Here is a 52,103-nt window from a genome sequence, read left to right as displayed (position 1 = left end):
GGCGGGCCGGGCTGCGCGCCCGGCGGGGGGCGCGCGCCCCCCCCCCGGCCCCGGTGGACGGGGGGGGCGCCCCCGCCCGGGGGGCGCCCGCCCCTCAAGTCATCGGCGGCACGGTTCAGTTGGGGGCACTGCCGGGCGGCCTCGCCGGGGTGTTCAGTTGTGGCCGAAGCGGCGCTGGTGCTTGCGCGCGACGTCCGCCGGGGTGCCCGGGGCCTGCGAGTGCGAGATCGCGTCGAGGGTCGCCTTCTCGGACTGCTGCTGGCCGCGCTCGGCCTCGCTCGTCTTGGGCTGCTTCCGGTCCTTCTTGTTCTTGGCCATGATCGTGCCTCCTGAGGGGGATCTTTGGATCGGCCGGAATCAGCCTTACATGCCGGGCACATCACTGCATTTCGGGCAATTACCCTGGGTGATAACGCCAGTTACCCGCCGTGTGGACGGCCGGGGCCGAATCCGCCACGCCGAAGATCGAGTTCGTGCAGTTAACCCCCGTTCGGTCGGGCAGACTCGAAGGAAGCCGAAGAGCACTCGTGCCACGGGCCGAGCCGGGGGGCGACCGGGCTTCAGCACCTCAGGGAAGAGGGTGGAACGTGGACCGCTGCGTCGTCCTGGTGGACGCCGGGTATCTGCTCGGTGCCGCCGCGAGCCTGCTCGCCGGAGAACCCGCCCGTTCCCGGATCACCGTCGACCACGCCGCCCTCATCCAAGGGCTGCGCCAGCGCGCCGAGGCCGACACCGAACGACCGCTGCTGCGCATCTACTGGTTCGACGGCGCCCCCGACCGCGTCCCGCAGCCCGAGCACCGCCGGCTGCGGGTGATGCCCCGGGTCACCGTCCGGCTGGGCGCCCTGACCCGCAGCGACGGGCGCTGGGCGCAGAAGGGCGTGGACGCCGCCATGCACGCCGAGCTGACCGAACTCGCCCGTAACCGCGCCTGCTCCGACATCGTGCTGGTCACCGGCGACGGCGATCTGCTGCCCGGCCTGATGTCCGCCAAGGAACACGGCGTCGCCGTCCACCTCTGGGCCGTCCAGGCCGCCGACGGCGACTACAACCAGTCCGAGGACCTGGTCGCCGAGGCCGACGAGCGGCGGGTGCTGGACCGGACCTGGATCACCCGCGCGGTCCGCGCCAAGGAACTGGGCGGCCCCTGCGCCCCGCCGCCGGCCCCCCGCCCCGAGATCGCCGCGATCCTCTCCGCCCCGCTCCCGGAGACCGCGGTCGCCGCCGCGGCCGCCGCGGCCGGCGCGGACCCCGACGGGCGCACCGGCACCAACGGCACCGCCCGCCCCGCCCCCACCGTCGACCGCGGCGAACCGTCCGGCGAGACCGGCTCCGGCGGCTCCCGCGGCGTCCCCACCCCCAAGGACCTCGCCGGCCTCGGCCGCCCGCCCGCCGCGCAGAGCTCCACGCCCAACGGCAGCCAGCCCGCCGCCACCCTCCGCTGGTCCTCCGACAAGGGGTGGATCGAGCGCGGCGGCCCGCTCGGCGAGCCCGCCGAGACCGCCTCGCTGCCCACCCTCGCCCAGCTCACCAGCGCCGAACAGCGCTGGGCCGACCGCGAGGAGGACATCACGGCGGTCAGCGGCGACCCGTTCGAGGTCGGCCAGGTCTTCGCCCGCCGCTGGACCGAGCGGCTCTCCGACTCCACCCACCTCCAGCAGATCTCGACGGAGTACCCCCGCATCCCGCACCGCATCGACGGGGAACTGCTCCGCTACGCCGCCCGCTTCGGCCTGCTCGCCCATAAGGACGACCAGATCGACGAGCACGACCGGTACGCCATCCGGGCCGGCTTCTGGCGCGAGGTCGACCTCCGCACCGCCGCCGAACACACCCCGTCGGCCGACTGACCGCCGGGGAGGGAGCTGTGCGCCGGCTGTACGCGCCGGGCCCTGCGGAGCCCCCCGGGCCGGCGGCCGCCCGGGGCCGCGTACCCTCGTAGCTCGTGAAGACGGGCGCAAAACAGGTGGAGCGCGGCGCGCCGGTGTGCGTGGTGCAGGACCTGGTCAAGACCTATCCCGCGCTGCGCGGGCGGCGCGGGACGGACCGGGCGCCGGCGGTACGCGCCAGCGACGGCATCAGCCTCGACGTCCGGCGCGGCGAGATCTTCGGGCTGCTCGGCCCGAACGGTGCCGGCAAGTCCACCCTGGTCCGCCAGCTGACCGGACTGCTGCGGCCGGACTCCGGCCGCATCGTCGTCCTCGGCCACGACCTGGTGCGGCACCCCGAGCGGGCCGCCCGGCTGCTGGGCTACCTGGGCCAGGAGTCGACCGCGCTGGACGAGCTGACCGTCTCCCTCGCCGTGGAGACCACCGGCCGGCTGCGCGGCCTGGACACCCGCACCGCCCGCGCCGAACGCGACGCCGTCCTCGACGAGCTGGGCCTGGGCCCGATCGCCGGCCGGGCGCTGAAGAAGCTCTCCGGCGGCCAGCGTCGACTGGCCTGCTTCGCCACCGTGCTGATCGGCGAGCGCCCGCTGCTGGTGCTGGACGAGCCGACCACCGGCATGGACCCGGTGGCCCGGCGCGCCGTCTGGGCCGCGGTGGACCGCCGCCGCGCCGAGCGGGGCGCCACCGTCGTCCTGGTCACCCATAACGTGCTGGAGGCCGAGAGTGTGCTCGACCGGGTCGCGGTGATCGACCAGGGGCGGGTGATCGCCTGTGACACGCCCGGCCGGCTGAAGGAACTGGTGGGGGAGGAGGTCCGGCTGGAGCTGGTCTGGCGGGACCGGCCCCCGCTCGACGTCCCCGAGGTCGCCGCGCTCGCCGCCGACGCCCGTACCTCCGGCCGTCGCTGGACCCTGCGGCTCCCCGCCGACCGGGCCCGCTCCGCGGTCACCGCGGTCACCGCCGGGCCGGCCTTCGCGGCCCTGGACGACTTCACGCTGGCCACGCCGAGCCTGGAGGACGTCTACGTCTCCCTGGGCGGGCGCGCGGAAGGGCTGATGAAGGCGTGAGCGAGCGGAGCGCGGGGCTGCCCGCGGCCGGCGGCCGGGGGAGAAGCCTGACCGGGAGTACGGACCGACGGCGTGTCGAGGAAAGCTGGGTGACGGCGTGAGTGCGGTGTCCGCGCAGGTGGCGACGGGTTCCGGAGCACGACTGGAGGACGCTGGGGCCGGTGGGGCCGCTCCGCTCGCGCCCCGGGCCCGGCTGCTGCCCGCGCTCGCCGCCGTCTACCGCGCCCAGCTCTCCCGGGCCCGGGTCGCCCGGATTCCGCTGCTGTTCGTCGCCACCTTCCAGTCCGTCGGGATCATGGTCCTGCTGCGCGGGGTGGTCAGCGGCGGCGACCCGGCGCAGTCGGTGGTCTCCGGCTCCGCGGTGCTGGTCGTCGCCTTCGTCGCGCTGAACCTGCTGGCCCAGTACTTCGGCCAGCTGCGGGCCGGCGGCGGCCTGGACCACTACGCGACGCTGCCGGTGCCGCCGGCCGCCGTGGTGCTCGGCGCGGCCGCCGCGTACGCCTCCTTCACGGTGCCCGGCGCGGTGGCCACCGCGATCACCGGCTGTCTGCTCTTCCACCTGCCGATGGCCCACCTGTGGGTGCTGGTGGCGGTGGTCCCGCTCTCCGGGGCGGCGCTGTCCGGGCTCGGCGCGGCCCTCGGACTGCTCGCCCCGCGCCAGGAACTGGCCACCCTGGGCGGCCAGTTGGGCATGTCGGCGGCGCTGCTGCTGGGGGTGCTGCCGGCCGATCGGATGCCCGAGCCGATCGGCTGGGCCCGCGATCTGCTGCCCTCGACCTACGGGGTGGAGGCGCTGGCGCGTACCTTCGCCCCGCATCCCGACTGGCTGGCGGTCGCCGCCGACCTGGGCATCTGCGCGGCCGTCGGGGTGCTCTCGCTGGCCGTGGCGACCTGGGCGTACCGCCGGGCGGCGGTCCGGTGAGCGCCGCCGCCGACCCCAAGGGATGCAACGGGTGTCCTGCTGCCGGCGCCGCGGCGCCGGCCTGGCACGATGACCAGGTGACCGCAGCGCAGACGCCCCACGAGAACCAACCGCCCGAAGAACCGCACCGGCCGCAGGCCGCCCCTGTCGAGGGCGGCGGTGTCACCGGTGACACCGGTGTCACCGGTGACACCGCCGAACCCGACGGCGGCCCCGAATTCGCCCGCGAGCTGCGGGACGGCGTGCTGATCGCCCTGGCGGTCGCGGTGAGCGGGGTGTTGCTGGGCGTGCTGTGGGCCTGGCTGGCGCCGCGCGTTCCGCTGATCGCGGACACCCACAACGTCTACCTCAAGAACACCGAGGGCGAGGAGGCGATCGGTGCCGACGGCACCTTCGTCCTGCTGGCGCTCGGCTTCGGCGTGGTCACCGCGGCGGTGGTCTTCCTCGTCCGGCGGCGCGGCGGCATTCCGCTGGTGGTGTCGCTGGCCCTGGGCGGGCTGCTGGGCGCCGTGCTGGGCTGGCTGACCGGTATGTGGCTGGGACCCACCCCGGACGTGGTCGCGCACGCCAAGCAGGTCGGCGCCGGTGTCGTCTTCGACGGTCCGCTGCGGCTTCAGGCCAAGGGCGCCCTGTTGGCCTGGCCGATCGCCGGGATGCTCACCCAGATCGCGCTGACCGGGCTGTTCGGGCCGCGCGACCCGGAGCTGGACGGGCCGGTGGTGCCGGACTGGTCCGGACACCACCAGCCGCCGGTCGACTGACCGTTGTGCCGGCCGTTCCTCAGGACGGCCGGCGACCGTGGTTGGCCCGGCCCTTCCGGACGCGCCATTTCCGCTTACGGGTCCTCTTCGACATGGGCGTACCTCCTCCCCCGGTCGTAACCGAGGGCAGGCGTGCGCGGGAAGTCCCGGAGCGGTGCGGGCGGCGGCAGCGGGGGGCGCGTGGCGGCGCCGGCCGGGCTCAGCCCCGCGCGATCGGCGCGAACCGTGCGCCGGTCAGCGCGATCAGGTCGGCGGGCGAGAGTTCGACCTCCAGGCCGCGCCGGCCCGCCGAGACGCAGACCGTCGACCGGCCCTCCGCCGAGGCGTCCAGCACCGTCCGCAGCCGCTTGCGCTGCCCCAGCGGTGAGATCCCGCCGAGCACGTAGCCGGTGCTGCGCTCGGCCGCCGCCGGGTCGGCCATCGCGGCCCGCTTGCCGCCCACCGCGGCGGCCAGCGCCTTCAGGTCCAGCGAGCCGGAGACCGGCACCACGGCCACCGTGAGCGTGCCGTCCACGTCCGCCAGCAGCGTCTTGAACACCTGGTCGGGGGAGACCCCGAGTGCCTCGGCGGCCTCCTCGCCGTACGAAGCGGCCGCCGGGTCGTGGTCGTACGCGTGCACCGTGAACGGGACGCCGGCCGCGGTCAGCGCCACCGTCGCGGGCGTACCGCCGGACTGTGCCGCGCCCTTCTTCCCCTGCTTCGGCTTCTTCGCCACCGTGCCTCGCCTCGTTCGAACGCGGAGTCTTCCGGCCCCGGGACCGGAATCTCGTGGTGCCCGTGCGTCAGTTGGGACTGGTCGGCTGCCGGGTCAGCTCCACGGCCGGCAGCGACGGGAGCTTACCGATCACCGCCGACTCCTGGCGAAGCAGTTTCAGCTCCTGCCGCAGCCGGTCCGCGGTGTCCGGCGCCGCCAGCAACTCCTGCTTGGCTGGCACGTCCAGCACCGCCGCCGCGGCGACCAGGTACGACAGCACCGACGGGTCGGCGGGCAGCTCCTGGCCGGTGGCGAGGGTCCGCTCGTTCGCCCAGGCCAGCCGCTTCTGGTAGGTGCGGAAGGCCCGCACCACACCGGACGCCAGCGCGCCCGCGCCCTCTCCGTGGTCCTCCGCCAGGGGCGCCAGCTCCCCGGTCAGGTACGGCCCGGAGGCGTCCACCGACAGCAGCCGGAAGCGGGTGGTGCCGGTGGCCAGGACCTCGTAGCCGCCGCCCGACTTCTCCCGGACGGTCGCCGCGTCCGCGACGCAGCCGACGGTGTGGAAGGCCCGGAACGGATCGTCGCCGAAGCCCGCGGCCGGTCCGGTGGCGGCCGGCGCGGTGGCGTCCGGCAGCCCCGGCGCGGTGGGGGCGACCTCCCGGCCGTCCCGGATGGCGACCACCGCGAAGCGGCGGTCGTCCTCGGGCCGTTCCAGCAGATCGGCCATCATCGCCCGGTAGCGCGCCTCGAAGACGTTCAGCGGCAGCACCAGACCCGGGAACAGCACCGAGTTGAGCGGGAACAGCGGCAGACGCACGGAGGACACAGTCGGTAAGCCTAGAGCCTGTGCTCGCGCGGACCACCACCCGCACCCGGCTGGGACCTGTCCGGTGGGTCAGCGCCGGGTCCGATCCCGACCCACTGGGAGGCCCTAGGCCCGCCGCAGCAAGCGGGACGCGCCGGCCGCGATTGTCGTCGCCAGCACCCAGCCCGTCATGATCATCACGGCCGCCACCCACTGGGCGGCACCCCCCGGCTTCCAGGCGTTGCCCTGATAGAGGTCTATCACCGGCAGCAGCAGGTCCAGCGAGTAGAGGTACGGGTTCCAGGTCGGCGCCTCGTCGTGCTTGAGGGGCGGTGGCGGGTTGGAGGAGAAGTACGCCGTGCCGATCGCCCACAGGATCGCCATCCACACCGCGGCCCGCCCCGGACGGTAGCCGTAGGCGACCGTCCAGTCCTGGAGGAAGCCCCACGCCTTCGCCGCCAGCGGCAGGGTCTCGCGCCGCCGCCGCTGCTTGGCCAGCAGCACCTCCCGGGCGTCCGCGTCCTCGCCCATGGCGCGCAGCGAGGCGGCCAGCATCTCGTACGGCTCGGGCGCGTACTCCGGGGTCGCCGCGGCCACCCACTGGAGCCGCAGTGCCAGCGGGAAGTGGCCGCGCGGGATCAGCGTCTCGTAGGAGAAGCCGGCCATCATCAGCCCGCCCAGCCCCGGCCAGCTCGCCGACTTGTCGACGAGGTTGACGACCCGGGCGCCGGAGAGGATCACCCGGCCGCGCTGCGGGCGCTCGCCCAGGAACCGCAGCTCCGGCGTCTGGATCCGGCGCAGCGACAGCTCCTGGTCGGACTCCATGATGAACCGGGCGTGCTCCAGGTCCACCGCGTCCCCGAACCGCCCGTCGTCCAGCCGCACCCCGCCCTCGCACTCGAAGCGCTGCATCCGGGTGCCGCGGGCCGGGGTGTGGGTGATCCCGTACGGGGGCGTGGCGCCGCTGGAGAACGGGGAGTTGGCCAGGCCCGCGGCGGTGAGGTAGAGGGTCCGTTCGACGGTCAGCTGGGGGGCGTTCAGTGCCCGGCGGCCGAACGGATTGCTCAGGTGGCTGCCGCGCAGGCTCAGCGACACCCCGACGGTGGCGCCGCGCAGCGACAGCTCGCCGTAGGACTCCAGCATCTCGGCCTGGAGGTCCTGGGCGACGGTCAGTCCGTCGGCCATGATCGAGCGGCCCTGCCGGTCCTTGTGCACCACCACCTGGTTGAGCATCAGATCGGTGCCGATGTGCGCGTCGGTCAGGCGTATCCCGGAGTGCACCACGCAGCGCGGCAGGTGGAGGTCGCCCTCGGTGTGCAGCCGGGCCGCCTCCAGCCGCGGCAGGGTGCAGTTCACCATCCGCAGGGTGGTGAACCGGCTCTCCGGCAGCAGCACCTCGGCCTCGAAGCGGCAGTCCCGCAGCTCCACGAATGGCTTGATCGTGCCGCCCGCAAGGTCGAGAGTGTCCGTGATGTACGCCCCGGTCAGTTTCAGCCCGGACACCCGGCCGGGCTGCGGTGCCGGCCCGTCGAGCAGCAGCAGGGCCACCACCCGGGCCCGGACCCGGCGCTCCGGGCCCCACAGGTGCTGCCCGTGCGGGTCGTCCCGGGACGGCTCGCCGGTGTGCAGGTTGCAGGCGCTGCCGTTGCGGAACGCCTGCCACATGCTCCATTCCGCGGACGTCAGTCGCAGGTCGGCGGGTGCGTCGCCGTCCCTGGCTCCGGTCACTGTTGGCTCCCCCTTGCTCTCGCGGTGCCGGCCGGCAGGCCGTGTCCGGTGGTCGTTGCTCGTCGTCCCGTGGTCGCCGTGCGGTGCGGTCGCGCGGCGTTCGCCCGGCCGGGGCGGTGCCCGGTGGTCGTGGCGAGTGCCCCCGGCCGGGCCGGTATCCGGTCGCGATACCTGTTCGGATGCATCCCGGCGGGCGCTCTTCCGCCCGCCCCGCGGTCGTCCCCGTGTGCCCGCACCGACCCCTTGCCCGCCCGGTGACTGGTTGAACACGCGTGGTCAGGGCCAACTCCGGTCAACTTCGCGGACCGTCCCGACGTCCGCACGGCCCGTGTGTCACTGCGTATCACTGAGTGATACGGCCGCTCGGGCCCGACGGCGGGTCTGAGACACTGGGGGAGTGATCTCCCGAATCGATCTGCGTGGTGCCGCCCTCCCCGAGGGCGCCGCGCTGCGTGACCTGCTGCCCCGTGCCGAGTTCGACGTGGAAGCCGCCCTGGAGACGGTGCGGCCCATCTGCGAGGACGTACGCCATCGCGGCACCGCGGCGCTGATCGATTACGCGCGGCGGTTCGACGGTGTCGAGATCGAGCGGGTCCGGGTCCCGGTCGAGGCCCTCACCGAGGCCCTCGACGCGCTGGACCCGAAGGTCCGCGCCGCCCTGGAGGAGTCCATCCGGCGCGCCCGGCTCGTCCACCGCGAGCAGCGCCGCACCGACGTCACCACCAAGGTCGTGCCCGGCGGCACGGTCACCGAGCGCTGGGTACCGGTCGAGCGGGTCGGCCTCTACGTCCCCGGCGGCCGGTCGGTCTACCCGTCCTCCGTCGTCATGAACGTGGTCCCCGCCCAGGAGGCCGGCGTCGGCTCGCTGGCCGTCGCCTCCCCGCCGCAGGTGGACTTCGGCGGGCTGCCGCACCCGACCATCCTCGCCGCCTGCGCCCTGCTCGGCGTCGACGAGGTCTACGCCGCGGGCGGCGCCCAGGCCGTCGCGATGTTCGCGTACGGCACCGACGAGTGCGCCCCGACCAACCTGGTCACCGGCCCCGGCAACATCTACGTCGCCGCCGCCAAGCGCCTCCTCAAGGGCCGGATCGGCATCGACTCCGAGGCCGGGCCCACCGAGATCGCGATCCTCGCCGACCGCACCGCCGACCCGGTGCACGTCGCCGCCGACCTGATCAGCCAGGCCGAGCACGACCCGATGGCGGCAGCGGTCCTGGTCACCGACTCCGAGGAGTTGGCCGACCGCACCGAGAAGGAACTGGCCCCCCAGATCGAGGCCACCAAGCACGTCGAGGACCGCATCGTGCCGGCCCTGTCCGGCCGGCAGTCCGCGATCGTCCTGGTCGAGGGCCTCGACGAGGGCCTTGCGGTGGTGGACGCCTACGGCGCCGAGCACCTGGAGATCCAGACCGCGGACGCCACCGCGGTCGCCGCCCGGGTGCGCAACGCCGGCGCGATCTTCGTCGGCGCCTACGCCCCGGTCTCCCTCGGCGACTACTGCGCCGGCTCCAATCACGTCCTGCCCACCGGCGGTTGCGCCTGCCACTCCTCCGGCCTGTCCGTCCAGTCGTTCCTGCGCGGCATCCACGTCGTGGACTACTCGCGGGAGGCGCTGGCCGAGGTCGCCCACCATGTGGTGACCCTCGCCGAGGCCGAGGACCTCCCGGCCCACGGCGCGGCGGTCAAGGCGAGGTTCGACTGGACGGTTCCGCAGAGCAAGTGAGCAGGCAGATGAGCAAGAACACCCCCGCGTCCCGAATGGACGAGCTCCCCATCCGGGACGAACTGCGCGGCAAGTCCCCCTACGGCGCGCCGCAGCTGGACGTTCCGGTGCGCCTCAACACCAACGAGAACCCCTACCCGCTCCCCGAACCGCTGGTGCAGCGGATCGCCGAGCGGGTCACCGAGGCCGCCCGCCAGCTCAACCGCTACCCCGACCGGGACGCGGTCGAGCTGCGCACCGCGCTGGCCGCCTACCTCACCCGCACCGCCGGCCACGCGGTCACCGCCGGCCAGGTCTGGGCCGCCAACGGCTCCAACGAGGTCATCCAGCAGCTGCTCCAGACCTTCGGCGGCCCCGGCCGCACCGCCCTCGGCTTCGAGCCGTCGTACTCCATGCACGCGCTGATCTCGCGCGGCACCGGCACCGGCTGGATCTCCGGCCCGCGCAACGACGACTTCACCATCGACGTCGAGGCGGCGAAGGCGGTCATCGCCGAGCAGCGGCCCGACGTGGTCTTCGTCTGCTCGCCGAACAACCCCACCGGCACCGCCGTCGAGGCCGACACCGTCCTCGCGCTGTACGAGGCGGCGCAGGCCGCCAAGTCCGACACCGCCGGGGCACTGGTCGTGGTCGACGAGGCGTACGGCGAGTTCAGCCACCACCCCTCGCTGCTGCCGCTGATCGAGGGCCGGCCGAACCTCGTGCTGTCCCGGACCATGTCCAAGGCGTTCGGCGCCGCCGGGCTCCGCCTGGGCTACCTCGCCGCCGACCAGGCCGTGGTCGACGCGGTGCAGCTGGTCCGGCTGCCCTACCACCTCTCGTCCGTCACCCAGGCCACCGCGCTCGCCGCTCTGGAGCACACCGATACGCTCCTGAAGTACGTGGCACAGCTCAAGGAGGAGCGCGACCGCCTGGTGACCGAACTGCGCGCGATCGGCTGCCAGGTCGTCGCCTCGGACGCCAACTTCGTCCAGTTCGGCCTCTTCGACGACGCGCACGCCACCTGGCAGGCGATCCTCGACCACGGCGTGCTGGTCCGCGACAACGGTGTACCGGGCTGGCTGCGGGTCACCGCCGGCACCCCGGCCGAGAACGACGCGTTCCTCGACGCGGTGCGCGCGGTGCGCAAAGAACGCAGCCTGAAGGAGAACAAGCGATGAGCGGGGCGACCGCCCGCGTGGGGCGCATAGAGCGCACCACCAAGGAGACCACGGTGCTGGTCGAGATCGACCTCGACGGTACCGGCCAGGTCGACGTCTCGACCGGCGTCGGCTTCTACGACCACATGCTCGATCAGCTCGGCCGGCACGGCCTCTTCGACCTCAAGGTCAAGACCGACGGCGATCTGCACATCGACACCCACCACACGATCGAGGACACCGCCCTCGCGCTGGGCGCCGCCTTCAAGCAGGCGCTCGGCGACAAGGTCGGCATCTACCGCTTCGGCAACTGCACCGTCCCGCTGGACGAGTCGCTGGCCCAGGTGACCGTCGACCTCTCCGGCCGCCCGTACCTGGTGCACACCGAGCCGGAGAACATGGCGCCGATGATCGGCAGCTACGACACCACGATGACCCGGCACATCCTGGAGTCGTTCGTCGCCCAGGCCCAGATCGCCCTGCACGTCCATGTGCCGTACGGGCGCAACGCCCACCACATCGTGGAGTGCCAGTTCAAGGCGCTCGCCCGGGCCCTGCGCTACGCCAGCGAGCGCGACTCGCGGGCGGCCGGCATCCTGCCTTCCACGAAGGGCGCCCTCTGATGAACGGTCTGTCCACCGTCTTCATCCTGGTGGGACTCTTCCTGCTCGGCGGCGTCTACTCGTTCTGGAAGCAGAAGATCCCCAAGTCCGTGATCACCCTGATGGCCATCGCCTCGGCGATGTGCCTGGTGGCGGGTGTGATGCGACTGGAGGTATGGAATTGAGCGCCGCGCGGCAGTCCCCGGGGCAGCAGTCCTCGCGAAAGACCGCCAAGAAGGTCGTCGTCTTCGACTACGGCTTCGGCAACGTCCGGTCCGCCGAGCGCGCCCTGGCGCACGTCGGCGCGGACGTGGAGATCACCCGCGACTACGACACCGCGATGAACGCCGACGGGCTGCTGGTGCCCGGCGTCGGCGCGTTCGCCGCGTGCATGCGCGGTCTGAAGGAGGCCCGCGGCGACTGGCTCATCGGCCGCCGGCTGTCCGGTGGCCGCCCGGTGATGGGCATCTGCGTCGGCATGCAGATCCTCTTCGGCCGCGGCATCGAGCACGGTGCGGAGACCTCCGGTCTGGAGGAGTGGCCCGGCACGGTCGGGCCGCTCAAGGCCGAGGTGGTCCCGCACATGGGCTGGAACACCGTCCGCGCCGCCGAGGACTCCCAGCTCTTCGCCGGGATGCCCGCCGACGCCCGCTACTACTTCGTGCACTCCTACGCGGTCCACGACTGGGAGTTGGAGGTCGGCAACGAACACCTCGCCGCCCCGAAGATCACCTGGGCCACGCACGGCGAGCCGTTCGTGGCCGCGGTCGAGAACGGCGCGCTGTGGGCCACCCAGTTCCACCCCGAGAAGTCCGGCGACGCCGGTGCCCAGCTCCTGACCAACTGGATCGAAACACTGTGAACGCTGTGAAGAAGCTTGAACTGCTGCCCGCCGTCGACGTCCGCGACGGCCAGGCCGTCCGCCTGGTGCACGGCGAGTCCGGCTCGGAGACCTCCTACGGCGACCCGCTCCAGGCCGCCCTGGCCTGGCAGCGGGCCGGCGCCGAGTGGCTGCACCTGGTCGACCTGGACGCCGCCTTCGGCACCGGCGACAACCGCGCGCAGATCGCCGAGGTCGCCCGCTCCATGGACATCAAGGTCGAACTGTCCGGCGGGATCCGCGACGACGACTCGCTGGCGGCCGCCCTGGCCACCGGCTGCACCCGGGTCAACATCGGCACCGCGGCGCTGGAGAACCCGGAGTGGGTCGCCAAGATCATCGCCGAGCACGGCGAGCAGATCGCGGTCGGCCTGGACGTCCGCGGCACCACCCTGCGCGGCCGCGGCTGGACCCGGGACGGCGGCGACCTCTACGAGACGCTGGCCCGCCTGGACTCCGAGGGCTGCGCCCGCTACGTCGTCACCGACATCAACAAGGACGGCACGCTCCAGGGCCCCAACCTGGAACTGCTGAAGAACGTCTGCGCGGCCACCGACCGCCCGGTCGTCGCCTCCGGCGGCGTCTCCTCCCTCGACGACCTGCGGGCGATCGCCGCGCTGGTGCCGGAGGGTGTCGAGGGCTCCATCGTCGGCAAGGCGCTCTACGCGAAGGCGTTCACCCTCGAAGAGGCACTGGCGGCGGTGTCGTAGCCGCGGGTGCCGCAACCGGCCACAAGGGAGGCGGCGTGATGAGCATCGAGCGCGTACGGACCGACAGTCCCTGGGAAGAGACCATTGGCTTCGCGCGTGCGGTGGCCGCCGGCGACCGGGTCCTGGTCTCCGGCACCATGCCGCTGGTCGGCGGTGTCCTCCAGGGCGAGGGCGACCCGTACGTCCAGACCAAGGTCTCCTTCGGGAACGCGCTGACGGCGCTCAAACCCTTCGGGCTGGGCGCCGCCGACGTGGTACGCACCCGGATGTACCTGACCCACCTGCGCGACGCGGACGCCGCCGCCCGTGCCCACCGCGAACTGTTCGAAGCCGCGCCGCCGGCCACGACCCTGGTCGTGGTCTCCGGGTTCGTCGACTCCCGCGTCCTGGTGGAAGTAGAACTAGAAGCGTTCCGGGACCTGTCCCCGGAAACCGAACGAGAGGGCTGAACGACATGACCCTGGCGGTCCGCGTCATTCCCTGCCTGGACGTCGACAACGGCCGCGTCGTCAAGGGCGTCAACTTCCAGAACCTCCGCGACGCCGGGGACCCGGTAGAGATGGCGAAGGTCTACGGCGAGGAGGGCGCCGACGAGCTGACCTTCCTCGACATCACCGCGTCCTCCGGCAACCGCGAGACCACCTACGACGTGGTCCGCCGCACCGCCGAGCAGGTCTTCATCCCGCTGACCGTCGGCGGCGGGGTGCGCACCGCACAGGACGTCGACAAGCTGCTGCGGGCCGGCGCCGACAAGGTCGGGGTCAACACCGCGGCGATCGCCCGCCCGGAGCTGATCCGGGAGATCGCCGAGCGCTTCGGCAGCCAGGTGCTGGTGCTCTCCGTCGACGCCCGCCGCACCGCGTCGGGGTCCTTCGAGGTCACCACTCACGGCGGCCGCCGGTCGGCCGGGATCGACGCCGTGGAGTGGGCGCACCGCGCCGCGGAGCTGGGTGCCGGGGAGATCCTGCTGAACTCCATGGACGCCGACGGCACCAAGGACGGCTACGACGTGGCGATGATCGAGGCGGTCCGCCGGCACGTCAGCGTCCCGGTCATCGCCTCCGGCGGGGCCGGCAAGCTCGCCGACTTCGCCCCCGCGGTGGCGGCCGGCGCCGACGCCGTCCTGGCCGCCTCCGTCTTCCACTTCGGTGACCTGCGCATCGGCCAGGTCAAGGACGCGCTGCGGGACGCCGGCCACCCGGTGCGGTGACCGGCGGGCCCGGCGCCCGTACGGCACGAGGCCCCCTCCGCGTCCTGCGGAGGGGGCCTCGTCGGGTTCCGGTGGTCGCCGGCTCAGCGCCCCTTGCGCACCGCCCGGACGAACTCCCGGTTCATCTTCGTGATGCTGAACAGCGGGATGCCCTTGGGGCAGGCGGTGGCGCATTCGCCGGCGTGGGTGCAGCCGCCGAAGCCCTCCTCGTCCATCTGGGCCACCATGTCGAGCACCCGGGACTCGCGCTCCGGGGCGCCCTGCGGCAGCACGTTGAGGTGGTTGACCTTCGCGGAGGTGAAGAGCATCGCCGCGCCGTTGGGGCAGGCGGCGACGCAGGCGCCGCAGCCGATGCACTCGGCGTGCTCGAAGGCGAAGTCGGCGTCCGGCTTCGGCACCGGCGTGGCGTGCGCCTCGGGGGCGGCGCCGGTCGGCGCGGTGATGTAGCCGCCGGCCTGGATGATCCGGTCGAAGGCCGAGCGGTCGACGACGAGGTCCTTCACGACCGGGAAGGCCGAGGCCCGCCACGGCTCGATGTCGATGGTGTCGCCGTCCTTGAAGGACCGCATGTGGAGCTGGCACGTGGTGGTCCGCTCAGGGCCGTGCGCGTCACCGTTGATGACGAGCGAGCAGGCCCCGCAGATGCCCTCGCGGCAGTCGTGGTCGAAGGCGACCGGGTCCTCGCCCTTGAGGATGAGTTCCTCGTTGAGGGTGTCGAGCATCTCCAGGAACGACATGTCCGAGGAGATGCCGTCCACCTCGTAGGTGGACATGGTGCCCGGTGCGTCGGCGTTCTTCTGGCGCCAGACGCGCAGGGTGAGGGACATCGGGGGTACGGGGGTCGCCCCCCGGGAGGCGGCAGTCATGCGTAGCTCCGCTGGGTGGGGTGGACGTACTCGAAGACCAGGTCTTCCTTGTGCAGGGTGGGGGCCGCGCCGGTGCCGGTGAACTCCCAGGCGGCGGCGTAGGAGAACGCGTCGTCCCGGCGGGCGGCCTCGCCGTCGGGGGTCTGCGACTCCGCGCGGAAGTGGCCGCCGCAGGACTCGCTGCGGTGCAGTGCGTCGAGGCACATCAGCTCGGCGAGCTCCAGGTAGTCGACGACGCGGTTGGCCTTCTCCAGCGACTGGTTGAACTCTTCGCCCGTGCCGGGCACCTTGATGCGCCGCCAGAACTCCTCGCGGATCTGCGGCAGCCGGTCCAGGGCCTTGCGCAGGCCCTCCTCGGTGCGGGCCATACCGCAGTACTCCCACATGAGTTCACCGATCTCGCGGTGGAAGGAGTCGGGGGTGCGGTCGCCATCGACGGCGAGCAGCAGGTTCAGCCGGTCCTCGGTCTCGGCCAGCGCCTCCTGGACCACCGGGTGGTCGGGGGTGATGGTGTTCTGGTCCGGGTTGCGCGCCAGGTAGTCGTTGATGGTCGAGGGGAGGACGAAGTAGCCGTCGGCCAGGCCCTGCATCAGCGCGCTGGCGCCCAGGCGGTTGGCGCCGTGGTCGGAGAAGTTCGCCTCGCCGATCGCGAACAGGCCCGGGACGGTGGTCTGGAGGTCGTAGTCGACCCACAGGCCGCCCATGGTGTAGTGCACCGCGGGGTAGATCCGCATCGGCACCCGGTACGGATCCTCGTCGGTGATCCGCTGGTACATGTCGAAGAGGTTGCCGTACTTGGCCTCGACGGCCTCGCGGCCCATCCGCGCGATGGCGTCCGCGAAGTCCAGGTACACGCCCTGGCCGCCGGGGCCGACGCCGCGGCCCTCGTCGCAGACGTTCTTCGCGGCCCGGGAGGCGATATCGCGCGGCACGAGGTTGCCGAAGGACGGGTAGATGCGCTCCAGGTAGTAGTCGCGTTCGTCCTCGGGGATCTCGTTCGGCGGCCGGGTGTCTCCCTTCGCCTTCGGCACCCAGATCCGGCCGTCGTTGCGCAGCGACTCGCTCATCAGCGTGAGCTTGGACTGGTGGTCGCCGGTGCGCGGGATGCAGGTCGGGTGGATCTGGGTGAAGCAGGGGTTGGCGAAGTGGGCGCCGCGCCGGTGGGCGCGCCACACCGCGGTGGCGTTGGAGTTCATGGCGTTCGTCGACAGGTAGAAGACGTTGCCGTAGCCGCCGGAGGCGAGGACCACCGCGTCCGCGAAGTAGCTGGAGATCTTCCCGGTGATCAGGTCGCGGGCGACGATGCCGCGGGCCCGGCCGTCGACGACGATCAGGTCGAGCATTTCGGTGCGCGGGTGCATCTCGACGTTGCCGGCCGCGATCTGCCGGGACAGCGCCTGGTAGGCGCCGAGCAGGAGCTGCTGGCCCGTCTGGCCGCGGGCGTAGAAGGTGCGGGACACCTGGACGCCGCCGAACGAACGGGTGTCGAGGAGGCCGCCGTACTCGCGGGCGAAGGGGACGCCCTGGGCGACGCACTGGTCGATGATCTCGACGGATATCTGGGCGAGCCGGTGGACGTTGGACTCGCGGGCGCGGAAGTCGCCGCCCTTGACGGTGTCGTAGAAGAGGCGGTGGATGGAGTCGCCGTCGTTGCGGTAGTTCTTCGCGGCGTTGATACCGCCCTGCGCGGCGATGGAGTGGGCCCGGCGCGGCGAGTCCTGGTAGCAGAACTGGACGACGTGGTAGCCCTGTTCGGCGAGGGTGGCGCCGGCCGAGCCGCCGGCCAGGCCGGTGCCGACGACGATGACCGTGTGCTTGCGGCGGTTGGCCGGGTTGACCAGCTTGGCCTCGAAGCGGCGGGTGTCCCAGCGTTCGGCGATCGGGCCGGTCGGGGCCTTGGTGTCGGCGACCGGTTCCCCGGTCGCGAACTCGGTGTAGTTCATGGTCAGCTCACCAATCCGGTCATGACGCCGACGGGGACGGCGATGAAGCCCACGGTCAGTACCAGCGCGAGCAGGTTGGCCAGGGTCTTGAGGAGGCGGTCGCGGTTCCGGCTGCCGGCGCCGAGGGTCTGTGCGGCGCTCCAGAAGCCGTGCCGGACGTGCAGGCCCAGTGCGAGCATCGCCACGAGGTAGATGACGTTGCCGTACCAGGTGGAGAAGGTGTCCACGACGTTCTGGTAGGGGTGGCCCGGCTGGAAGCCGCCGGTGTGCACGGTGCCGGTGGTCAGGTCCAGGACGTGCCAGACGATGAACAGGCCGAGGATGATCCCGCCCCACCGCATGGTGCGGGTCGCGTAGCTCGCCCGGGGCTTCTTGTGCACGTACTTGGCCGGGCGGGCCCTGATGTCGCGGCGGCTGAGCTGGTACGCGGCGGTGGCGTGCGCGACGACGGCGGCCACCAGGACCACGCGGACCACCCAGAGCGTCCACTCGTAGTGCATGAACGGCTCGCCGAGGGTGCGCAGCCAGTGCGCGTACTCGTTGAAGGTGCCGGGCCCGAAGAAGATCTTCAGGTTGCCGAACATGTGGACGACGAGATAGCCGAGCATGATCAGGCCGCTGACGGCCATCACTGCCTTCTTGCCGATGGTGGAGTCCCAGAGCGTGCGCCCACCCGTCGCCCGACCGCCACCCCCCACGGGGCGCTGTCGCGCGCGGTTCTTGTGCGGAGGCTGTTGGTCCGTCCGTGTTGCCAGTGCCATGAGTCCCGACGGTAGGGACGCGTTCGCCATCAGTCCAAGACATGGTCCAGCTGATCTCCATAGGCTGGCCCTATCGTTGCCTTATATTCCCCTCATGCAGCTGCAGCAGCTCCGCTACTTCACGGCCGTGGCCGACACCCGCCACTTCACCCGCGCCGCCGAACGCGAACACGTCGCCCAACCCTCCCTCTCCCAGCAGATCCGCGCCCTGGAACGGGAGTTGGGCGCCGAACTCTTCCACCGCGCCCGCGGCCACATCACCCTCACCGACGCCGGCGAGACCCTGCTACCCCTGGCCCGCCGGATCCTCGCCGACACCGAGACCGCCCGCCGCGAGGTCCAGGAGGTCGCGCAGCTGCGCCGCGGCCGGCTCCGCCTCGGCGCCCCGCCCAGCCTCTGCGCCAGCCTCGTCCCCGACGTGCTGAGCGCCTTCCACGCCACCTACCCGGGCGTCGACCTGATCGTCACCGAGGACGGCTCGCAGGACCTCGTCCGGGCCCTGGCCGACGGCGAACTGGACCTGGCGCTGATCATCACGCCGCTGCCCGGCCAGGCCCCGGCACTGGCCACCGCGGAGCTGCTGCGCGAGGAACTGGTGGTGGTCTCCGCCCCCGGCCGCCCGGCACCGATGACCGGCCGGCGTACCCGGATCCGCGTCGAGGACCTCCGCGGCCGCCCCCTTGCGATGTTCCGCCGCGGCTACGACCTGCGGGAATTCACCACCGCCGCCTGCCGCGCGGCCGGCTTCGAACCGACCTTCACCGTCGAGGGCGGCGAAATGGACGCGGTCCTCGGCTTCGTCAGGGCCGGGCTCGGCATCGCCGTCGTCCCCAGCATGGTCGCCGAACGCTCCGGCCTGCGCATCACCCCGTTCGCCACCCCCGGTATGCACCGCGTGGTCTCCGTCGCGCACCGCGGCGACGTCTCACCGCCGCGCGCCGCCCGCGAACTGGACCGCATCCTGCGGGAACACCTGGCCGGCGGCGCGTCCTGAGGAGGAACGGCGCGCCGGGGGACACCCCCCGGCGCGCCCCGGTCAGACCCCGAGCTGCGCCTCCCGCAGCTTCGCCACGGCGTCCTCGTCCCCGTCCAACTGCACGTCCGCGGCCTCCAGCCGGCCGAAGGCGAACATCGTCAGCTCGCCCGGCTCACCGGTGACCGTCACCACCGGAGTGCCCCGATGGGCCACCGCGGTCTGGCCGTCCGGCCGCCGCAGCACCACCCCCACCGGCGCCTTCCGGCCCAGCACCCGGGCCGCCCGCTCCAGCCGCGCCCACAGCGCGTCCTCGAAGACCGGGTCCAACTCGCGCCGCGCCCAGTCCGGCTGGGCCCGCCGTACGTCCTCGGCGTGCACATAGAACTCGACGGTGTTCGACGCCTCGTCGATCTGCTTGAGTGCGAACGGCGACATCTTCGGCGGTCCGCTCCGGATCAGTTCGATCAGCTCCCCGTAGGGCTTCGCCGCGAACTCCGCCTGCACCCGCGAAAGCCGCGCCGCCAGCGGCTTCACCACGATCCCCGCGGACGCGTCGGCGCGCCGCTCGCGCACCACCACGTGCGCGGCGAGATCCCGCGTCGTCCAGCCGTCGCACAGCGTCGGCGCCTCGGGGCCCGCGCTCTCCAACAAGTCGGCCAGAAGGAGCCGTTCACGCTTCGCATGGGTCGACATACGGCCAGCCTACGACCGCCCCGCGGACCCTGCCACGGCGCGGGCCCGTTCAGCGCGCTCCGCCGTCAATACCGCAGCACGACCACCGCCACCGCCACGGCGGCCACCAGCGCCGCCACGAACACCGCCGCCAGCACCCGCACCGCGACCTTCGCCGTCCGGTCCGGGTCCGGCGGCGGCGCAGCGGGGGGCGCGGCGGTGAGGGGTGCAGTGGTGAAGGGCGCGGTGGTGAGGGGTGCGGTGGTGAGGGGTGCGGTGGTGAAGGGCGCGGCGCTAGCCGCTCCAGTGGAGCCGGTGCCTGCGCCGGGCGCTCCGGTGGCGCCGGCGCCTGCGTCCGGGGGCTGCTGATCCATCCCAGCAGGATGCCGCACGGCACAATGGCCCCATGACCAGCAGCCACGTCACCGACCCCCGCTCAGCCGCCCCCGGCCCTGCTTCCCCCGCCACCCCCGGCCCTGCTTCCCCCGCCGCCCCCGGCCCTGCTTCCCCCGCCCTGGATCCCGCCATCGCCGCCCGCCTCAAGCGCGGCGCCGACGGCCTCGTCCCGGCCATCGCCCAGCAGTACGACACCGGCGAGGTGCTGATGCTCGGCTGGATGGACGACGAGGCGCTGCACCGCACCCTCACCACCGGCCGCTGCACGTACTGGTCCCGCAGCCGCCAGGAATACTGGGTCAAGGGCGACACCTCCGGTCACTTCCAGTACGTCAAGTCCGTCGCCCTGGACTGCGACGCCGACACCGTCCTGGTCAAGGTCGACCAGGTCGGCGCCGCCTGCCACACCGGAGCCCGCACCTGCTTCGACGCCGACGTACTGGCCGGCGCCCCCTCCGCCGACCAGTAGGCTCCGCTGCCATGACCACGGGAACCACCGGCACCGCCGCACCGGACCTCGACACCTTCCGCACGCTCGCCAAGGACCGACGGGTCATCCCCGTCACCCGGCGCCTCCTGGCGGACGGCGACACCCCGGTCGGCCTCTACCGCAAGCTCACCGCCGAGCGCCCCGGCACCTTCCTCCTCGAATCCGCCGATGGGGGCACCGCCCACGCGTCCAGCAGTGGGGGAGGCCGTACGTGGTCGCGGTACTCGTTCATCGGCGTCCGCAGCGCCGCGACGCTCACCACCCGCGACGGGCAGGCGCACTGGCTCGGCACCCCACCGGTCGGCGTCCCCACCGACGGTGACCCCCTCGCCGCGCTGCGCGCCACCGTCGAGACGCTCCACACTCCCCGCGACCTCATCGAGGGCGAGGGACTGCCCCCGTTCACCGGCGGCATGGTCGGCTACCTCGGCTACGACATCGTGCGCCGCCTGGAGAAGGTCGGTGACCACACCACCGACGACCTCGGCCTGCCCGAGCTGACCATGCTGCTCACCTCCGACCTCGCGGTCCTGGACCACTGGAGCGGCACGGTGCTGCTGATCGCCAACGCGATCAACCACAACGACCTGGAGACCGGCGTCGACGAGGCGTACGCGGACGCGGTGGCCCGCCTGGACGCCATGGCCGACGACCTGGCCCGCCCCGCGCCCGCGAGCGCCGCCGCGCTCCCGCCGTCCGCCGTGCCCCCGTACACCGGCAAGTGGGGCGGCGAGGCGTTCATGGCCGCCGTCGAGGACGTCAAGGAGCGCATCCGGGCCGGCGAGGCGTTCCAGGTGGTGCCCTCACAGCGGTTCGAAACCCCCTGCACGGCCAGCGCCTTGGACGTCTACCGGGTGCTGCGGGCCACCAACCCCAGCCCCTACATGTACCTCTTCCGCTTCGAGGGCGAGGACGGTCGCGCCTTCGACGTGGTCGGCTCCAGCCCCGAGGCGCTGGTCAAGGTCGAGGGCGGCCGGGCCATGGTGCACCCGATCGCCGGCACCCGCCCGCGCGGCGCGACCGTCCAGGAGGACCAGGCGCTCGCCGACGAGCTGATGGCCGACCCCAAGGAGCGAGCCGAGCACCTGATGCTGGTGGACCTGGGCCGCAACGACCTGGGCCGGGTCTGCGAGCCGGGCAGCGTCGAGGTGGTCGACTTCATGTCCGTCGAGCGCTACAGCCACGTCATGCACATCGTCTCCACGGTCACCGGCACGGTCGCCGCCGACCACACCGCCTTCGACGTGCTCACCGCCTGCTTCCCCGCCGGCACCCTCTCCGGCGCACCCAAGCCGCGCGCCCTGCAGATCATCGAGGAGCTGGAGCCGACCCGGCGCGGCCTCTACGGCGGCTGCGTGGGCTACCTGGACTTCGCCGGCGACTCCGACACCGCCATCGCCATCCGCACCGCCCTGCTGCGGGACGGCACCGCGTACGTCCAGGCCGGCGCCGGAATCGTCGCCGATTCCGACCCGGTCGCCGAGGACACCGAGTGCCGCAACAAGGCCGCGGCCGTCCTCCGCGCCGTCCACACCGCCAACCACCTGGGGAAATGAGCCGTTGCACCCCCGCCCGCCGGCTCACCCGGGCCGGTGGGCGATAGTGGTACGCGTGAGTGCCGCACCCCAGCCCCGTACCGACGCCGAGCCGGCCGCGACCCCGGCCCGGCCCGCGCGCAGCGCCAAGCGCTCCCTCGCCCTGGCGCTGTTGCTCGGCGCCGCCGGCGCGAGCCTGGCGCTGCTGGCCTCCGGCCGCACCTGGGCCCAGGGCACCGCGGTGCTCGCCCAGGGCGAGCTGCCACGCACCGTGACCGGCGCCGACGTGACCGGGGTGCCCGGTGCGCTGGCGGTGGTCGGCCTGGCCGCCCTGGTCGCGGTCTTCGCGGTCCGCCGGGTCGGCCGGATCGTGGTCGCCGCGCTGCTGGCCCTCAGCGGGCTGGGCGTCACCGCCGCCGCCGCGCTCGGCAACGCCGACACCTCGGCGCTGCGCGAGAAGGCCGCCGACGCGGTCGGCCTGGCAGGCGCCGATGTGCATCACGTCACCCACACCGTCTGGCCCTGGGTGGCCGCCGCCGGCGGTCTGCTGCTGCTCCTCGCCGGGGTGCTGGCCCTGGTGTTCGGCCGCTCCTGGCCCGCGATGTCCGGCCGGTACGAGCGCACCCCCGACGGCGCCCGCGGCCCGCGGCGCGCCCCGGCGGCGCCGGACCTGGACCGTCCCGAGGAGATCTGGAAGTCCCTGGACCGCGGCGAGGACCCCACCCGGTAAAAGGGTTCCGTCCGGCATCGGTGACAATGGACGACGACATTCCCGCGCCCGGACCCCGGCGCGACAGAGCAACGAGGAGTACTCCATGTCGAGCAGTGGCCACGGACACACCCCCGCCGCCTGGACCGGCGTCATCATCGCGTTCATCGGCTTCTGTGTGGCCGGTGTCTTCATGGTGATGGCCAACGTGGCCGGCTTCTGGGCGGGCATGGTGCTGATCGGCGCCGGTGCCGTCGTGGGTGGCCTGATGCGCGCGGCCGGCCTGGGCCAGGAGCCCAAGCGCTCCGCCAAGCCCGCCCCGCAGGCCAAGGCCCAGCCGCAGGAGGGCTGAGCCCCGCTCGGCGGGAACCCGAAGGCGCCGCTTCCCGCCCCGTACGGCGGCCGAGAAGCTGCGCCTTCCCGCTTCCGGTAGCACCATCGGCACCGTGAGCGATCCCGTGGTCCCGCTACGGCCGGACGGTTCCCGGCCCGGTCGTCCGCTGCGCCGCCTCGCGGCGCCGGTCGGCACCCTGGCGGCGGCCGCCGCCGCCTTCACCTGGGTCGGCGCCGTCGACCCGAACGAACCGGGCCACTACCCGGTCTGCCCCCTGCTGCACCTCACCGGTCTGCTCTGTCCGGCCTGCGGCGGGCTGCGCAGCGCGCACGCCGTCGCGCACGGCGACCTCGTCACGGCGCTGGGCGCCAACGCCCCCGCGGTGGCCGGCTACGCCGCGTTCGCTCTGCTCTGGCTGGTCTGGCTGACCCGGGCGGCCCGCGGCCTGCCCACCGCGGGCCCACGGCCCCGGCCGGCCCACTGGTGGGCGCTGGGCGGGCTGCTGCTGGCCTTCACGGTCGTCCGCAACCTCCCCTTCGGCGCCGGACTGCGCCCGTGATCCGCAGCACGCCTGGGTGCCGGCACCCGTCACGGCGCAAACCACCGCGAATCCCGGAGCTGTCCAGGTTGTGGGACCGGAGTCAACCGGATGCGGGACCTGCCCCCGCTGGCGGATACCATCGGAGAACCGACGGGGACAGTGGTCTGTCCCACAGGTTCACTGTCCACCTCCACCGTTCAAGAAGGAGGCCGCTCGCGTGAGCGTGCTCGATGAGATCATCGAAGGAGTCCGCGCCGACCTCGCCGAGCGGCAGGCGCGCGTCAGCCTCGACGAGCTCAAGGAGCGGGCCCGCAAGGCGCGCCCCGCCAAGGACGGTGTCGCCGCCCTGAAGGGCGAGGGCGTCCGGGTGATCTGCGAGGTCAAGCGCTCCAGCCCCTCCAAGGGCGCGCTGGCCGCGATCGCCGACCCCGCGGGCCTGGCCGCCGACTACGAGGCGGGCGGCGCCGCGGTGATCTCCGTGCTCACCGAGCAGCGCCGGTTCGGCGGCTCGCTCGCCGATCTGGAGGCGGTCCGCGCCAAGGTCGACATCCCGGTCCTGCGCAAGGACTTCATCGTCACCGCCTACCAGCTGTGGGAGGCCCGGGCCTACGGCGCCGACCTCGCGCTGCTGATCGTCGCCGCGCTGGAGCAGGAGGCTCTGGTCTCGCTGATCGAGCGGGCCGAGTCGATCGGGCTCACGCCACTGGTCGAGGCGCACGACGAGGAAGAGGTCGCCCGCGCGGTGGACGCCGGCGCCCGGATCATCGGGGTCAACGCCCGCAACCTCAAGACCCTGGAGGTCGACCGGGGCACCTTCACCCGGGTCGCCCCGGAGATCCCCGACCACATCGTCAAGGTCGCCGAGTCCGGCGTGCGCGGCCCGCACGACCTGATCGCGTACGCCAACGACGGTGCCGACGCCGTCCTGGTGGGCGAGTCGCTGGTCACCGGCAAGGACCCCAGGACCGCGGTCGCGGACCTGGTCGCGGCGGGCTCCCACCCGGCGATCCGGCACGGCCGGGACTGAGCGCGGACGACCGAAGGACATAGGCACACCGACATGACCGCCGTTCCCCGCCGCCCCGAGGCCAAGCGCTCCGCGCTGCCCTCGTGGCACCGCGGCTGCCGGGCCCCCGCCCGGCGGGTCCGGGGGCGCCGGGTCCGGTACCACATCGGCTCCGAACCGGGTCAGATCAACGGGATGCGATGGCGTTCGGGGACCGCGCGCTGACGCGTCCGTCCCCGTAGCGACGGCACACCACTGCGCGCAGCAGTCGTCACGTCATCCCGACATACCGGACCTCCGGGGCGGTACGCCCCGGTCGAGGAGTGCTCAGATGTCCTCCGACAGTTCCCGTTTCTTCCTTCCCGACCCGGAAGGTCAAGTGCCCAGCGCCGAGGGCTACTTCGGCGCCTTCGGTGGCAAGTTCATCCCCGAGGCGCTGGTCGCCGCGGTGGACGAGGTCGCCGCCGAGTACGAGAAGGCCAAGACGGACCCGGCCTTCGCCGCCGAGCTCGACGACCTGATGGTCAACTACACCGGGCGGCCCAGCGCCCTCACCGAGGTGTCGCGGTTCGCCGAACACGCCGGCGGGGCCCGGGTGTTCCTCAAGCGCGAGGACCTCAACCACACCGGCTCGCACAAGATCAACAACGTGCTGGGTCAGGCGCTGCTCACCAAGCGCATGGGCAAGACCCGGGTCATCGCCGAGACCGGCGCCGGCCAGCACGGCGTCGCCACCGCCACCGCCTGCGCGCTCTTCGGCCTCGAATGCACCATCTACATGGGCGAGATCGACACCCAGCGGCAGGCCCTCAACGTGGCCCGGATGCGGATGCTCGGCGCCGAGGTCATCGCCGTGAAGTCCGGCAGCCGCACCCTCAAGGACGCCATCAACGAGGCGTTCCGCGACTGGGTCGCCAACGTCGACCGCACCCACTACCTCTTCGGCACGGTCGCCGGCCCCCACCCCTTCCCGGCCCTGGTCCGCGACTTCCACCGGGTCATCGGGGTCGAGGCCCGCCGCCAGATCCTTCAGCGCGCCGGCCGGCTGCCGGACGCCGCCGTCGCCTGCGTCGGCGGCGGCTCCAACGCCATCGGCCTCTTCCACGCCTTCCTGCCCGACACCGACGTCCGCCTGATCGGCTGCGAGCCGGGCGGCCACGGCATCGAGACCGGCGAGCACGCCGCCACCCTCACCGAGGGCACCCCCGGCATCCTGCACGGCTCCCGCTCCTACGTCCTCCAGGACGAGGACGGCCAGATCACCGAGCCGTACTCGATCTCGGCCGGCCTGGACTACCCGGGCATCGGCCCCGAGCACGCCTACCTCAAGGACGTCGGCCGCGCCGAGTACCGCGCGGTGACCGACGACGCGGCGATGCAGGCCCTGCGGCTGCTGTCGCGGACCGAGGGCATCATCCCGGCCATCGAGAGCGCCCACGCGCTGGCCGGCGCCCTGGAGGTCGGCCGGGAGCTGGGCCCCGACGGCCTGCTGCTGGTGAACCTCTCCGGGCGCGGCGACAAGGACATGGACACCGCCGCCCGTTACTTCGGGCTCTACGACAACGACAGCCGGACCGGCGAGGGGGACAAGTGATGGCGGGCAACGCGGGCAACATCGAACTACTGACGTCCGTCCTGGCACAGGCCCGTGCGGAGGACCGGGCGGCGCTGGTCGGCTACCTCCCGGCCGGCTTCCCCACCGTCGAGGGCGGCATCCGGGCGATGACCGAGATGCTGGACGGCGGCTGCGACATCGTCGAGGTCGGGCTGCCGCACAGCGACCCGGTCCTGGACGGCCCGGTGATCCAGACCGCCGACGACATCGCACTGCGCGCCGGCATCAAGATCGTCGACGTGCTCCGCACGGTCCGCGAGGTGCACGCCGCCACCGGGGCACCGGTGCTCTGCATGACGTACTGGAACCCGGTCGACCGCTACGGCGTCGAGCGGTTCGCCGCCGACCTCGCCGAGGCGGGCGGTGCCGGCTGCATCCTGCCGGACCTCCCGGTCGAGGAGTCCGAGGTCTGGCGGAAGGCCGCCGAGCAGCACGGTCTGGCCACCGTCTTCGTGGTCGCGCCGAGCAGCCGGGACGAGCGACTGGCCAAGATCACCGCGGCCGGCAGCGGCTTCGTCTACGCCGCCTCCCTGATGGGCGTCACCGGCACCCGCGAGTCCGTCGGCCGGGAGGCCGAGGACCTGGTGGCCCGCACCCGCGCCACGACCGAACTGCCGGTCTGCGTCGGGCTCGGGGTCTCCAACCCCGAGCAGGCCGGCGAGGTGGCCCGGTTCGCCGACGGTGTGATCGTCGGCTCGGCGTTCGTCAAGTGCCTGCTGGCGGCGGACGGCGACCTTGACGCCGGACTGGCCGCGGTCCGCACCCTCGCCGGCCAACTGGGCGAGGGCGTGCGCCGGGGCGGCGCGCCCCGGGACTGACCCGGGCCGTTCGTCCGATAGAGCGAACCTCGGAGCGGAGGGGTGCGGCCGCGCCCCTCCGCCTCGTTGTCCACGGGCGTGAACCAGAAGAACCATGACGGCCAGAACCATGACGGAATCAGCAGCGCCCGCGAGCGGCTGCAGGCACAGCGCACCAAAGAGAAGACGCGCACCCGGCGGATCCGCCAGGCCGTCGTCGGCGGCGCGGTGGTGGCGGCGCTCGCGGTAGCCGGCGGGGTCGCCGTGTGGGTGTCCTCCGGCGGCGGATCCGGCAGCACCTCCGATACCGCCTTCGCCCTCCCCAAGCAGGCCAGCGACGGCGTCAAGCCCGCCGTCCCGGTGGGCGCGGCCGGCGCCCGCTCCACCCTCGTTGTCTGGGAGGACTTCCGCTGCCCGGCCTGCCAGCAGTTCGAGACCGGCTTCCGCGCGGTGATCCACGAGCTCCAGGACTCCGGCCAGCTCAAGACCGAGTACCACCTCGCCACCCTCATCGACGGCAACGCCGGTGGCACCGGCTCGCTGACCGCCGCCAACGCCGCCCTGTGCGCCCAGGACGCCGGGAAGTTCCGCGAGTACCACGACGTCCTCTACTCCCACCAGCCGCCCGAGCAGCAGGACCGCTTCAGCGACAAGAAGTACCTGATCCAGTTGGCCGGGAAGGTCAACGGCCTGGTGTCGGACGCGTTCACCAAGTGCGTCCAGGAGGGGCGGTACGAGGATTTCGTGCGCAAGTCCAACGCGGCCTTCGCCAGCGGCGGGTTCCGCGGCACCCCGACGGTCCTGCTGAACGGCAAGGACCTCGCCCAGGTCAAGGGCGGCCAGGTCACCCCCGCCGAGCTCAAGAAGATGGTCCTCGCCGCCAACAAGGGCAAGCAGCCGCCCGGCCAGGGCTGATCCGCCCGGCCCCGCGGTACGGGCCGCGGGGCCGGCGGGGTCGTTACGCAGCCGTTGCCGGGCGGGTTGTCGTCAACCCGGCCCGGCGCGGTAGCGTCGGTCCTGCCATGGACCTCGCATTCATTCCCAGCCCGTCGACCGGTGTCGTCTATCTCGGCCCGATCCCGCTGCGTGGCTACGCGTTCTGCATCATCATCGGCGTATTCGTCGGCGTCTGGCTCGGCAACCGGCGCTGGGTGCAGCGCGGTGGCCGCTCCGGCACCGTCGCCGACATCGCCGTGTGGGCGGTGCCCTTCGGCCTGGTCGGCGGGCGCCTCTACCACGTCATCACGACGTACGAGCCGTACTTCGGCAAGAACGGCCACCCGCTCGACGCCTTCAAGGTCTGGCAGGGCGGCCTCGGCATCTGGGGCGCGGTCGCGCTGGGTGCGCTCGGTGCCTGGATCGGCTGCCGCCGCCGTGGCATCCCGATGCCGGCCTACGCCGACGCGCTGGCGCCGGGCCTCGCGATCGGGCAGGCGATCGGCCGCTGGGGCAACTGGTTCAACCAGGAGCTGTACGGCAAGCCGACCGATCTCCCGTGGGCGCTCAAGATCGACCCGGACCCGGCCATCGGCCGCATCGGCGGTACCTACCACCCGACGTTCCTCTACGAGTCCCTGTGGTGCCTGGGCGTCGCGGCGCTGGTGATCTGGGCGGACAAGCGCTTCCGCCTCGGCCACGGCCGGGTCTTCGCGCTCTACGTCGCCGCCTACTGCGCGGGCCGTGCCTGGATCGAGTACATGCGCGTCGACGAGGCGCACCACATCCTCGGCCTGCGGCTGAACGACTGGACCTCGCTGATCGTCTTCATCCTGGCCGTCATCTACATGATCGTCTCCGCGAAGAAGGCCCCGGGCCGCGAGGAGATCGTCGAGCCGGAGTGGCAGCTCGCCGAGGGCGCCCAGGACGACACCGAGGGCACGGAGAGCGCCAAGGGCGCCAAGACCGTCGAGGGGTCCGAGGACGCCGATGGCGCGCCGGACGGGGCCGACGGGAAGAAGGACCGGAAGAAGGACGGCGGGGACGCGGACGGCGCCGAGCGCACCGACGCCTCCGCGTCCGGCTCCGCCAAGGCCGCCGGAGGCCCGGGCGGCGCCACGTCCTGACGCCACCGCCGGCCCACCATCCGACCGGAGCGCCGGGCGGACCCGCTCACACCGGGACCGCCCGGCGCTCCGTCGTTCCTGGTGCCCCCGCCGCCAGGGGCGTGCGCCGCCGTGCCGTCACCGACCGCTGGCCTCGGCCATCGTGGCCCGCGTCGCGATGGTGCCGAACGCCTGCTCGTGGCGCAGGTGGCGGGCCTGGTCGCGGGCGAACACCTCGCGGGTGACGGCGGCCAGTGCGGCGGCCGGGGCGTGCAGGTCGAGCCGGCTCGCCCGGGCGACCTCGGTGTGCCACGCGGCGGGCACCGCCGCCGCGCCGGTAAGGGCGCCGGCGAGCGCACCTGCCATCGTGGCGGTGGCGGCGCAGTCGCGCCCGTAGTTGACCGCGCCGAGCACGGTGGCCCGGTAGTCACCGTCGGCGACCAGCAGCATGCCCAGCGCGATGGGCAGTTCCTCGACGGCGTGCAGTCGGGAGGGCCGGCGGGCGCCCAGCGACGGTTGGCGGTGGTCCGGGCCGACGGTGTCGAACGGGGTGACCGCGGCCCGCAGCGGGACGAGGGCGGACTCGTAGTCGGTGTGCGGCGCGGCGACGTCGCAGACCGCTTCGATCGCGGCCCGGGTGCCGTCCTTCGCCAGGCGCAGCGCATGTCCGGCGACCGAGGCCGGGGTGGCGTCCGGCAGGAACGCGGCGGCCACCGCGGCGGCGAACACCCCGGCCGCCTCGCGCCCGTAAGACGACTGGTGGGCAGCGGAGATGTCCAGTGCCTCGGCGTAAGCCCGGTCCGGATCACCGGCGTTGACGATGCCGACCGGCGTCATGTACATCGCCGCACCGGAGTTGACGATGTTTCCGACGCCGGCCTCGCGCGGATCGGCGTGACCGTAGTGCAGCCGCGCCACGATCCACTTCTCGGCGAGGAAGATCCGCTGCAACGGCAGCGCCTCGGCCTCCAGTTCGGGGATCCAGCGGGGCGTGCCGATCAGGTCCGGGACGAGGTGGTCGGCGATGTCGTAGGCGTCGAGGTGGTCGCGGACCGTCTCGTAGACGCGGACCAGCGCATGGGTCATCAGGGTGTCGTCGGTGATATGGCCGTCGCCCTTGTGGTACGGCGTAAGGGGTCTGGCGGTGCGCCAGTCCGTGTGGAACGGCCCGACGATGCCCTCGATCCGGCCGCCGTGCCGGGCCACGATCTGTTCCGGCGTCAGGCCCTCGGCCGGACCGCCGAGGGCGTCGCCGACCGCGGCCCCGACGAGCGCACCGGTCGCCCGGTCCTCCAGGGGGGCGACCTCGGGCGGCGGGGCGGCCGGTCCTGGTTCCGGACCGTTGTCGTGCGGCGTCAGGGGCCGTGCCGGGGCCGGCGGTTCCGGGTCCGGGGGTGTCGTGGTGGCGGTGGCGGCGTCCGTCATCTGCGGGGCGTCCTTTCGCGGGGGCCGGTGGTGCCGGGGCGGGCGGCGGGGTCCGCGCGCAGCTGTCCGGCGCGGTATCCGTCCCCCGCGGCGGGCCGGCTGTCCTGTCCGGGGCGGCAGGGTCACCCGGTCGACCGCCCCGAGCGGCGCCCGGGGGCCACGAGAATCCCTTGTGATCCGGATCACAAGGGCGTCTTCTCGATAAAACCGCAGGTCAGCGAGGTAAGTTCGGCCTTCCTTGCTAGCGGAGGAGGGTAATTCGCGCATAGCTTCGAGGTGTTGGAGGGGGAAGCGCCGCCGTCGGCCCACGCCTCGCAGAGCAGGGAGCAGGTCCAGATATGTCGGTCATGGAGATCATGGACGCGGCCGCACCGACGCACGTGGCGCACCGCGACAACCACACCCACCGCGATGTGAACGGTGGCTGGCTGCGCCCCGCCGTCTTCGGCGCGATGGACGGCCTGGTGTCCAACCTCGCCCTGATGACGGGCGTGGCCGGCGGTGCGGTCTCGCAGCAGACGATCGTGATCACCGGTCTGGCGGGGCTGGCGGCCGGGGCGTTCTCGATGGCCGCGGGGGAGTACACCTCGGTGGCTTCGCAGCGTGAACTGGTGGTCGCGGAGCTGGACGTCGAGCGGGCCCAATTGCGCAAGCACCCGCAGGACGAGCAGGCGGAGCTGGCGGCCCTCTACGAGTCCCGCGGGGTGGAGCCGGAGCTCGCCCGGCAGGTCGCCGAACAGCTCTCCCGCGACCCCGAGCAGGCGCTGGAAATCCACGCCCGCGAGGAATTGGGCATCGATCCGTCGGACCTTCCTTCTCCGATGGTTGCGGCGGTTTCTTCCTTCGGATCCTTTGCATTGGGCGCGCTTCTGCCTCTTCTTCCTTACCTGTTGGGGGGCAGTGCGCTCTGGCCGGCGGTGCTGTTGGCGCTGCTCGGACTCTTCGGTTGCGGTGCGGTGGTGGCGCGCGTGACGGCGCGTTCGTGGTGGTTCAGCGGACTGCGTCAGCTGGCTCTGGGCGGCGCTGCGGCGGGCGTGACGTACGCCCTCGGCGCGCTGTTCGGGACGGTGATGGGTTGACGTCCCAATCGGGTGACCGCATCATGGCCGCGTTACCCAGCGGTTTCGGTTTGTTGACGACCGGGCATAAGGCCCTGGCGTCGCGGGCAATGTCGCTCGCCGAACGCCGCCGCAGAGGGCGGCTCGTTTCCGTCCGCAATTCTCAGAAATTCCGCCTCACCGCCGGCGCGGTGTCCGCATGTTGGAAGGCGTCTTTCGCTTTTTGAGAAGCGAGCCATCCTGTAACCTGCACGAAATTTCGCGGAGGGCCAACGTCGTCCCTCGGCAATGTCTATGCCACGACGACGTTGGGAGAGCCGATGCGCTTCGCGTCCACGCACTCCGCGACCACCAGCAGCGCCGCCGCCGCTTGGTCGCCTATGGACGGCCGCCCCGCCCAGCAGGGCATGTACGACCCGCGCAACGAGCACGACGCCTGCGGCGTCGGCTTCGTGGCCACGCTCACCGGCGAGGCCAGTCACGCCCTGGTCGAACAGGCCCTGACCGTGCTGACGAACCTGGAGCACCGCGGTGCCACCGGCTCCGAGCCCGACTCGGGCGACGGTGCGGGCATCCTGCTCCAGGTCCCGGACGCGTTCCTGCGCGAGAACGTCACCTTCGAGCTCCCCGAGGCCGGCTCCTACGCCGTCGGCATCGCCTTCCTGCCGTCCGACGCCCACGAAGCGGCCCAGGCCGTCTCGACGATCGAGACGATCGCCGGCGAGGAGGGCCTCACGGTCCTCGGCTGGCGGGTCGTCCCGGTCGCCCCGCAGCTCCTGGGCAACGGTGCCCGCGCCACCATGCCGGCCTTCTCCCAGCTGTTCGTCGCCGACGGGAAGAACACCGGGCTGGCGCTGGACCGCAAGGCGTTCGCGCTGCGCAAGCGCGCCGAGCGGGAGGCCGGGGTCTACTTCCCCTCGCTGTCCGCCCGGACCCTCGTCTACAAGGGCATGCTGACCACCGGCCAGCTGGAGCCCTTCTTCCCGGACCTGTCCGACCGCCGGTTCGCCACCGCCATCGCCCTGGTCCACTCGCGGTTCTCGACCAACACCTTCCCGAGCTGGCCGCTCGCCCACCCGTACCGCTTCGTCGCGCACAACGGCGAGATCAACACGGTCAAGGGCAACCGCAACTGGATGCGCGCCCGCGAGTCCCAGCTGGCCTCGCAGCTGCTCGGCGGCGAGGGGTTCGAGGACCTCGCGCGGCTCTTCCCGGTCTGCACCCCGGACGCCTCCGACTCCGCCTCGTTCGACGAGGTCCTGGAGCTGCTCCACCTAGGCGGGCGCTCGCTGCCGCACGCGGTGCTGATGATGGTCCCCGAGGCGTGGGAGAACGCCCCCGCCATGGACCCGGCCCGGCGGGCCTTCTACCAGTACCACTCCACGATGATGGAGCCCTGGGACGGCCCGGCCTGCGTCACCTTCACCGACGGCGTCCAGGTCGGCGCGGTCCTGGACCGCAACGGTCTGCGCCCGGGCCGCTACTGGGTCACCGACGACGGCCTGGTCGTGCTCTCCTCCGAGGTCGGCGTCCTGGACATCGACCCGTCCAAGGTCGTCCGCAAGGGCCGCCTCCAGCCCGGCCGGATGTTCCTCGTCGACACCGCCGAGCACCGCATCATCGAGGACGACGAGGTCAAGGCGGAGCTCGCCGCCGAGCACCCCTACCAGGAGTGGCTGGAAGCCGGCCTGATCGATCTGGCCGACCTCCCCGAGCGCGAGCACATCGTGCACACCCACGCCTCGGTCACCCGCCGCCAGCAGACCTTCGGCTACACCGAGGAAGAGCTCCGGGTCATCCTCGCCCCGATGGCCAAGGCTGGCGCCGAGCCGATCGGCTCGATGGGCACCGACTCGCCGATCGCCGCGCTGTCCGAGCGCCCCCGGCTGCTCTTCGACTACTTCACCCAGCTGTTCGCGCAGGTCACCAACCCGCCGCTGGACGCCATCCGGGAGGAGCTGGTCACCTCCCTGATCTCCTCCCTCGGCCCCCAGGGCAACCTCCTCACGCCCACCGCGAGCTCCTGTCGCAGCGTGACCCTGCCGTTCCCGGTCATCGACAACGACGAACTGGCCAAGCTCGTCCACATCAACGCCGACGGCGACATGCCCGGCATGAAGGCCGTGACCCTCTCCGGCCTCTACCGGGTCTCCGGCGGCGGCGCGTCGCTGGCCGCCCGGATCGAGGAGATCTGCGCCGAGGCCGACGCCGCCATCGCCGACGGCGCCCGGCTGGTCGTGCTCTCCGACCGCCACTCGGACGCCGAGCACGCGCCGATCCCGTCGCTGCTGCTGACCGCCGCGGTCCACCACCACCTCATCGCCACCAAGACCCGCACCCAGGTCGGGCTGCTGGTCGAGGCCGGCGACGTCCGCGAGGTGCACCACGTCGCGCTGCTGATCGGCTTCGGCGCCGCCGCGGTCAACCCGTACCTGGCGATGGAGTCCGTCGAGGACCTGGTCCGGGCCGGTACCTTCCTGCCCGGTGTGGAGACCGACACCGCCCTCAAGAACCTGATCAAGGCGCTCGGCAAGGGCGTCCTGAAGGTGATGTCCAAGATGGGCATCTCCACCGTCGCCTCCTACCGTGGCGCGCAGGTCTTCGAGGCGATCGGCCTGGACGAGGAATTCGTCGCGAAGTACTTCCACGGCACCGCCACCAAGATCGGCGGCGCCGGCCTGGACGTCATCGCCCAGGAGGTCGCGGCCCGGCACGCCAAGGCGTACCCGGCCTCCGGCATCGCCGCCACCCACCGCGCCCTGGAGATCGGCGGCGAGTACCAGTGGCGTCGCGAGGGCGAACCGCACCTCTTCGACCCGGACACCGTCTTCCGGCTCCAGCACGCCACCCGTGCGCGCCGCTACGACATCTTCAAGCAGTACACCGGACGGGTGAATGAGCAGGCGGAGCGGCTGATGACGCTGCGCGGCCTGTTCTCCTTCGCCTCCGGCCGCCAGGCCATCTCCCTGGACGAGGTCGAGCCGGCTTCCGAGATCGTCAAGCGGTTCTCCACCGGCGCGATGTCCTACGGCTCGATCTCCCGCGAGGCCCACGAGACCCTCGCCATCGCCATGAACCAGCTCGGGGCCAAGTCCAACACCGGCGAGGGCGGTGAGGACCCGGATCGCCTGTACGACCCGGCGCGCCGCTCCAGCATCAAGCAGGTGGCGTCCGGCCGCTTCGGTGTGACCTCCGAGTACCTGGTCAACGCCGACGACATCCAGATCAAGATGGCCCAGGGCGCCAAGCCCGGCGAGGGCGGCCAGCTGCCCGGCCACAAGGTCTACCCGTGGGTCGCCAAGACCCGGCACTCCACCCCGGGCGTCGGCCTGATCTCGCCGCCGCCGCACCACGACATCTACTCCATCGAGGACCTCGCCCAGCTCATCCACGACCTGAAGAACGCCAACCCGGCCGCCCGCATCCACGTGAAGCTGGTCTCCGAGGTCGGCGTCGGCACGGTCGCCGCGGGCGTCTCCAAGGCGCACGCGGACGTGGTCCTGATCTCCGGCCACGACGGCGGTACGGGCGCCTCCCCGCTCACCTCCCTGAAGCACGCGGGCGGTCCCTGGGAGCTGGGCCTGGCCGAGACCCAGCAGACCCTGCTGCTCAACGGCCTGCGGGACCGGATCGTGGTGCAGACCGACGGTCAGCTCAAGACCGGCCGCGACGTGGTCATCGCCGCTCTGCTGGGCGCCGAGGAGTTCGGCTTCGCCACCGCCCCGCTGGTGGTCTCCGGCTGCGTGATGATGCGCGTCTGCCACCTGGACACCTGCCCGGTCGGCATCGCCACCCAGAACCCGGTGCTGCGCGAGCGGTTCAGCGGCAAGGCCGAGTTCGTCGTCAACTTCTTCGAGTTCATCGCCGAGGAGGTCCGCGAGCTCCTCGCCGAGCTGGGCTTCCGCACCCTGGACGAGGCCATCGGTCACGCCGAGGTCCTCAACGTCGCCCGGGCGGTGGACCACTGGAAGGCCCAGGGCCTGGACCTCGCCCCGCTGCTGCACGTCCCCGACCTGGCCGAGGGCGCGGTCCGTCACCAGGTCACCGTCCAGGACCACGGCCTGGCGAAGGCGCTGGACAACGAGCTGATCAGGCTCGCCGCCGACGCGCTGGCCGCGGACACCGCCGAGGCCGCCCAGCCGGTCCGCGCCCAGGTCGCGATCCGCAACATCAACCGGACCGTCGGCACCATGCTCGGCCACGAGGTCACCAAGAAGTTCGGCGGCGCGGGCCTGCCCGACGACACCATCGACCTCACCTTCACCGGCTCGGCCGGCCAGTCGTTCGGCGCGTTCCTGCCGCGCGGCGTCACCCTCCGCCTGGAGGGCGACGCCAACGACTACGTCGGCAAGGGCCTGTCCGGCGGCCGGATCATCGTCCGCCCGGACCGCGGTGCCGACCACCTCGCCGAGTACTCCACCATCGCCGGCAACACCCTCGCCTACGGCGCCACCGGCGGCGAGTTGTTCCTGCGCGGCCGGGTCGGCGAACGGTTCTGCGTCCGCAACTCCGGTGCCACGGTGGTCTCCGAGGGCGTCGGCGACCACGGCTGCGAGTACATGACCGGCGGCAACGCGGTGGTCCTGGGCCGGACCGGCCGCAACTTCGCGGCCGGCATGTCCGGCGGCTACGCCTACGTCATCGACCTGGACCCGGCCAACGTCAACAAGGAACTGGCCGACGCGGTCGCCCCGTTGGACACGAACGACAAGCAGTGGCTGCACGACGTGGTGCGCCGCCACCAGGAGGAGACCGGCTCGACCGTGGCCGAGAAGCTCCTCGCTGACTGGGATGCCGCGGCCGCGCGCTTCAGCAAGGTCATCCCGCCCACGTACCAGGCAGTGCTCGCCGCCAAGGAAGCCGCCGAGCAGGCCGGGCTCTCCGAGTCCGAGACCGACGAGAAGATGATGGAGGCGGCGACCAATGGCTGACCCCAAGGGCTTCCTGACCCACGAGCGAGAGCACGCCAAGACCCGCCCCGTCGAGGAGCGCGTCAAGGACTGGAACGAGGTCTACCAGCCCGGCTCCCTGCTGCCGATCATCACCAAGCAGGCGTCGCGCTGCATGGACTGCGGCATCCCGTTCTGCCACAACGGCTGTCCGCTCGGAAACCTCATCCCCGAGTGGAACGACTACGCCTACCGCGAGGACTGGACCGCGGCCAGCGAGCGGCTGCACGCGACCAACAACTTCCCGGAGTTCACCGGTCGACTGTGCCCCGCGCCCTGCGAGGCGGCCTGCGTGCTGGGCATCAACCAGCAGCCGGTCTCCATCAAGAACGTCGAGGTCTCCATCATCGACCAGGCGTGGGACAACGGTGACGTCACCCCGCAGGCGCCCGAGCGGCTCTCCGGGAAGACGGTCGCCGTCATCGGCTCAGGACCGGCCGGTCTGGCCGCCGCCCAGCAGCTGACCCGGGCCGGCCACACGGTGGCGGTGTACGAGCGCGCGGACCGCATCGGCGGCCTGCTCCGCTACGGCATCCCCGAGTTCAAGATGGAGAAGCGGCACATCAACCGCCGCATCGAGCAGATGCGCGCGGAGGGCACCAAGTTCCGTACGGAGGTGGAGATCGGCCGGGACATCGACGCCAAGAAGCTGCGCAAGCGCTACGACGCGGTGGTCATCGCCGCCGGCGCCACCACCTCCCGTGATCTGCCGGTGCCCGGCCGCGAGTTGAACGGCGTCCACTTCGCGATGGAGTACCTGCCGCTCGCCAACAAGGTGCAGGAGGGTGACCTGACCGTCGCCCCGATCACCGCCGAGGGCAAGCACGTGGTCGTCATCGGCGGCGGCGACACCGGCGCGGACTGCGTCGGCACCGCCCACCGCCAGGGCGCCCTCTCGGTGACCCAGCTGGAGATCATGCCCAAGCCGGGCGAGGAGCGGAACGCGGGCCAGCCCTGGCCGACCTTCCCGATGCTCTACAAGGTCACCTCCGCGCACGAGGAGGGCGGTGAGCGGGTCTACTCCGTCTCCACCACCCACTTCGAGGGCGACGAGGACGGCAACGTCCAGTGGCTGCACCTGATCGAGGTGGAGTTCAAGGACGGCAAGCTGGAGCAGAAGCCGGGCACCGAGCGGAAGATCCCGGCCCAGCTGGTCACCCTCGCGATGGGGTTCACCGGCACCGACCAGCAGAACGGCCTGGTCGAGCAGTTCGGGCTGGAGCTGGACGCACGCGGCAACGTCGCCCGCGACGCGGACTACGCCACCAACGTCCCCGGCGTCTACGTCGCCGGGGACGCCGGCCGCGGCCAGTCGTTGATCGTGTGGGCCATCGCCGAGGGCCGGTCCGCCGCCCGCGGTGTGGACCGCTTCCTCACCGGAGCCAGCGCCCTGCCGGCCCCGATCAAGCCGACGGACCGCGCCCTGACGGTGTGAACGTCCGTCCCCTGATGTCCCGTACAGCGTCGTACGGAGGCACGGGGACCGGGTGAGAGCCCGGCCCCCGTACAGCGGCGCCTGTCCCCTCCCCCGACCGGAGGGCAGGCGCCGCACTGTCTTTCCGGGCCCTGCGGCCCCGGTCGTCCCCGGCCCTAGCAGTCCCGCTGGGCGGGGAAGCGCCGTCCCAACTGCCGGGCGAGTTCCCGGGCGGGCGCGGGTACGACCGGTGGCGGGGGAGCGGCCGGTGGCCGGAAGTCGTGCACCGGCGCGCGCCAGGCCGACGCGTCGAGGGTGCCGTCGCCCAGCGGCAGTACCCAGCGCGGGTCCGCGTGCACCCGCAGCACCTGCGCCTCGATCTGGGTCCAGGCGCCGTCGGTCATCGTCCGCTCACCGACCCGGCGGGCCTCCAACTGCACCGGGCAGTGCGTCAGTCGGGGCGGCCGGACCAGCTCGGAGGGCTCCGTCCACGGCACCTCCCCCTCGGGCCCGCCGCCCGTCCCTTCCTGTGCCGCTGTCCCCTGGGGCGGCAGATTGAAGACAACGTCGGGGCGTACCGCGAGGTTCTGCGCGGTGCGCCCCCGGGCGGGCAGCCAGACGCTCACCACCGGGCCGAGGTCCCACCGGATCTGCAGCGTGACCAGCACGAACGTCCCGTCGTCGTTCTCTGTGGACAGCAGCGCCGGCACGACCGAACTGTTCTTCTCCAGCGCGGATTTCATGCTCCTGAGGATAGAAGCCGGATGTTTCGGTGCTCACCGAAGTGTTATATGTGATTACGCTCTGCACATGATTCGATGGGACGCCGATCACGAAAGCACTGCGGAAACTCCCGATCTGGCCGCCCTCGCGGCGCTGCTCGCGGACCGAACCCGCGCCGCCATCTGCATCGCCCTGCTCGACGGCGGCACCTGGACCGCCGGCGAACTGGCCGAGTACGCCGGGGTGGCGCCGTCCACCGCGACCGAGCACCTCAACCTCCTGGTCGCCGGCGGTCTGCTGGCCGAGGAGCGGCAGGGCCGACGGCGCTACCTCAGACTGGCCGGACCGGACACCGCCGAGATCCTGGAGAACCTCGCCGGACTCGCCCCCTACCGCCAGGTGCGGATCCGTTCGCTGGCCGAGGCCAACCACCGGCGGGCCCTGCACCACGCCCGCACCTGCTACGACCACATCGCCGGGGCCCTGGGGGTGGCCATCGCCGAGGCGATGACCGAACGCGGCCTGCTGGTACGGGAGTACGGGCTGGAGCTGACCGCCGCCGGCGTCACGTGGCTGGCCGACCTGGGCATCCCGGAAGCCGGTCACTCGCCGGCCCATCGGGCGCACGTGCGCACCTGCCTCGACTGGACCTCGCGCCGCCAGCACCTCTCCGGCGCGGTCGGGGCCGCCCTGTACCGGCACGCGCGGGAGCACCGTTGGGTCATCAGGGCCCCGGCCAGTCGGATCCTCGCGGTCACCGAGGCCGGGCGGGCCGCCTTCCGGAGTCGGTTGGGGCTGCCCGACGAGGTGCTGACGCCCACTCCGGCGGCGCCGCCGACGCGCGAGCGGACGGAGGTCAGTCCTCGCCGACCTGGGTGATCCGGTCGTCGCCCAGGCGGTGCTGGACGTCCTGGAGGAGGGTCCGCAACAGCCCGGCCAGCTGCTCCTGCTGCTCGGGGGTGAGCGCATCGATCAACTCGGCCTCGCGGCCCAGTACTTGGTCGACGGTGGACTCGACGAGGTGGTGGCCGGCCAGGGTCAGTTCGACCAGGACGGTGCGCGGGCGGCCCTCGCCGGGTCGGCGGGTGACCAGGCCGTCGCGTTCGGCGCGGGCCACCCGCTGGGAGATAGCCCCGGCGGTGATCATGGAGCGCCGGCTCAACTCCCGGGTGCTCAGGGTGTACGGCGGGCCGCCGCGGCGCAGCACGCTCAGCAGGTCGAGGGTGGCCGGGTCCATCCCGGCGCGGTTCAGCACCCGGCGCCGGTCGTCGCCCAGCAGTTTGGCCAGTCGCCAGATGGGCGTGACGATCCCGATGGAGGAGACCGGCGTGCCGGGGCGCTCACGCCGCCAGGCGGCGGCGATCTCCTCCACGGGGTAGGCGGAGGGACGGGCCGTCGGGTGGCCGTGGTCGTCCCGTGCCTCGGCACCGCTTGTCACCGGACCTCCTGGAAGTGTTATGTTCAGGTCTAAATTTAGCCCTGAATGAAGGGCGTCGCGAGCTGTGTATTTAGACCTAAAAATTACGGACGGAGCCCAGCATATGGCACGCACCATCCTGATCACCGGCGGCGGTACCGGCATCGGACGCGCCCTCGCCGAGCACTTCGCGGGCCACGGCGACCACGTCGTCATCACCGGCCGACGCCCCGGACCGCTCAAGGAGAGCGTGGACGCCCTCGCCGGGGTGACCGGCCTGGTCTGCGACCACACCGACCCCGCGGCGCTCCTCCGGCTCGCCGGCGAACTCCCCGAGCGCCTCGACGTCCTGGTCAACAACGCCGGTGGCCAAACCGACTTCGACGCCGACGGCGCCACCGACCTGGCCTCCTACGCCCGGGACTTCCGCGCCAACCTCGACGCCAACCTGCTCAGCGCCGCGCTGACCACCCGCGCCCTGGAGGACCGACTGGCGGCCGGCGCCGCGGTGGTCCACATCGGGTCCATCGCCGCCGACCAGGGCTCCGGCTCCTACGGGGCGGCCAAGGCCGGGCTCGCCTCCTGGAACATCGAACTGGCCCGGACCCTCGGCCCCCGCGGGATCACCGCCAACGTGGTCTCGCCCGGCTACATCGCCGGCACCGAGTTCTTCCGCGACAAGCTCGCCGGCGAGCGCCGGGAGCGCCTGATCGCGGCCACCGCCACCGGCCGCCCCGGCACCCTGGACGACATCACCGGAGCGGTCGCCTTCCTGGCGTCACCGGCGGCCCGGCACGTCACCGGCCAGGTGCTGAACGTCAACGGCGGTGCCCACACCACCCGTTGACGCCCGGCCCGGCCGCTTCCGGCCCGTCAGGCGCCGTCGCCCGCCACCAGACGGGCCGGGAAGCCGCCGGTTGCGATCGGGCCCCAGCGCCGCGGCGTCACCCGGATCAGGGACTTGCCCTGCTTGCGCATCGCGGCGCGGTACTCGTCCCAGTCCGGGTGCTCACCGGCGATGTTGCGGTAGTACTCGACCAGCGGCTCGATGGAGTCCGGGGCGTCGACCACCTCGGCCTCGCCGTCGACCTGCACCCACGGGCCGGTCCACTCGTCGGACAGCACGAGCACACTGACCGACGAAACCCGGCGGACATTGCGGACCTTGGCCCGCTCCGGGTACGTCGACATCACCAGCCGACCGGAGTCGTCCACCCCGCAGGTCAGCGGCGAACCCTGCGGGGTGCCGTCGGAACGGCGGGTGAGCAGGATCGCGTGGTGTCGGGGGCGGACGAACTCCAGCAGCTCGGACAGGTCGACACGGGTGGTGGTGGCGATGGAAGGGCTCATGGACGCGAGCCTAGGGCGTGCGGCGCACTCCAAGGGGAACCCGCGGCCGTCCGCCGCCCGGGTCGCGGCCCACCGGCACCGCGCTCAGCCCTTCAGCAACTGCTTGCCGGTGGCCGCGTCCACCACCTTCCGGCCCGCCAGCGGGCCGCCCAGTCGCACCTTCGTCCTGTCGGTGGCCAACTGCTCGGTGCACATCCCCTCGGGGTTCTTCTTCTTGCCCCACCCGGACACCACGACCAGCTCCTCGGACTCCAGGACGCGGGCGCCGTAGCCGGCGTCGCAGGCACTGTGGCCGACGGTCACGGTGAGCTCCCGGACGTCCTGGCTCTTGGGGTGGTCGGCGCCGGCCAGCGGCAGCAGTGCCTCCTGCCGGCCGGGGACGGGGGCGACCTTCGGCCAGTCCCGCACTATCTGCGCGGCCCGCTGGCCGAAGGCGTCCTTGGCCTGCGGCGGCGGTGCGGCGCCCACCGTCTGCGTGTTCTTGCCGCAACCGGAGAGTGCGACGGCGCCGGCCGCGGCGAGGCAGACGACCAGGGCGGTCACACGGGTGCGCGGCCGGGTGCGGCGGGTGGGGTGCTGCATGACGTGCCTCCTCGGGTCGGACGCGGATGGGACGTGTCAGGGGCACGACGGGTTCCGTCCCGGGCGCGCCCGTTTCGTCGTCCGCTGAATCCGCCCACGGCGCGACGCGCCGGTCCGAAGACCGCCCGCGGCTAGCGTCCCGCTCATGGACAAACTCCTCCAGATCACCCCGAACGTCTGGCAGCTCCCGTTCCTCGTCGGCCACGTGTACCTCGTCGCGCTGCCCGACGACGGCTACGCCGCGGTCGACACCGGCCTCCCCGGCTCGGCCCCCGCGATCCTCGACGCGGTGGCCCAGCTCGGCGGCCGGCCCGAGGCGCTGCGGCAGATCGTGCTCACCCACTGCCACGTGGACCACATGGGCTCCGCCGCCGACCTCGTGGCCGCCACCGGTGCCCGGGTCCTGGCCGGTGCGCCGGACGTCCCGTACATCGACGGCACCCGTCCCGAACCCCGGCCCGACCTCAGCGCCCCCGCCGAACGGGCCCTGCACGGCCGGGTGATGGCCGGTATCGCCGCCGACGGGCCCCCGCCACTGCGCCACACCGAGGTCGACCTCGCCCTCCACGACGGCGACGCCCTCGACGGCTGGCTGGAGCCCGTCCGGGTACTGCACGTCCCCGGCCACACCCCGGGCGCCATCGCCCTGCACCTCCCGGAGAGCCGGCTGCTCTTCCCCGGCGACGCCATCGCCACCGATCCCGCCGGCATCCGGGCTCTCCTCGGCCCGTTCAACGTCGATCGCGCGAGGGCCCTCGCCTCCTTCCGGCGGCTCGTCGCCCTGGACGACGTCGACACGGTCTGCGTACCGCACGGCGTGCCGATCCGCTCCGGCGCCCGCGCGGTACTGGCGGCGGCCACTCCGGAGACGGACTGGTCGTGAGGGCCGGGCGGCTGCGGTGGGTGGGGTCACGGCGCCTTCGCCCGGACGGATGTGACGGGGCGTCAGCCGGAGTCGCGGGCCACGATGTGGAAGGTCCCCAGCCGGTGGGTGGTCGGTGCGGCCGACGGGTCCCGGATCAGGGCGTCGACCAGGTGGGCGATCCGGTCCGGGGCGATGACCTCGGTGCGGACGCTGGTCAGCCGGGGACGCAGCAGCCGGGCCAGCAGCAGGTCGTCCGCGCCGACCACCGCGATCCGCCCCGGGCCGGCGCCGACGGTGTGGCCGGCCTCCTGGAGGGCGCGCATCAGCAGCATCGCGTACTCGTCGTTGTAGGCGAACACCGCGTCGAGGCCGAGCGCCGGCCACCGCGCGACGAGTTGGGCCGCGGACTCCTCGGTGAGCGCCAGGTCCAGGGGATGGACCGCGGCGTCGGGGTGGGCGGCGGCCGCGTCCCGCACGCCGGCCAGCCGCGACTCGGCGAAGGCGGCCAGTCCCTCCTCGGCGGGGCGCACCACCCCGATCCGGCGGCGGCCCGCGGCCAGCAGGTGCGCACCGGCCCGGCGACCGGCCTCGGACTGGTCCAGCAGGAGGGTGTGGGCGCCGGGCGGTGCCTGGGGGCCGGGGGCGAGGACGACCGCGGTGCCGGAGCGCCTGAGCAGGGCGACGGCGGGGGCGTCCAGCGGCGGCCCGTGCAGTGCCAGTACGGCGGCGGGGCGTAGCTCGGCCCAGGCGCGGGCGGCGGCCAGCGGGGAGCCGGCGGGTGCGCCGTGCAGCACACCGGTGTAGCCGAGGCGGTGCAGCGCGGTCTGGAACCCGGCCAGGAAGCCGGTGAACAGCGGGCCGAAGACGGGCGCGCAGTCCGCCGGCGCGGCCAGCAGCACGATCCGGCCCCGCCCGGCCCGCAGGCTGCGCGCCGCCGCGTGCGGGACGTACCCCAACTCCTCGGCGGCGGCCCGCACCCGGGCCTGGGCACGCGCCCCGACGCGCCCGGCGGCCTGCCCGTTGAGCACGTACGAGACGGTCGCCCGCGACACCCCGGCGCGGCGGGCAACGGCCGCGCTGGTCGCCGGGGTTGGGGTGCTGCCGGGGCCGGTGGGATCGTCGGTCATATCGGTGGGCATCCTCGCACAGGGGGTGCCGGCCGGCGGGGTACGGCACCGCTTACGCTCCCCCGACAACTTACACGTGTAACTTCGGCCGTGCGGCCGTGCCGGACGCCCCCTGGGGCGGGGCGCGGCGCACTCGGCGCCCGGGCGCGGGCGGGAGACGAGCGACGAGCGGGGCAGGAGCACGGATGCAGCTGCACACCCATGAGTGGGGCGCCGGTGACCGGATCGCGGTGCTGATCCACGGGATCATGTCCGACCACCGCACCTGGCGCCGGGTCGGCCCGGCCCTCGCGGAGCGGGGCTACCGCGTCATCGGTGTCGACCTGCGCGGTCACGGCCGCAGTCCGCGCGGCGACTACGGCCCCGAACTCTTCGCCGAGGACCTCGTGGACACCCTGCCGGTCGGCGCCGAGGTCGTCCTCGGGCACTCGTTGGGCGGGCTGGCGCTGTCCCTGGCCGTCGAGCGACTACAGCCGCAGCGCGCGGTCTACAGCGACCCGGCGTGGGCGCTGGCGGGGGTGGGGCAGGCCGTCGACCCGGCGGTGTTCGTGACGTTCAAGAACGCCAACGGGTCCCGGGTGCGGGCCTTCAACCCGCGCTGGGACGACGCCGACGTCGAGGTCGAGCTGGCCACGATCGCGGACTGGGACACCGGGACGGCGCTGGCCCTGTCCGGCGGTCATCTCCAGGACCGGACGCCGGAGCGGCCGGTGGTGCCGTCGCTGGTGCAGATCGCGGGGGAGGGGTTCCTTTTCACGAAGGAGGCGGAGAAGGAGCTGGCCCGCCGCGGCTTCGAGGTCCGGACGGTGCGGGGCGCCGGGCACACCATCCACCGGGACGACTTCGAGGGTTTCCTGGCCGGGCTGGAGGGCTGGATCTGACCCGGCTGACCCGATTGGCCCCCTGGTCGCCGGTGCCTCAGGTGTCGCAGTCCAGCAGGGTCTTGCACAGGCCGCAGCGGGCCTGGAGGCGGCCGCGGACCGGGACGCGGATCCGCTGGCAGCAGGTCGGGCAGGGGAAGGACACCCGCAGCGGCGCTCCGCTCCCGGGGGCGGACTCGAAGGCGTAGCCGTCGCCGGGGCCGGTGCCGGGTGGGGAGGTGCGGTGCGGGCCCTGGGCCGCCCGGCGGTCCTTGGCGTAGCGGAGCCGGGCGGCCCAGCCGGCGCCGGCCAGCGGCGGCCGGTGGGCGTCCTGGCGGGCCCGCGCCCGCCCGGCGGTGTACGCGTCGTACGCCTGCGGGCTGGTGAACCACGGTGCGGGGTCCTCGCCGAAGAAGTCGGCGCGCTTGGCCAGGACGTAGCCGAACTCCTCGGGGGTGAGGTAGCCCAACTTCTGTGAGAACGAGCCGTGTTCGCGGTAGGCGTCCAGTAGCAGCCAGCCGGCGCCGAGGTAGGTGGTGGCGGTGTCGGTGAGGATCTCGTTGTCGCGGGTGCCGGGGAAGGACAGGTCCAGCCGGTGCAGCCAGACGTGGGTCACCTCGTGGGCGAGGGCGGCGCCGATGTCCTTGCGGTGGCGTCGGAAGCGGTCGTTGAGCTCGACGAAGTACTCCGGGCCCGCGGTCAGTTCGACGGTCGCGGCGTGCTCCATCTCGCGGAAGGTGATCACGATCCGGGCGTCCGGCAGGTGCAGCTGACGGACCATGGCGCGGGCGATCCGCTGGGCGCCCAGGTGGAGGTCCTCGGTGTCGTCGAAGGCGACGTCCACCGGCAGGACGCTGGTGGGGAAGGTGCTCACGGTGTCGTGGGAGAGGCGCCGGAAGAGCGCGGTGAGGGCCGCGCGGACCGTGTCGAGATGGGGGAAGCCGTGTGCGATACCGCTGCCGCCGGTGGTCATCCGGACACTTTACGACTGGTGCGGCCGACGGCGGTACCGGGACGTACGGGGCGTATGGGGTAAGGGAGTTGGCCGGATGTTGACCCTTGTCACTCCTATCCCGCACTCCACATAATCACAGGGCGCTTTACGGGTTCATTGCCTGGATGCCCGGATGCTTTGCGGTGTGCTGCCGTCCGTCACGCGGTCTTTGCGGCGGCCATGCCCGGCGCTGGGGTTGGCATGGGCCTGTCATGACGCTTTCGACCCCCCACGAAAGGAAGCCCCGTGCGCAGCTCCCTGAAGCACCTCAAGAGAACCACCGCCGCCGGCGCGATCCTCCTGGCCGCCGCCAGCCTTCAGCCGGCCGCCGCCCACGCCGCCCCCGCTCCCACACCCGGCGGCTCCGTGCACACCCACGTCGTCGGCGGCACCCGCGCCGACCAGGGCGAATTCCCCTTCATGGTCCGGCTGTCGATGGGCTGCGGCGGCGCCCTCTACGCCAAGGACATCGTGCTCACCGCCGCGCACTGCGTCGACGGCAGCGGCCCCAACACGTCCATCACCGCCACCGCCGGCGTCGTCGACCTCGAAGACGCGGCGGCCGTCAAGGTCAACTCCACCCAGGTCCTCCAGGCCCCCGGCTACAACGGCAAGGGCAAGGACTGGGCCCTCATCAAGCTCGCCAAGCCCCTCGACCAACCCACCCTGAAGATCGCCGAGAAGGACACCTACAACAACGGCGACTTCACCATCGCCGGCTGGGGCGCCGACAAGGAAGGCGGCGACCAGCAGCGCTACCTCCTCAAGGCCAGCGTCCCGTTCGTCGACGACGCCACCTGCCAGAAGGCGTACGGCGACTCCCTCACGCCCGGCGACGAGATATGCGCCGGCAAGCTCGACACCGGCGGCACCGACACCTGCCAGGGCGACTCCGGCGGCCCGATGTTCCGCAAGGACGACGCCGGCCAGTGGATCCAGGTCGGCATCGTCTCCTGGGGCGAGGGCTGCGCCCGACCCGGCAAGCCCGGTGTCTACAGCGAGGTGAGCACCTTCGCGGCCGACATCAAGAAGGCCGCCACCGAACTCGGCGGCTGACCCACGCGCACCGCCGACGGCCGGGGTCCGGGGCAGCCGCCCCGGACCCCGACCGGTACCGCCATCCGGCGTCGCCGCTTGCGGGGCCCGGCCGCCCCGGGTGCGATGGAGCCATGCCGATCAGCGTGGTCATCGCCGACGACCAGGAGATGGTCCGGACGGGCTTCCGGATGATCCTGGAGAGCCAGCCCGACATCGAGGTCCTCGACGACGTCACCGACGGCGCCGCCGCCCTGGAGGCCGTCGAGCGGCTCCAGCCCGACGTGTTGCTGCTCGACATCCGGATGCCCGAGCCGGACGGCCTGGAGGTCACCCGCCGGCTCGCCGAACGCGCCGCCACCCACCCCGAGTACCACGACCGCCCCAGGATCGTCATCGTCACCACCTTCGACCTGGACGAGTACGTGCACGCCGCGCTCCACGGCGGCGCCTGCGGCTTCCTCCTCAAGGACGCCAGCCCCGCCCTGCTCGTCGAGGGCGTCCGCGCCGCGGCCGCCGGCGACGCCCTGGTCTCACCCGCCATCACCCTGCGGCTGCTGCGCGCCATGGCCCCCACCGCCGGCCGCGCCACCGCCCGCACGCCCTCCGAACCGCTCACCGAGCGCGAAGAGCAGGTCGTCCGCGCGCTGGCCACCGGCCGCACCAACGCCGAGATCGCCGACGAACTCTTCGTCTCGCTCTCCACGGTCAAAACGCACCTCGCCAACGTGCAGGCCAAACTCGCCGCCCGCAACCGCGTCGAGATCGCCGCCTGGGCCTGGGAGACCGGGCTGGCCGCCGGCGGATGAGCCCGATGACCGGATGGGCCCGCGCCCACCCCCGCAAGGCCGCCGCCGTCAAGACCGCCCTCGCCGGGGTCCTGCTCTTCCTCGTCGGCGTCGAGTCGGTCGTCCTCACCCAACAGCCCACCCGCCCGCACGCCGTAGTCGTCGCCGCGGCCGTCGTGGTCTGCCTGTGCGCCGTCCCGTACCGCCGGATCCCGCTCACCACCCGGGCCCGGATCGCCGTCACCGTCTCCCTCGCGGCCTCCGCCGTCCTGATCGCCGGCCAGCACGCCCTGCGGGTCTGGGGCCTGGGCGAGGGCATCGCCCTGCTCGTCCTGCTCACCGCCGTGGTGCGCCGGGCCCCCGGCCGCACCGCCGCCGTCCTCGGCCCGCTGCTCGGCCTGTCCTGCGTCCTGGCGCCCATGCGGGACATCCGGATGGGCGTCTTCACCGTCGTCTACGGCGTCCTCACCGTCGTCGTCACCGCTTACTCGCTGATCCTGCGCTGGCAGGACGCCGGGCGGCTGCGCGACCTGGCCGCCGTACGGGACGCCGAACGCCTCGAACTGGCCAGGGAACTCCACGACCTCGTCGCCCACCACGTCACCGGCATCGTCGTCCAGGCCCGCGCCGCCCGCTTCACCGCCCTCGACGGGCCCGGGGCCGGCGCCGCCTTCGCCCGGATCGAGACCTCCGGCGGCGAGGCGCTCGGCGCCATGCGGCGCCTGGTGCGGGTGTTGCGCGAGGGCGAGGCCCGCACCACCCCGGTCGCCGGACTCGCCGAGGTCCGTACCCTGGCCGAGGCGTTCGCCCGCACCGGCCCGCCCGTCACCCTGGACCTCGAACCCGGCCTGGACCACGCCCTGCCCCCCGAAGTGGCCGCCGCCGTCCACCGCATCGTCCGCGAGGCCCTCACCAACGTCCGCAAGCACGCCGCCGACGCCACCGCCGTCCGCATCACCGCGCGCACCGGCCCCCGCGGCACCGAACTGCGCATCGCCAACGACGGCGGAGCCGCCGCCCGCCTGTCCGAACAGGCCCGCGGCGGAGGCTTCGGCCTGGCCGGCCTCACCGAACGCGCCGAGGCCCTGGGCGGCACCTTCACCGCCGGCCCCGCACCCGAAGGCGGCTGGGAAGTCACCGCCGTCCTCCCTGCGGCCGGCCCGGACGGCGACTGACCCGCGGTCCGCCGCCCCACATCTGTCCAACACCTCCCGCCGCTTAGTCCATGGGCCTGCGCCCCGCCCGCCCCGCACGCTGTCCGCCGACAGGCCGCACCGCCATCGAGGAGGACGCGCGTGACCGCACAGCCAGGGCCCAGCCGCAGACAGCTCGTCGCCGCCACCGCACTCGCCGGCGTCGCCACCGCCCTCCCACTCGGCACCCGCACCGCGGCCGCCGCACCCCGCACCGGAGGAACGGTCCTGCGCTCCGCCGCGCTGGACGTCCGCACCGACCCCGCCTTCCCCCGCATCCTCAGCTACACCGACCGCACCACCGGCGCCGTCCTGTACGGCCAGGAAACCCCCGTCACCCAGGTCCTCATCGACGGCACCCCGCACACCCCCCGCGTCACCCACCGCGCCCGCGCCGACCGCGCCACCTACACCCTCGCCTTCGACGGCGGCACCACCCTCACCGCCGAGATCACCGTCAAGGAATGGCAGGTCACCTGGCGGCTGACCGCCGTCCACGACACCCCCGCGCTGCGCGTCGGCACCCTCCAGATCCCCGACCTCGCCCTGCTCGGCGTCCGCAGCGACCAACCCGGCGCCCACCTCCTCGCCGCCCGCCTCCAACTCGACAAGGCCACCAGCGGCGACACCCTGATCGAGGTCACCGCGAACACCCCCGCCGAGCCCACCCCCACCGGCTGCGCCTACGCCGTCGTCGCCACCGACCAACTCGCCGCCGCCATCGAGACCAACACCGTCTACGACACCCCCACCGGCGCCACCACCTGGGAGAACGGCCGCCTCTGGCGCCAAACCCTGCACCGTGACGGCTACGTCGAGGCCCACCTCACCCCCGGCCAGTGGACCCACCGCGCCGCCGGCCAACCCACCGACGCCACCGAACCCCTCCCGTACGCCACCGTCATCCTCACCCGCGACCGCAACGGCGACGGCCGTACTGACTGGCAGGACGCCGCCCTCGCGCTGCGCGACATCATGGTGAGCCCGCTCGGCGCCGACGAACAGCACCTGCGCGTCGTCCCGCACATCCCCTTCAACTTCGCCAGCCAGGCCACCAACCCGTTCCTGGCCACCCTCGACAACGTCAAACGGATCGCCCTGGCCACCGACGGCCTACGGCAGTTCACCCTCCTCAAGGGCTACCAGTCCGAAGGCCACGACTCCGCCCACCCCGACTACGGCGGCAACTACAACCGGCGCGCCGGCGGCCTGGCCGACCTCAACACCCTGCTCCGCGCGGGAAAGAAGTGGCACAGCGACTTCGCCGTCCACGTCAACGCCACCGAGTCCTACCCCGTCGCGCACGCCTTCTCCGACACGCTCGTCAACAGACACGACAAGCAATGGGACTGGCTCGACCAGTCCTACCGCATCGACGCCCGCCGCGACCTGGTCTCGGGCGACATCGCCGCCCGCTTCGCCCAGCTCCGCTCGGAGACCGACCCCGCCCTGAACACCGTCTACCTCGACGTCTTCCGCGAATCCGGTTGGAACTCCGACCGCCTCCAACGCCACCTGCGCGACCAGGGCTGGCAGGTCGCCACCGAATGGGGCCACGGCCTGGAACGCTCCGCCCTCTGGTCGCACTGGGCCAACGAGACCGACTACGGCCCCGACACCTCCCGCGGCCTCAACTCCCGGCTCATCCGCTTCCTCCGCAACCACCAGAAGGACGTCTTCGCCGACAAGTGGCCGACCCTGCTCGGCGCACCCCGCATGGGCAACTTCGAGGGCTGGACCGGCAAGAACGACTGGTACGCCTTCCACACCGTCGTCTGGAACGACGCCCTGCCCGCCAAATACCTCCAGGCGTACCCCATCCGCACCTGGACCGACCACGAGATCACCTTCGAAGGCCCCACCGGCACCGTCGTCACCGACGCCGAAGGCGTCCGGAAGATCACCACCGACGGCCGCCTCGTCTACGACGGCGGTAGCTACCTCCTGCCCTGGGAACCCCGCCGCGCCACCGACCCCGCCAAGCTCTACCACTACAACCCGCAGGGTGGGCAGAGCAGTTGGCAGCTTCCGCGAGGCTGGTCGGGCGCGTCCGCGGTCCACGCCTACCGGCTCACCGACCAGGGCCGCGCCGACGAGACCCGGATCCCCGTCACCGCCGGCCGGATCACCCTCACCGCCCGCCCCGGCACCGCCTACGTCGTCTACCGCACCAAGGCCCCCGCCCAGCCCGACCCCCACTGGGGCGAGGGCACCCCGCTGGCCGACCCCGGCTTCCACGCCGGCCACCTCGCCGCCTGGCAGACCACCGGCCCCGCCGCCGTCCGACTGAGCGACCGCGGCGACTACGAACTCGTCATCGGACCCGGCGCCGCCGCCACCGTCGCCCAGCGCCTGGCCCGCCTCGCCCCCGGCGACTACACCGCCTCCGTCCAGGTCGAGGTCGGCGCCACCGCGGGGGAGCGGCGCCGCGCCGGCCTGACGATCCGCACCGCCGACGGCGTCACCGCCACCAATTGGACCGAGACCTCCACCGCCGGCAATTACGTCGCCGCCGACCGCAAGAGCGGCACCCGCTTCCAGCGCATGTCCACCCCCTTCACCGTCCCCGACGGCGGCGGCCCCGCCACCCTCGCCCTCACCGCCGCCCCCGGCCGGGCCCGGATCCGCTTCGACAACGTCCGCATCGCCCCCGCCCCCCGCACCACCCGGCCGGGCACCCTCGTCTTCGAGGACTTCGAGCACGTACCGCAAGGCTGGGGCCCCTTCGTCAAGGGCGACGCCGGCGGCTCCACCGACCCCCGCACCCACCTCGCCCAACGCCACGCGCCCTACACCCAGCGCGGCTGGAACGGCAAGGCGATCGACGACGTCATCGACGGCAGCCAGTCCCTCAAGTCCCGCGGCGAGAACACCGGCCTGGTCTACCGCACCGTCCCGCACACCGCCCGCTTCACCCCCGGCCGCCGCTACCGCGTCACCTTCCGCTACGAGAACGAGAAGGCCGGCCAGTACGCCTGGATCACCGCCGTCGACGACCCCGCCGCCCGCGAACTCACCCGCCAACCGCTGCCCGCCGCCACCCAACCCGCCACCCTCACCTACGAGTTCACCGCACCCGACCGCGGCGAAGCCTGGGTCGGCCTGCGCAAGACCGGCACCGACGGCACCGCCGAATTCGCCCTCGACGCCTTCCAGATCACCGAGGCGTGAGAACCCGGCGGGCCGGGGCGCCGACCCCCGCGCCCCGGCCCGCCCGCCTCACGGCACCAGCCGCGGCACCCCCGCCACCCCGGCTGCCCCTTCCGGTCCTTCAGGGCCTTCTGGCCCTTCCAGCTCCAACACCACCACCTCGTTCGCCCCCTCCCGCAACACCGGGCCCGGTACGAACAAACCCCGCTGCGGACCCGCCGACCAGTACCGCCCCACCGGAAATCCCCCCACCCACACGAACCCGCGCGTCCACCCCGGCAACTCCAGCACCGCATCCCCCACCCCGCCCGCCGGCACCGTCACCGTGCCCCGGTGCAGCCCCCGTGCCCCCGCCGCCGG

At 72.9% G+C, this 52,103-nt stretch carries 52 protein-coding genes (1 of these 52 cut by a window edge); 35 read left to right on the top strand and 17 right to left on the bottom strand.

Features of this window, described 5'->3' with window-relative positions:
- Nucleotides 1-153 precede the first annotated feature (153 nt).
- Nucleotides 154-318 carry a hypothetical protein gene (locus ACFVT2_RS07360; RefSeq protein ID WP_390013199.1) on the bottom strand — a complete coding sequence of 55 codons (165 nt, stop codon included), beginning with the start codon at nt 316-318 and terminating at the stop codon, nt 154-156.
- A 269-nt stretch (nt 319-587) separates the two neighbouring features.
- Here ACFVT2_RS07360 and ACFVT2_RS07355 point away from each other — a divergent pair, with 269 nt between their 5' ends.
- The 4 genes from ACFVT2_RS07355 (at nt 588) to ACFVT2_RS07340 (ending at nt 4,639) form a co-directional block, all read left to right on the top strand.
- Nucleotides 588-1,850 (top strand): NYN domain-containing protein, encoded by a 1,263-nt coding sequence (locus tag ACFVT2_RS07355; protein ID WP_390013197.1) that lies wholly within the window; start codon nt 588-590, stop codon nt 1,848-1,850.
- 116 nt (nt 1,851-1,966) lie between these two features.
- The gene (locus ACFVT2_RS07350) at nt 1,967-2,956 is read left to right on the top strand and encodes an ABC transporter ATP-binding protein (protein ID WP_390013225.1); all 990 of its coding nucleotides are present in this window, start codon (nt 1,967-1,969) and stop codon (nt 2,954-2,956) included.
- Nucleotides 2,957-3,053: 97 nt separating this feature from the next.
- Complete coding sequence (locus ACFVT2_RS07345) at nt 3,054-3,878, top strand: ABC transporter permease (RefSeq protein WP_390013195.1); 825 nt, start codon at nt 3,054-3,056, stop codon at nt 3,876-3,878.
- A gap of 77 nt (nt 3,879-3,955) precedes the next feature.
- Nucleotides 3,956-4,639, top strand: coding sequence for an ABC transporter permease (locus ACFVT2_RS07340; protein ID WP_390013193.1), 684 nt, complete (start codon nt 3,956-3,958; stop codon nt 4,637-4,639).
- Nucleotides 4,640-4,838: 199 nt separating this feature from the next.
- Here the strand turns inward: ACFVT2_RS07340 and ybaK are convergent, their stop codons facing one another.
- The 3 genes from ybaK to ACFVT2_RS07325 all read right to left on the bottom strand — a co-directional run bounded on the left by ybaK (nt 4,839) and on the right by ACFVT2_RS07325 (nt 7,866).
- Complete coding sequence (gene ybaK, locus ACFVT2_RS07335; RefSeq protein WP_390013191.1) at nt 4,839-5,354, bottom strand: Cys-tRNA(Pro) deacylase; 516 nt, start codon at nt 5,352-5,354, stop codon at nt 4,839-4,841.
- Nucleotides 5,355-5,421: 67 nt separating this feature from the next.
- The gene (locus ACFVT2_RS07330; protein ID WP_390013189.1) at nt 5,422-6,159 is read right to left on the bottom strand and encodes an LON peptidase substrate-binding domain-containing protein; all 738 of its coding nucleotides are present in this window, start codon (nt 6,157-6,159) and stop codon (nt 5,422-5,424) included.
- Between the two features lie 105 nt (nt 6,160-6,264).
- The gene (locus tag ACFVT2_RS07325; RefSeq protein WP_390013187.1) at nt 6,265-7,866 is read right to left on the bottom strand and encodes an oxidoreductase; all 1,602 of its coding nucleotides are present in this window, start codon (nt 7,864-7,866) and stop codon (nt 6,265-6,267) included.
- A gap of 397 nt (nt 7,867-8,263) precedes the next feature.
- Here ACFVT2_RS07325 and hisD point away from each other — a divergent pair, with 397 nt between their 5' ends.
- From hisD to hisF, 8 genes are read left to right on the top strand one after another with little or no spacing between them, the layout of a single operon-like run.
- Nucleotides 8,264-9,589, top strand: coding sequence for a histidinol dehydrogenase (hisD, locus tag ACFVT2_RS07320; protein ID WP_390013185.1), 1,326 nt, complete (start codon nt 8,264-8,266; stop codon nt 9,587-9,589).
- Nucleotides 9,590-9,597: 8 nt separating this feature from the next.
- The gene (locus ACFVT2_RS07315) at nt 9,598-10,749 is read left to right on the top strand and encodes a histidinol-phosphate transaminase (protein ID WP_390013183.1); all 1,152 of its coding nucleotides are present in this window, start codon (nt 9,598-9,600) and stop codon (nt 10,747-10,749) included.
- Nucleotides 10,746-11,351 (top strand): imidazoleglycerol-phosphate dehydratase HisB, encoded by a 606-nt coding sequence (hisB, locus tag ACFVT2_RS07310; RefSeq protein WP_390013181.1) that lies wholly within the window; start codon nt 10,746-10,748, stop codon nt 11,349-11,351. The genes ACFVT2_RS07315 and hisB overlap by 4 nt, the downstream gene beginning before the upstream one ends.
- Nucleotides 11,351-11,515 carry a hypothetical protein gene (locus ACFVT2_RS07305; RefSeq protein ID WP_018536734.1) on the top strand — a complete coding sequence of 55 codons (165 nt, stop codon included), beginning with the start codon at nt 11,351-11,353 and terminating at the stop codon, nt 11,513-11,515. Before hisB ends, ACFVT2_RS07305 begins: the two co-directional genes overlap by 1 nt.
- A complete protein-coding gene (gene hisH / locus ACFVT2_RS07300; RefSeq protein WP_390013179.1) occupies nt 11,506-12,192 on the top strand; it encodes an imidazole glycerol phosphate synthase subunit HisH in 687 nt (228 codons plus the stop codon). Before ACFVT2_RS07305 ends, hisH begins: the two co-directional genes overlap by 10 nt.
- Before the next feature lie 5 nt (nt 12,193-12,197).
- Nucleotides 12,198-12,920: a bifunctional 1-(5-phosphoribosyl)-5-((5-phosphoribosylamino)methylideneamino)imidazole-4-carboxamide isomerase/phosphoribosylanthranilate isomerase PriA gene (gene priA / locus ACFVT2_RS07295; protein ID WP_390013177.1), complete on the top strand. Its 723-nt coding sequence runs from the start codon at nt 12,198-12,200 to the stop codon at nt 12,918-12,920.
- A gap of 38 nt (nt 12,921-12,958) precedes the next feature.
- A complete protein-coding gene (locus ACFVT2_RS07290; RefSeq protein ID WP_390013175.1) occupies nt 12,959-13,369 on the top strand; it encodes a Rid family hydrolase in 411 nt (136 codons plus the stop codon).
- Nucleotides 13,370-13,374: 5 nt separating this feature from the next.
- On the top strand, nt 13,375-14,130 hold the full coding sequence (gene hisF / locus ACFVT2_RS07285) for an imidazole glycerol phosphate synthase subunit HisF (protein ID WP_390013173.1): 756 nt from the start codon (nt 13,375-13,377) through the stop codon (nt 14,128-14,130).
- 83 nt (nt 14,131-14,213) lie between these two features.
- Here the strand turns inward: hisF and ACFVT2_RS07280 are convergent, their stop codons facing one another.
- Genes ACFVT2_RS07280 through ACFVT2_RS07270 form a run of 3 tightly spaced genes read right to left on the bottom strand, consistent with a single transcriptional unit; the run spans nt 14,214 to nt 17,568 of the window.
- On the bottom strand, nt 14,214-14,957 hold the full coding sequence (locus ACFVT2_RS07280; protein WP_390013223.1) for a succinate dehydrogenase/fumarate reductase iron-sulfur subunit: 744 nt from the start codon (nt 14,955-14,957) through the stop codon (nt 14,214-14,216).
- A 35-nt stretch (nt 14,958-14,992) separates the two neighbouring features.
- On the bottom strand, nt 14,993-16,939 hold the full coding sequence (locus tag ACFVT2_RS07275; RefSeq protein WP_390013171.1) for a fumarate reductase/succinate dehydrogenase flavoprotein subunit: 1,947 nt from the start codon (nt 16,937-16,939) through the stop codon (nt 14,993-14,995).
- Between the two features lie 2 nt (nt 16,940-16,941).
- Complete coding sequence (locus ACFVT2_RS07270; RefSeq protein ID WP_390013221.1) at nt 16,942-17,568, bottom strand: succinate dehydrogenase; 627 nt, start codon at nt 17,566-17,568, stop codon at nt 16,942-16,944.
- Between the two features lie 226 nt (nt 17,569-17,794).
- On the opposite strand from ACFVT2_RS07270, the gene ACFVT2_RS07265 reads away from it, so the two are divergent.
- Entirely contained in the window at nt 17,795-18,694 is a 900-nt protein-coding gene (locus ACFVT2_RS07265; protein ID WP_390013169.1) for a LysR family transcriptional regulator, read from the top strand.
- A 42-nt stretch (nt 18,695-18,736) separates the two neighbouring features.
- On the opposite strand, the gene ACFVT2_RS07260 is transcribed toward ACFVT2_RS07265, so the two are convergent.
- A complete protein-coding gene (locus ACFVT2_RS07260) occupies nt 18,737-19,369 on the bottom strand; it encodes a TIGR03085 family metal-binding protein (RefSeq protein ID WP_390013167.1) in 633 nt (210 codons plus the stop codon).
- A 65-nt stretch (nt 19,370-19,434) separates the two neighbouring features.
- Nucleotides 19,435-19,722 (bottom strand): hypothetical protein, encoded by a 288-nt coding sequence (locus ACFVT2_RS07255; RefSeq protein WP_390013165.1) that lies wholly within the window; start codon nt 19,720-19,722, stop codon nt 19,435-19,437.
- A gap of 32 nt (nt 19,723-19,754) precedes the next feature.
- On the opposite strand from ACFVT2_RS07255, the gene hisI reads away from it, so the two are divergent.
- The 11 genes from hisI to lgt all read left to right on the top strand — a co-directional run bounded on the left by hisI (nt 19,755) and on the right by lgt (nt 28,834).
- Entirely contained in the window at nt 19,755-20,213 is a 459-nt protein-coding gene (gene hisI / locus ACFVT2_RS07250; RefSeq protein ID WP_390013164.1) for a phosphoribosyl-AMP cyclohydrolase, read from the top strand.
- An 11-nt stretch (nt 20,214-20,224) separates the two neighbouring features.
- Entirely contained in the window at nt 20,225-21,790 is a 1,566-nt protein-coding gene (locus tag ACFVT2_RS07245; RefSeq protein ID WP_390013162.1) for an anthranilate synthase component I, read from the top strand.
- A gap of 55 nt (nt 21,791-21,845) precedes the next feature.
- Nucleotides 21,846-22,499, top strand: coding sequence for a TIGR02234 family membrane protein (locus tag ACFVT2_RS07240; protein WP_390013160.1), 654 nt, complete (start codon nt 21,846-21,848; stop codon nt 22,497-22,499).
- A gap of 85 nt (nt 22,500-22,584) precedes the next feature.
- A complete protein-coding gene (locus tag ACFVT2_RS07235) occupies nt 22,585-22,830 on the top strand; it encodes an HGxxPAAW family protein (protein WP_390013158.1) in 246 nt (81 codons plus the stop codon).
- Between the two features lie 94 nt (nt 22,831-22,924).
- Nucleotides 22,925-23,371 (top strand): DUF2752 domain-containing protein, encoded by a 447-nt coding sequence (locus tag ACFVT2_RS07230; protein WP_390013156.1) that lies wholly within the window; start codon nt 22,925-22,927, stop codon nt 23,369-23,371.
- A gap of 199 nt (nt 23,372-23,570) precedes the next feature.
- Entirely contained in the window at nt 23,571-24,380 is an 810-nt protein-coding gene (gene trpC / locus ACFVT2_RS07225) for an indole-3-glycerol phosphate synthase TrpC (RefSeq protein WP_390013154.1), read from the top strand.
- A gap of 33 nt (nt 24,381-24,413) precedes the next feature.
- On the top strand, nt 24,414-24,584 hold the full coding sequence (trpM, locus tag ACFVT2_RS07220) for a tryptophan biosynthesis modulator TrpM (RefSeq protein ID WP_390013152.1): 171 nt from the start codon (nt 24,414-24,416) through the stop codon (nt 24,582-24,584).
- A gap of 106 nt (nt 24,585-24,690) precedes the next feature.
- The gene (gene trpB / locus ACFVT2_RS07215; protein ID WP_390013150.1) at nt 24,691-25,953 is read left to right on the top strand and encodes a tryptophan synthase subunit beta; all 1,263 of its coding nucleotides are present in this window, start codon (nt 24,691-24,693) and stop codon (nt 25,951-25,953) included.
- Nucleotides 25,953-26,792 (top strand): tryptophan synthase subunit alpha, encoded by an 840-nt coding sequence (gene trpA / locus ACFVT2_RS07210; protein ID WP_390013148.1) that lies wholly within the window; start codon nt 25,953-25,955, stop codon nt 26,790-26,792. The genes trpB and trpA overlap by 1 nt, the downstream gene beginning before the upstream one ends.
- Before the next feature lie 78 nt (nt 26,793-26,870).
- On the top strand, nt 26,871-27,686 hold the full coding sequence (locus tag ACFVT2_RS07205) for a DsbA family protein (RefSeq protein ID WP_390013146.1): 816 nt from the start codon (nt 26,871-26,873) through the stop codon (nt 27,684-27,686).
- 107 nt (nt 27,687-27,793) lie between these two features.
- Nucleotides 27,794-28,834 (top strand): prolipoprotein diacylglyceryl transferase, encoded by a 1,041-nt coding sequence (lgt, locus tag ACFVT2_RS07200; RefSeq protein ID WP_390013144.1) that lies wholly within the window; start codon nt 27,794-27,796, stop codon nt 28,832-28,834.
- Nucleotides 28,835-28,951: 117 nt separating this feature from the next.
- On the opposite strand, the gene ACFVT2_RS07195 is transcribed toward lgt, so the two are convergent.
- On the bottom strand, nt 28,952-30,238 hold the full coding sequence (locus ACFVT2_RS07195) for an ADP-ribosylglycohydrolase family protein (RefSeq protein ID WP_390013142.1): 1,287 nt from the start codon (nt 30,236-30,238) through the stop codon (nt 28,952-28,954).
- Nucleotides 30,239-30,585: 347 nt separating this feature from the next.
- On the opposite strand from ACFVT2_RS07195, the gene ACFVT2_RS07190 reads away from it, so the two are divergent.
- The 3 genes from ACFVT2_RS07190 to ACFVT2_RS07180 all read left to right on the top strand — a co-directional run bounded on the left by ACFVT2_RS07190 (nt 30,586) and on the right by ACFVT2_RS07180 (nt 37,680).
- Nucleotides 30,586-31,317, top strand: a complete 732-nt coding sequence (locus ACFVT2_RS07190) for a VIT1/CCC1 transporter family protein (RefSeq protein WP_390013219.1) — start codon at nt 30,586-30,588, stop codon at nt 31,315-31,317.
- Between the two features lie 299 nt (nt 31,318-31,616).
- The gene (gene gltB, locus ACFVT2_RS07185; RefSeq protein WP_390013140.1) at nt 31,617-36,227 is read left to right on the top strand and encodes a glutamate synthase large subunit; all 4,611 of its coding nucleotides are present in this window, start codon (nt 31,617-31,619) and stop codon (nt 36,225-36,227) included.
- Nucleotides 36,220-37,680, top strand: a complete 1,461-nt coding sequence (locus ACFVT2_RS07180; protein ID WP_390013138.1) for a glutamate synthase subunit beta — start codon at nt 36,220-36,222, stop codon at nt 37,678-37,680. Before gltB ends, ACFVT2_RS07180 begins: the two co-directional genes overlap by 8 nt.
- Nucleotides 37,681-37,835: 155 nt before the next feature.
- On the opposite strand, the gene ACFVT2_RS07175 is transcribed toward ACFVT2_RS07180, so the two are convergent.
- A complete protein-coding gene (locus ACFVT2_RS07175) occupies nt 37,836-38,402 on the bottom strand; it encodes a hypothetical protein (protein ID WP_390013136.1) in 567 nt (188 codons plus the stop codon).
- 67 nt (nt 38,403-38,469) lie between these two features.
- Between ACFVT2_RS07175 and ACFVT2_RS07170 the strand changes: the two genes are divergently transcribed.
- On the top strand, nt 38,470-39,261 hold the full coding sequence (locus ACFVT2_RS07170) for an ArsR/SmtB family transcription factor (RefSeq protein ID WP_390013134.1): 792 nt from the start codon (nt 38,470-38,472) through the stop codon (nt 39,259-39,261).
- Here ACFVT2_RS07170 and ACFVT2_RS07165 read toward each other — a convergent pair.
- Nucleotides 39,239-39,820 carry a MarR family winged helix-turn-helix transcriptional regulator gene (locus ACFVT2_RS07165; RefSeq protein ID WP_390013132.1) on the bottom strand — a complete coding sequence of 194 codons (582 nt, stop codon included), beginning with the start codon at nt 39,818-39,820 and terminating at the stop codon, nt 39,239-39,241. The two genes, ACFVT2_RS07170 and ACFVT2_RS07165, sit on opposite strands and share 23 nt — an antisense overlap.
- Nucleotides 39,821-39,923: 103 nt before the next feature.
- Between ACFVT2_RS07165 and ACFVT2_RS07160 the strand changes: the two genes are divergently transcribed.
- The gene (locus ACFVT2_RS07160) at nt 39,924-40,646 is read left to right on the top strand and encodes an SDR family NAD(P)-dependent oxidoreductase (protein WP_390013130.1); all 723 of its coding nucleotides are present in this window, start codon (nt 39,924-39,926) and stop codon (nt 40,644-40,646) included.
- A gap of 26 nt (nt 40,647-40,672) precedes the next feature.
- Here ACFVT2_RS07160 and ACFVT2_RS07155 read toward each other — a convergent pair whose 3' ends face one another.
- Both ACFVT2_RS07155 and ACFVT2_RS07150 read right to left on the bottom strand, forming a co-directional pair.
- Nucleotides 40,673-41,149 carry a PPOX class F420-dependent oxidoreductase gene (locus ACFVT2_RS07155; RefSeq protein ID WP_390013128.1) on the bottom strand — a complete coding sequence of 159 codons (477 nt, stop codon included), beginning with the start codon at nt 41,147-41,149 and terminating at the stop codon, nt 40,673-40,675.
- Between the two features lie 84 nt (nt 41,150-41,233).
- On the bottom strand, nt 41,234-41,731 hold the full coding sequence (locus ACFVT2_RS07150; RefSeq protein WP_390013126.1) for a hypothetical protein: 498 nt from the start codon (nt 41,729-41,731) through the stop codon (nt 41,234-41,236).
- 145 nt (nt 41,732-41,876) lie between these two features.
- Between ACFVT2_RS07150 and ACFVT2_RS07145 the strand changes: the two genes are divergently transcribed.
- Entirely contained in the window at nt 41,877-42,614 is a 738-nt protein-coding gene (locus tag ACFVT2_RS07145) for an MBL fold metallo-hydrolase (RefSeq protein ID WP_390013124.1), read from the top strand.
- A gap of 62 nt (nt 42,615-42,676) precedes the next feature.
- Here the strand turns inward: ACFVT2_RS07145 and ACFVT2_RS07140 are convergent, their stop codons facing one another.
- Nucleotides 42,677-43,723, bottom strand: coding sequence for a LacI family DNA-binding transcriptional regulator (locus ACFVT2_RS07140; RefSeq protein WP_390013122.1), 1,047 nt, complete (start codon nt 43,721-43,723; stop codon nt 42,677-42,679).
- Between the two features lie 185 nt (nt 43,724-43,908).
- Between ACFVT2_RS07140 and ACFVT2_RS07135 the strand changes: the two genes are divergently transcribed.
- Nucleotides 43,909-44,604, top strand: coding sequence for an alpha/beta fold hydrolase (locus ACFVT2_RS07135; protein WP_390013120.1), 696 nt, complete (start codon nt 43,909-43,911; stop codon nt 44,602-44,604).
- Nucleotides 44,605-44,641: 37 nt separating this feature from the next.
- Here the strand turns inward: ACFVT2_RS07135 and ACFVT2_RS07130 are convergent, their stop codons facing one another.
- The gene (locus ACFVT2_RS07130; protein WP_390013118.1) at nt 44,642-45,556 is read right to left on the bottom strand and encodes a hypothetical protein; all 915 of its coding nucleotides are present in this window, start codon (nt 45,554-45,556) and stop codon (nt 44,642-44,644) included.
- A gap of 267 nt (nt 45,557-45,823) precedes the next feature.
- Here ACFVT2_RS07130 and ACFVT2_RS07125 point away from each other — a divergent pair, with 267 nt between their 5' ends.
- From ACFVT2_RS07125 to ACFVT2_RS07110, 4 genes are all read left to right on the top strand, one after another.
- On the top strand, nt 45,824-46,633 hold the full coding sequence (locus ACFVT2_RS07125; protein ID WP_390013116.1) for a S1 family peptidase: 810 nt from the start codon (nt 45,824-45,826) through the stop codon (nt 46,631-46,633).
- Nucleotides 46,634-46,746: 113 nt separating this feature from the next.
- Nucleotides 46,747-47,421, top strand: a complete 675-nt coding sequence (locus ACFVT2_RS07120; protein ID WP_390013114.1) for a response regulator — start codon at nt 46,747-46,749, stop codon at nt 47,419-47,421.
- 5 nt (nt 47,422-47,426) lie between these two features.
- Nucleotides 47,427-48,575: a sensor histidine kinase gene (locus ACFVT2_RS07115; RefSeq protein ID WP_390013112.1), complete on the top strand. Its 1,149-nt coding sequence runs from the start codon at nt 47,427-47,429 to the stop codon at nt 48,573-48,575.
- Between the two features lie 120 nt (nt 48,576-48,695).
- On the top strand, nt 48,696-51,764 hold the full coding sequence (locus tag ACFVT2_RS07110; RefSeq protein WP_390013110.1) for an endo-alpha-N-acetylgalactosaminidase family protein: 3,069 nt from the start codon (nt 48,696-48,698) through the stop codon (nt 51,762-51,764).
- 48 nt (nt 51,765-51,812) lie between these two features.
- On the opposite strand, the gene ACFVT2_RS07105 is transcribed toward ACFVT2_RS07110, so the two are convergent.
- Nucleotides 51,813-52,103: the 3' portion of a beta-galactosidase gene (locus ACFVT2_RS07105; protein WP_390013109.1), read on the bottom strand. The gene runs 1,536 nt beyond the window's last position; 291 of the gene's 1,827 nt are visible here — the last part of the coding sequence; its start codon lies beyond the right edge, outside the window; the stop codon is at nt 51,813-51,815.

This window comes from Streptomyces sp. NPDC058000, from assembly GCF_042886435.1.
GTDB lineage: Bacteria > Actinomycetota > Actinomycetes > Streptomycetales > Streptomycetaceae > Streptomyces.
Note: the sequence above shows the minus strand (reverse complement) of the source record. Positions and strands in the feature narration are given on the sequence as shown.

What these genes read in the sequence shown, in the direction of transcription:
- ACFVT2_RS07360 (WP_390013199.1), bottom strand. Translation starts at nt 318, where the DNA reads ATGGCCAAGAACAAGAAGGACCGGAAGCAGCCCAAGACGAGCGAGGCC.
- ACFVT2_RS07315 (WP_390013183.1), top strand. Translation starts at nt 9,598, where the DNA reads ATGAGCAAGAACACCCCCGCGTCCCGAATGGACGAGCTCCCCATCCGG.
- hisB (WP_390013181.1), top strand. Translation starts at nt 10,746, where the DNA reads ATGAGCGGGGCGACCGCCCGCGTGGGGCGCATAGAGCGCACCACCAAG.
- ACFVT2_RS07305 (WP_018536734.1), top strand. Translation starts at nt 11,351, where the DNA reads ATGAACGGTCTGTCCACCGTCTTCATCCTGGTGGGACTCTTCCTGCTC.
- hisH (WP_390013179.1), top strand. Translation starts at nt 11,506, where the DNA reads ATGGAATTGAGCGCCGCGCGGCAGTCCCCGGGGCAGCAGTCCTCGCGA.
- ACFVT2_RS07290 (WP_390013175.1), top strand. Translation starts at nt 12,959, where the DNA reads ATGAGCATCGAGCGCGTACGGACCGACAGTCCCTGGGAAGAGACCATT.
- hisF (WP_390013173.1), top strand. Translation starts at nt 13,375, where the DNA reads ATGACCCTGGCGGTCCGCGTCATTCCCTGCCTGGACGTCGACAACGGC.
- ACFVT2_RS07280 (WP_390013223.1), bottom strand. Translation starts at nt 14,957, where the DNA reads ATGTCCCTCACCCTGCGCGTCTGGCGCCAGAAGAACGCCGACGCACCG.
- ACFVT2_RS07275 (WP_390013171.1), bottom strand. Translation starts at nt 16,939, where the DNA reads ATGAACTACACCGAGTTCGCGACCGGGGAACCGGTCGCCGACACCAAG.
- ACFVT2_RS07270 (WP_390013221.1), bottom strand. Translation starts at nt 17,568, where the DNA reads ATGGCCGTCAGCGGCCTGATCATGCTCGGCTATCTCGTCGTCCACATG.
- ACFVT2_RS07265 (WP_390013169.1), top strand. Translation starts at nt 17,795, where the DNA reads ATGCAGCTGCAGCAGCTCCGCTACTTCACGGCCGTGGCCGACACCCGC.
- ACFVT2_RS07260 (WP_390013167.1), bottom strand. Translation starts at nt 19,369, where the DNA reads ATGTCGACCCATGCGAAGCGTGAACGGCTCCTTCTGGCCGACTTGTTG.
- ACFVT2_RS07255 (WP_390013165.1), bottom strand. Translation starts at nt 19,722, where the DNA reads ATGGATCAGCAGCCCCCGGACGCAGGCGCCGGCGCCACCGGAGCGCCC.
- hisI (WP_390013164.1), top strand. Translation starts at nt 19,755, where the DNA reads ATGACCAGCAGCCACGTCACCGACCCCCGCTCAGCCGCCCCCGGCCCT.
- ACFVT2_RS07245 (WP_390013162.1), top strand. Translation starts at nt 20,225, where the DNA reads ATGACCACGGGAACCACCGGCACCGCCGCACCGGACCTCGACACCTTC.
- ACFVT2_RS07235 (WP_390013158.1), top strand. Translation starts at nt 22,585, where the DNA reads ATGTCGAGCAGTGGCCACGGACACACCCCCGCCGCCTGGACCGGCGTC.
- trpM (WP_390013152.1), top strand. Translation starts at nt 24,414, where the DNA reads ATGACCGCCGTTCCCCGCCGCCCCGAGGCCAAGCGCTCCGCGCTGCCC.
- trpB (WP_390013150.1), top strand. Translation starts at nt 24,691, where the DNA reads ATGTCCTCCGACAGTTCCCGTTTCTTCCTTCCCGACCCGGAAGGTCAA.
- trpA (WP_390013148.1), top strand. Translation starts at nt 25,953, where the DNA reads ATGGCGGGCAACGCGGGCAACATCGAACTACTGACGTCCGTCCTGGCA.
- lgt (WP_390013144.1), top strand. Translation starts at nt 27,794, where the DNA reads ATGGACCTCGCATTCATTCCCAGCCCGTCGACCGGTGTCGTCTATCTC.
- ACFVT2_RS07195 (WP_390013142.1), bottom strand. Translation starts at nt 30,238, where the DNA reads ATGACGGACGCCGCCACCGCCACCACGACACCCCCGGACCCGGAACCG.
- ACFVT2_RS07190 (WP_390013219.1), top strand. Translation starts at nt 30,586, where the DNA reads ATGGAGATCATGGACGCGGCCGCACCGACGCACGTGGCGCACCGCGAC.
- gltB (WP_390013140.1), top strand. Translation starts at nt 31,617, where the DNA reads ATGCGCTTCGCGTCCACGCACTCCGCGACCACCAGCAGCGCCGCCGCC.
- ACFVT2_RS07180 (WP_390013138.1), top strand. Translation starts at nt 36,220, where the DNA reads ATGGCTGACCCCAAGGGCTTCCTGACCCACGAGCGAGAGCACGCCAAG.
- ACFVT2_RS07175 (WP_390013136.1), bottom strand. Translation starts at nt 38,402, where the DNA reads ATGAAATCCGCGCTGGAGAAGAACAGTTCGGTCGTGCCGGCGCTGCTG.
- ACFVT2_RS07170 (WP_390013134.1), top strand. Translation starts at nt 38,470, where the DNA reads ATGATTCGATGGGACGCCGATCACGAAAGCACTGCGGAAACTCCCGAT.
- ACFVT2_RS07160 (WP_390013130.1), top strand. Translation starts at nt 39,924, where the DNA reads ATGGCACGCACCATCCTGATCACCGGCGGCGGTACCGGCATCGGACGC.
- ACFVT2_RS07155 (WP_390013128.1), bottom strand. Translation starts at nt 41,149, where the DNA reads ATGAGCCCTTCCATCGCCACCACCACCCGTGTCGACCTGTCCGAGCTG.
- ACFVT2_RS07150 (WP_390013126.1), bottom strand. Translation starts at nt 41,731, where the DNA reads ATGCAGCACCCCACCCGCCGCACCCGGCCGCGCACCCGTGTGACCGCC.
- ACFVT2_RS07145 (WP_390013124.1), top strand. Translation starts at nt 41,877, where the DNA reads ATGGACAAACTCCTCCAGATCACCCCGAACGTCTGGCAGCTCCCGTTC.
- ACFVT2_RS07140 (WP_390013122.1), bottom strand. Translation starts at nt 43,723, where the DNA reads ATGACCGACGATCCCACCGGCCCCGGCAGCACCCCAACCCCGGCGACC.
- ACFVT2_RS07135 (WP_390013120.1), top strand. Translation starts at nt 43,909, where the DNA reads ATGCAGCTGCACACCCATGAGTGGGGCGCCGGTGACCGGATCGCGGTG.
- ACFVT2_RS07130 (WP_390013118.1), bottom strand. Translation starts at nt 45,556, where the DNA reads ATGACCACCGGCGGCAGCGGTATCGCACACGGCTTCCCCCATCTCGAC.
- ACFVT2_RS07120 (WP_390013114.1), top strand. Translation starts at nt 46,747, where the DNA reads ATGCCGATCAGCGTGGTCATCGCCGACGACCAGGAGATGGTCCGGACG.
- ACFVT2_RS07115 (WP_390013112.1), top strand. Translation starts at nt 47,427, where the DNA reads ATGACCGGATGGGCCCGCGCCCACCCCCGCAAGGCCGCCGCCGTCAAG.